The organism is Rathayibacter sp. AY1H2 (genome assembly GCF_002931985.1).
Lineage (GTDB): Bacteria > Actinomycetota > Actinomycetes > Actinomycetales > Microbacteriaceae > Rathayibacter.
This window is the reverse complement of sequence record NZ_PSUV01000005.1, coordinates 115,344-156,525: the sequence shown is the minus strand read 5'-3', so window position 1 is coordinate 156,525 and position 41,182 is coordinate 115,344. Positions and strand designations below refer to the sequence as shown.

Here is a 41,182-nt window from a genome sequence, read left to right as displayed (position 1 = left end):
CGCCACCCCCGTCCGCCCCACCCGAGAGGAGGCGACCGCATGTACGAAGGCATCGTCCAGGAGCTGATCGACGAGCTCGGCCGGCTCCCCGGCATCGGCCCGAAGTCCGCCCAGCGCATCGCGTTCCACATCCTGCAGACCGAGACGTTCGACGTCACCCGGCTCGCCGAGATCCTGCTCGAGCTGCGCGGCCGTGTGCACTTCTGCGACATCTGCGGGAACGTGGCGGAGGAGGCGACCTGCGGGATCTGCCGCGATCCGCGCCGCAGCCGCGCCGTCATCTGCGTCGTGGAGGAGGCGAAGGACGTCCCGGCGATCGAGCGCACCCGCGAGTTCCGTGGGCTCTACCACGTGCTCGGCGGCGCGATCAGCCCGATCGACGGCATCGGCCCGGATCAGCTCCGCATCCGCCAGCTGCTGCAGCGGCTCGCGGACGGCGAGGTGCAGGAGGTCATCATCGCGACCGACCCGAACCTCGAGGGCGAGGCGACGGCGACCTACCTCTCGCGCATGCTCAGCACCCTCGGCATCCGCATCACCCGCCTGGCCTCCGGGCTGCCCGTCGGCGGAGACCTCGAGTACGCCGACGAGATCACCCTCGGCCGCGCCTTCGAGGGCCGCCGGCTCGTCGAGAACTGACGCGGCCGCCGGAGTCGCATGACCGCTCCGGCATGCGGTCGACCGGTAGACTCGCCCGTCGGGTCGCGACGGCGGTCCAGCCACCGACACGGGAGCAGCACGTGAGCCTGATCGTCCAGAAGTTCGGCGGGTCCTCCGTCGCCGACGCGGAGAGCATCAAGCGGGTCGCGAAGCGGATCGTCGCCACCAAGCAGGCGGGCAACGACGTGGTCGTCGCCGTCTCGGCCATGGGCGACACCACCGACGACCTGCTCGAGCTCGCCCACCAGGTCACTCCCATCCCCGCCCCCCGCGAGCTCGACATGCTGCTCTCCTCGGGCGAGCGCATCTCGATGGCGCTGCTGGCGATGGCGATCAAGAGCATGGGCTTCGAGGCCCGCTCCTTCACCGGCAGCCAGGCCGGCATGATCACGGACGCGCAGCACGGCGCCGCCCGCATCGTCGACATCACCCCGGTCCGCCTCCGCGAGGCGCTCGACGAGAACGCCGTCGTCATCGTCGCGGGCTTCCAGGGCTTCAACCGCGACACGAAGGACATCACCACCCTCGGCCGCGGCGGCTCCGACACCACCGCCGTCGCGCTCGCCGCGGGACTCGGCGCCGACACCTGCGAGATCTACACCGACGTCGACGGCGTCTTCACCGCCGACCCGCGGGTCGTCAAGAAGGCCCGCAAGCTCGACCGCATCACCAGCGAGGAGATGCTCGAGCTGGCCGCCGCGGGAGCGAAGGTGCTGCACATCCGCGCCGTCGAGTTCGCCCGCCGCCACGGAGTCACGCTCCACGTGCGCTCCTCCTTCAGCCCCAACGAGGGCACCATCGTCTACAACGCCGAGACCGCCGGCGCCGAGCAGAACGGACAAGCCGTGGAAGAGCCCATCATCGCCGGAGTCGCCGCCGACCTGAACGAGGCGAAGATCACCGTCGTCGGAGTCCCCGACATCCCGGGCAAGGCCGCTCAGATCTTCACGATCGTGGCCAAGACCGGCTCCAACATCGACATGATCGTGCAGAACGTGTCGGCTGCGGCCACCGCCCGCACCGACATCTCGTTCACCCTGCCCAAGGCCGACGGCCAGACGGTCCTCATGGCTCTCAACGCCGAGAAGGACGAGGTCGGCTTCGAGTCCCTGCAGTACGACGACCAGATCGCCAAGCTCGCGCTCGTGGGCGCCGGGATGCGCACCAACGCCGGCGTCTCCGCGAAGCTGTTCCGCTCCCTCTACGAGGCCGGGATCAACATCGAGATGATCTCCACGAGCGAGATCCGCATCTCGGTCGTCACCCGCGCCGACACCGTGAACGAGGCTCTGCGCGTCGTGCACACCGCCTTCGGGCTCGACGCCGAGGACGAGGCCGTCGTCTACGCCGGCACCGGCCGCTGACGGCCGGACACCCTCGCGATCCGGCCGTTCCTCCCGAGCGGCCGGACCGACCGGTACTCTCTCCCTCGATCCCCCCGCCACGAGCGGCCCGCGCGCCGCACGGACGAAAGAGCACAGCATGAGCAGCACCCCCCTCCACGTGGGCGTCGTCGGCGCGACCGGCCAGGTCGGGAAGGTGATGCGCCGCCTCCTCGAGGAGCGCGACTTCCCGATCGCGTCCATCCGCTTCTTCGCCACCGCCCGCTCGGCGGGCACGACGCTGCCGTTCCGCGGCGAGGACGTCGTGGTCGAGGACGTGGAGACCGCCGATCCGACGGGGCTCGACATCGCCCTGTTCTCGGCCGGAGCCACGGGATCGCGCGCGCAGGCGCCCCGCTTCGCCGCGGCCGGCGTCACCGTGATCGACAACTCCAGCGCCTGGCGTATGGACCCCGAGGTCCCGCTGGTCGTCAGCGAGGTGAACCCCCACGCCATCGACCAGGCGGTCAAGGGCATCATCGCCAACCCCAACTGCACCACGATGGCCGCGATGCCGATCCTCAAGGTCCTCGACCGCGAGGCGGGGCTCACGCGCCTGATCGTCAGCACCTACCAGGCCGTGTCCGGCAGCGGACTGGCCGGAGCGAACGAGCTGGCCGGCCAGGTCCGCGCCGCCGTCGCCGACGAGCACCTGCTCGACCTGGTGCACGACGGCTCGGCGGTCGACTTCCCCGCGCCGGACAAGTACGTCGCCCCGATCGCCTTCGACGTCATCCCCTTCGCGGGGAGCCTGGTCGAGGACGGCTCGAACGAGACCGACGAGGAGAAGAAGCTCCGCAACGAGAGCCGCCGCATCCTCGAGCTCCCGGAGCTGCTGGTCTCGGGCACCTGCGTGCGCGTCCCCGTGTTCACCGGCCACTCGCTCTCCGTCAACGCCGAGTTCGCCTCCGCCCTCAGCCCCGAGCGTGCTCGCGAGCTGCTGGCCGACGCGCCCGGCGTCGTGCTGCGCGAGGTGCCGACTCCGCTGGAGGCCGCGGGCAAGGACCCGAGCTTCGTCGGCCGCATCCGCGCCGACGAAGGCGCTCCGGAGGGACGCGGCCTCGCGCTCTTCATCAGCAACGACAACCTCCGCAAGGGCGCGGCCCTGAACGCCGTGCAGATCGCCGAGCTCATCGCGGCGAAGCAGCCCGTCTCCTGACCTCCGTGGACGGGGCCGGCGCCGAGCGCTCCGGCCCCTTCCGGGTGGAAAAGCCGCGAATTTGATGGGGGAGCGGGGCCCCTCCCCGCCGCGGTGTGCTCGGGCGAGCGTAAACTCGACTCTCGTGAACTCCTCGGAACCGGTCGACGTCGCCCTCATCGGTGGGGGCATCATGAGCGCCACGCTCGGCGCCCTCATCACCCAGCTGCAGCCCGACTGGACGATCGCCGCCTACGAGCGCCTCGGCGACGTGGCGCAGGAGTCGTCGAACCCGTGGAACAACGCGGGCACCGGTCACGCGGCCCTCTGCGAGCTGAACTACATGCCCGAGGCGGCCGACGGCTCCGTCGACCCGGCCAAGGCGATCCAGATCAACGAGCAGTTCCAGATCTCGCGCCAGTTCTGGTCGAGCCTGGTGGAGTCCGGCGACATCCGCGAGCCCTCCAGCTTCATCAACCCGGCGCCGCACATGACCTTCGTGCACGGCGAGGCCAACGTCGAGTACCTCCGGAAGCGCTACGAGGCGCTCAAGGACCAGCCGCTGTTCGCCGGCATCGAGTTCACCGAGAGCGTCAAGACCATCCACGAGTGGGCGCCCCTGCTGATGGAGCAGCGTCCCGCCGGCGGCGGCCCCTATGCGGCGACGCGCATGCCGGCCGGCACCGACGTCGACTTCGGCTCGCTGACCCACCAGCTGTTCGACCACGTCGTCGCCCACGGCGGCACGCTCGACACCGGCCGCGAGGTCACCGACATCACCCGGCAGAAGGACGGCACCTGGCGCCTCGACCTCAAGCAGGTCGTCGGGGGCACGCCCCAGTCGGTGACCGCCCGCTTCGTCTTCGTCGGCGCCGGCGGCGGTGCGCTGCACCTCCTGCAGAAGTCGGGCATCCCCGAGATCAAGGGCTTCGGAGGCTTCCCGATCTCGGGCCAGTTCCTCCGCACCGACAACCCCGAGCTGGTCGCCCGGCACAAGGCGAAGGTCTACGGCAAGGCCGCGGTCGGCGCGCCCCCGATGTCGGTGCCGCACCTCGATGCGCGCGTCGTCGACGGCGAGTCGTCCCTCCTCTTCGGCCCCTACGCGGGCTTCACGCCCAAGTTCCTGAAGCGCGGCTCGTGGCTCGACCTGCCCCTGTCGATCCGGCCGCACAACATCGGCCCGATGCTCGCGGTCGCCCGCGACAACCTCGACCTGATGAAGTACCTGATCGGCGAGGTGCTCGCCGGCCGTGGCAAGAAGATGAAGGCCCTGCGCGAGTTCCTGCCCACCGCCCGCGACGAGGACTGGTACCTGATCACCGCCGGCCAGCGCGTCCAGGTGATGAAGAAGGACGAGAAGAAGGGCGGCGTGCTGCAGTTCGGCACCGAGGTAATCACGGGAGGGGACGGCACGATCGCCGGCCTGCTCGGCGCCTCGCCCGGAGCCTCGACCGCCGTGCCGATCATGCTCGACATCGTGCAGAAGTGCTTCCCCGACCGGATGAAGGCCTGGGAGCCGCGGATCCGCGCACTGGTGCCGAGCTACGGCTCGACGCTCAACGACGCGCCCGAGAAGGCCGAGCAGACGGTCACCGCGACCGCCGAGACGCTGGAGCTGTCCGCCTCGGTCTGATCGGCTGCGACCCGCTCGAACGTATGTTCTAATGGCCCCATGAGGTGGAGCGGGCAGTCGATCGGCACGGCCGACGAGGCCGCGCTGCCCGGGCTCGTCAAGCTCACCGACCTGGTGCGGACGGTGCGCACGCCGGAGTTCGAGGGCATCACCTTCTACGAGGTGCTCGCGAAGTCGGCGCTCAACCGCGTGCACACCTCCTCGAAGATGCCGTTCGGCTGGAGCATCAACCCGATGCGCGGCTGCACCCACGCCTGCACCTACTGCTTCGCCCGGCCCACGCACGAGTACCTCGAGTTCGACGGCGGCCGCGACTTCGACTCGCAGATCGTCGTGAAGGTGAACGTCGCCGAGGTCCTCACCCGGGAGCTCGCGAAGCCGAGCTGGGAGCGGCACCCCGTGGCACTCGGCACCAACACCGATCCGTACCAGCGCGCCGAGGGCCGCTACCGGCTGATGCCGGGCATCATCGCCGCGCTCGCCGCCTCGGGCACCCCGATCTCGATCCTCACGAAGGGCTCGCTGCTGCGGCGAGACCTGCCGCTGCTCCGCGAGGCCGCCGAGCACGTCCCGGTCGACCTCGGCGTGTCGATCGCCGTCTACGACGAGGGCCTCCAGCGCTCCGTCGAGCCGGGTGCGCCGACCGCGGCGGCCAGGCTGGCGACGGTCACCGCGGCACGGGAGGCCGGCTTCGACTGCTCGGTGTTCCTGATGCCGATCCTGCCGTTCCTCACCGACACACGGGCGCACCTCGACGAGTCGCTCCGGGCCTGCCGCGAGGCGGGCGCCAGCACGATCATGTACTCGACCCTCTACCTCAAGCCCGGGGTGAAGGAGTGGTTCCTGCAGTGGCTCGGGCAGGAGCACCCCGAGCTGGTCGACAAGTACCGAGCGCTCTACCCGGGCCGCGACGCCTACGCGCCTCTCGAGTACCGGCGCTGGCTCTCCGCGCGCATCCGCCCGCTGATGCGCGCGCACGGGCTCGAGCGCGGCGAGGAGGACCCGGCCACCGGCTCCGTCAAGTCCTCCGCCCTGAATTCGCTCGGGACGCTGCGGACCCTCGGCGGCGAGCGGCGCTCCCTCCAGCACGACGGGCTGCTGGTCGGGGAGCTCGGGCCGGAGCGCGCCGCGATCCTGCCCGGCGTCGGGCAGCCGACGCTGTTCTGAGCCGGGGGCGGGCCCGGCCGCGGCTAGGATCGTCCGCATGGTCACCCGCTCCGGTGAGCCCTCGGGCTCCTCCGCCTGGAGCGCCCGCGACGCGGCACCCCGTGCGGTCCGGCTCGGCCTGCTCGACCCGCGCGAGGACCTGCTCGCGGCGACGAGCGCGTGGATCCGCACCCACGCCCCGGACTTCGAGGTCGTCGTGGCCGCCTCCACCTGGCACGACCTGGTGACGAGCGATGTCTTCCCCACCCAGGTGGTCGTGATGGACGTCGAGCTGCGCGAGCCGATCTCGATCGAGGCGCGGATCCGGACCTGCCGGGCGGCGGGAGCCGCGGTCGTGGCGCTCTCCGCGAGCGAGGACGACGAGGTCCGCGAGCGCGCCCTGAAGGCCGGAGCCGTGCGGCACCTGGCGAAGTCGCGCCCGCTCGCCGAGGTGATGGAGCAGACCCGCGCCGCTCTCGAGATGCGCTCGGCCGACGTCTCGTCCGCGCAGTGGCGGCCCCTGCCGTCCGGGGTCGCGGCGCAGCAGCGCCCACGGCTCAGCGCCGGCGAGCTGGAGGCGCTGCGCCTCTACGCGTCCGGATCGAGCACCCCCGAGGTCGCCGCCAAGATGAACGTGCAGTTCGAGACCGCGAAGACCTACCTGCAGCGCGTGCGCCGCAAGTACGTCGCCGTCGGCAGGCCCGCGAGCCGCCGGGCCGATCTGATCCGCCGCGCCGGCGAGGACGGGTTCCTCCCGTGACCGGCCCCTGCTCACCCCGGGGGCCCCGCCTCCGGACCCGCCCCGAGGAGACCTGATGGCCAAGCTGTACTTCCGCTACGGAGCGATGAACAGCGGGAAGAGCACGTCGCTCCTGCAGGCCGCGCACAACTACGAGGAGCGCGGGCACCGGGTGCTGCTGGCCAAGCCGGCCGTCGACACGAAGGGCGAGGAGCTGATCGTGTCGCGGCTCGGCGTGACCCGTCCGGTGGACATCCTGTTCGAGCCCGACGGGGACCCGATGGCCGTCTTCACCGCGGCCCGGGCCCGCGTCCTGGCCGAGTCGAAGCGCGACGTGAGCGCTCTGCTCGTCGACGAGGTGCAGTTCCTGCCGGAGTCGCACGTCGACGATCTGCTCCGGATCTCCATCCTCGAGAACGTGCCCGTCCTGGCGTACGGCATCCGCACGGACTTCCGCACCGCCGCGTTCCCGGGCAGCAGGCGGCTCCTGGAGATCGCCCACAGCCTCGAGGAGCTGAAGACGATCTGCCGGTGCGGGCGCAAAGCGATCTTCAACGGGCGCGTCGTGGACGGCCGCTTCGTCTTCGACGGCGATCAGGTCGCGATCGACGGAACGGCGGTCACCTACGAGTCGCTGTGCGGCGCGTGCTACCTCCAGGAGAGCCGCGGCCGGCTCCGCGGCTGACCGGTCGAGCGTTCCTCACCGGTGCGACACCCCTCCGAAACGAGGAAGTGGGTAGCCTGACGACGTGACAACACCGGAAACGGAATTACGCCTTTCGAAGCAGCAGGAAAGGTCGGGGGAAACGATGACGGCGCAAGGGGCACCGCTGAGGCGTCGGCCGTCGTGGGAGCAGGACTACCGGCGACGGCTGCTCATCACGGACGTCGTCGCGATCGTCCTCTCCGTCTTCGGCACGCAGCTCTTCTGGTTCGACCTGAACCTGAACTCGGATCTGGGGTTCAAGAACCCCGCCGACATCGCGGTCAGCTACACCTGGGTGTCCGTCGCCCTGTCGGTCGGCTGGCTCCTCGCCCTCCAGGTCTTCGACACGCGCGACCGCCGGATCGTCGGCACCGGCTACGTCGAGTACCGCCGCGTCGTCGACGCCTCCATCTGGCTCTTCGGCATCGTCGCGATCATCGCCTACCTGCTCCAGATCCTGCTCGCGCGCGGCTACATCATCACGGCGTTCCCCGCCGGGATCGTGCTGATCTGCGTCGGCCGCCTGGTCTGGCGCTCCTGGCTCACCCGGCAGCGCCGGGCGGGCCGCTTCTCGAGCCAGGTCGTGCTCCTCGGCTCCCGCGCGAGCGTCCTGCACACCGCGCGCGAGCTGCGTCGCGGCACCGAGGCCGGCTACAAGCTCGTCGGCGCCGTCTCGACCTCGGTCGGCGGTGCGGACGCGCTGCGGAGCGAGCAGGAGCTCTCGGGCCTCGCGGTCCACGGGTTCACCGGGATCGACGGCGTCCGCGCCGTGATGGACGCCACCGGTGCCGACACGGTGGTCGTCACGAGCTCCGACGAGCTGGCGCCGCAGCGGATCCGCGAGCTGAGCTGGACGCTCGAGCCCGGGCGCGAGCACCTCGTCGTGGCGCCGAGCCTCACCGACATCGGCGGTCCGCGCATCCACACCCGCCCCGTCGCGGGCCTTCCGCTGATCCACGTCGAGACCCCGCGCTTCGACGGCCGCCAGCGGTTCGCCAAGCGCCTCTTCGACATCCTGGCGTCGACCATGCTGATCATCCTCAGCGCGCCGGTGCTCGTCGTCGTCGCCGTGCTGGTCAAGGTCACCAGCCCCGGGCCCGTGCTCTTCCGGCAGGAGCGCATCGGCCTGAACGGCGCGACCTTCGAGATGCTGAAGTTCCGCTCGATGGTCGTCGACGCGGAGGCGCGACTGGCGGCTCTCGCGTCGCAGCAGCGTGCGGAGGGGAACTCGATCCTCTTCAAGATGGCGAAGGACCCCCGCGTCACCCGGGTGGGTGCGATCCTCCGGCGCTTCAGCCTCGACGAGCTGCCCCAGTTCCTGAACGTCTTCCGCGGCGACATGTCCCTGATCGGCCCCCGCCCGCCGCTGGCCCGCGAGGTCGAGCAGTACGAGGAGCACGTGCACCGCCGCTTCCTGATGAAGCCGGGCATCACCGGGCTCTGGCAGGTCAGCGGACGCTCGAACCTCTCGTGGGAGGACACCGTCCGCCTCGACCTGTACTACGTCGAGAACTGGTCGATGACCGGCGACATCGTCATCCTCTTCAAGACCGCGCGCGCCGTCCTCGCCCGCGACGGGGCGTACTGATCGCCGGGGGGAGGGGCGCCGAGCCCCGCACCCTGTCCGTCTCGGTCCTCGAGACCCCGTTCCGCGTGGTCTTCGGACGCGGCGTCGGCGACGAGGACGCGGCGCGGATCGCCGACAGCTGGGCCGCCTGCGCGTCCGAGCCCGACGCGGGAGCACGCGACGTCCTCGCCGAGGTGGGGCACGATCCCTCCGTCCCGGTCGACGGCTCGCCCCGGGTCTCGAGCGCCACGCTCGCGCAGCTCGAGGAGTCCCTGACCTCGACCCTGACCCTCGAGGCGATCGGCGCCCGGCGCGCCGACCTGCTGATGCTCCACGCCTGCGGGATCTCCGACGAGTCCGGCCGCGTGCTGGCCTTCGTCGCCGCCTCCGGGACCGGCAAGACCACCATCGCCCGGACGCTCGGGTCCCGCTTCGGCTACGTCACCGACGAGACGGTCGGCGTGACCCCGGAGGGGCGCGTCCTGCCCTATCCCAAGCCGCTGTCGGTGAAGCCGCTGACCGGATCGGCGCCGAAGGCGCAGCTGGCCCCCGGGTCGCTCGCCCTCCGACCGGTCCCGGAGGCGCCCCTGCGTCTGGCGGGCGTCCTCCTGCTCGAGCGCCGCGACGGCGTCGGGACGCCCTTCCTCGAGCACGTCGACCCGGTCGACGCGATCGAGGATCTGGTGCCGCAGACCTCGTACCTCTCGGCCCGACCGCGGCCGATCGCCGATCTCGTCCGCACCCTCTCGGCGCTGGGCGGCGTCCGGCGACTGGTCTACTCCGAGGCCGCGAGCGTGGTGCACCTGGTCGAGGAGGTCTTCGCGTCCCTCGGCGCCGGGGCCCCGTCCGCCTGGTCCGAGGTGGTCTCCGTGCAGCTCGACCCTGTGGGCGAGGCCCTGCCCGGCACCGTCCTGCGCACCCCTGCGGACGACGCGGTGGAGCTCGCCGACGGCCAGCTGCTCGTGTTCTGCGGCGGCACCCTCGTTCGCCTGTCCGGCATCGGCCCGACGATCTGGCGCCACGCCGGCCGGGGCTCCGATCTGCCCGGTCTCGTCGCCGCGGTGCTCGAGGAGGCGGGCCCGCCGCCCGCCGGCGTCGATGCGGAGGCGGTCGTCGAGTCGGCGGTCGTCGAGCTCGAGGGCCTCGGAGTGATCAGGAGAGGGACTCCGCCGGAGCCCACCCCCGACGGGTGGCACGGTTGACGCGCCTGGCGCCGAGGGCGCGGAAGCGCTGTGTCAGAATTCGGAAGAACCCGTCGCCGGCGCCCGCCGCGTGATCCGTACCAGCGAAGGAAATCTGACTCTGTGGAACTTCGAGACGTCCTCCGGCTGCTGCGCGACCACTGGATCCCGATCGTCGCGGCGATCCTCCTCGGCACTCTCGTCGCCTTCGGCTGGTCGCTGACGCAGAAGCCGCGGTACGTCGCCGACTCGCAGGGCCTGGTCTCCGTCGCCACCACCGGTGCCGACGACAGCCAGGCGATCTACACGCAGCAGATCGCGCAGTCCGTCGCCAAGTCGAGCCTCGCCACGTACGTCCCGATCGCCACCTCGCGCGACGTGGCGCAGATCGCGATCGACAGCCTCGGCCTCGACGTCTCGCCCGCCACGCTGATCTCGGCGATCACGGTGCAGGCCGACACGGTCGCCCCGGTGATGAAGGTCAGCGCCACCGCCTCCACCCCCGAGGGCGCGCAGAAGCTCGCCGACGCCTGGGTCGCGGCCATCGCCACCAAGGTGCAGCAGGTCAACCAGGAGACGGGCGTCGGCGACACGGTCTCCCTCACCGTTCTGCAGGCCGCGGCGCTCCCGTCCTCGCCGGCGTTCCCGAACCTGCGCCTCGTCCTCGCGGTCGGCGCGCTCGCGGGCCTCGTCCTCGGTCTCGTCTACGCGTTCGTCCGCAACACGCTGGACCGGCGCATCCGCACCGCCGAGATGGTCGAGCGCCTGTTCGACCTCCCCGTGGTCGGCACCCTCCCCGTCGACAAGCGCCTCAGCGAGACCAACCGCATCGTCCCCGAGGCCGACACGACCGACTACATCAAGGCCGACGGCAAGCACGCACTCGCCGAGGCGCTGCGCGAGCTCCGCACGAACCTGCAGTTCATGAACATCGACAGCCCGCCGCGCATCATCGTCGTGACGAGCCCGCTGCCCTCGGACGGCAAGTCGACGGTGACCGCGAACCTCGCGGTGACGCTTGCCGCCTCCGGCCAGCGGACCGTCGTCGTCGATGGCGACCTCCGCAAGCCCACCGTCGCCAAGTCGTTCGGCCTCGTTCCCGGCGTCGGCCTGACCGACTTGCTGATCGGCAAGGCGGAACTGCAGGACGTCCTGCAGCCGTGGGGCCCGTCCGGCAACCTCTGGGTGCTCGGAGCCGGGTCGATCCCGCCGAACCCGTCCGAGCTGCTCGGCTCCAACGGCATGGACATCCTCCTGCACGAGATCGCTCGCGAGGCCATCGTGATCGTCGATGCGCCGCCGCTCCTGCCCGTCACGGACGGCGCCATCCTCACCGCCCGCACCGACGGCGCGCTCGTGGTCATCTCCGCGGGCAGGACGACGACCGACGAGCTGGGCAAGGCGATCCAGAACATCGAGCGGGTCAGCGGCCACACCCTCGGCGTGATCCTCAACCGCGTGCCCGCGCGCGGCCAGGTCGGCCGGGGCTACGGCTACTACTACACGAGCTACTACGGCTCCGAGCGATCGGGTGCCCGCCCGGACACGGCCGTCGAGCCCGAGCCCGCGTCGACCTCGGCCTGAGCGCCCCGCGATGATCTTCCCGGGAGACGACTCCGCCCGCCCCGCCCGCCGGAGCTGGCGACCGGACGAACCGGTCGCCGCCACCGCCGCCCCCGTCTTCACCGTGCTCTCGGTCTGCACCGGCAACATCTGCCGGTCGCCGATGGCGGAGCAGCTGCTGCGCGCCGCACTCGCCGACGCGACATCACCCGCGGGAGGTCCGCTCTTCGCGTTCACGAGCGCCGGAGTGAGGACGCGCGACGGACTGCCGATGGACCCGGTCTCGGCCCGCTTCTCGGCTCAGCACGGGGGAGACCCGGCCGCGCACACGAGCGCGGTGCTCGGCGACGCGATCGTCGGCGACGCCGACCTCCTGCTCACGATGACGCGCGACCACCTGGTCGACGCCTCCCGGCGCTTCCCGTCGCTCCTCCTCCGCGGCTTCACGCTGCTCGAGTTCGCCCGCGTGCTGCCGTTCGTGCTGCGGGAGGTGCCGCTGCCGACGGTCGAGGACCCCGCCGCGCGGCTCCGCGCCGTCGTGCGGCTCGCCGCCGCCCACCGCGGGCGCGCCCCGCGGGGCGAGGGCGGCGACGACATCGAGGACCCGATCGGCCGCAGCGAGGCCGTGCATGAGCGCGTGGCGGCGCAGATCGCGGCGGCTGTCGCCGACGTCTCCCGCGATCTGAGAGCATTGGCGCGGCGGTAGTCGCGCGTCCGCGGGCGCGCTGACGCCTCGCCGCATCGCATCGCTCCTCCTCACCGTCGCGACCGCGACACGAACCCGCCACGATTCGGAGAACCCCTGTGAAGCTTTCTGTCATCGGCTGCGGCTACCTCGGTGCCGTCCACGCTGCCGCCATGGCCGAGCTCGGCCACGACGTCATCGGCATCGACGTCGACCAGAAGAAGATCGACGCCCTGGCCGCCGGCACCGCGCCGTTCTTCGAGCCCGGCCTCCCGGAGCTGCTGTCCTCCGGCGTCGCCTCCGGGCGCCTGCGCTTCTCGACCGACATGGCCGACGCCGCCGGTGCGGCCGTGCACTTCGTCGCCGTCGGCACCCCGCAGAAGCCGGGCGAGAACGCCGCGGACATGACCTACGTCGACTCGGCGATCGACGGTCTCCTGCCCTACCTCGAGGCGGACTCCCTCGTCGTCGGCAAGTCGACCGTCCCCGTCGGCACCGCCGCCCGCCTGGCCGACCGCATCGCCTCCTCCGGTGCGACCCTCGCCTGGAACCCCGAGTTCCTCCGCGAGGGCTTCGCGGTCAAGGACACGATCAGCCCCGACCGGCTCGTCTACGGCGTGCCCGCGGGCGAGGCCGGAGCAGCGGCGAAGGCGACCCTCGACGAGGTCTACGCGACGGCGCTCGCGGCCGAGACCCCGCTCGTGGTCACCGACTACGCCACCGCCGAGCTGGTGAAGGTCTCGGCCAACGCCTTCCTCGCGACCAAGATCTCGTTCATCAACGCGATCGCCGAGATCGCGGAGGTCACCGGCGCGGACGTCACGCAGCTCGCCGACGCGATCGGCTACGACGTGCGGATCGGCCGCCGCTTCCTGAACGCGGGCATCGGCTTCGGAGGCGGCTGCCTCCCGAAGGACATCCGCGCCTTCTCTGCCCGCGCCGACGAGCTCGGCGTCGGCGAGTCCGTCGCCTTCCTCAAAGAGGTCGACGCGATCAACCTGCGTCGCCGTCAGCGCGTCGTCGACCTCGTCACCGAGGGCCTGGGCGGCTCCGTCGAGGGCCGCCGCATCGCGGTGCTCGGTCTGGCGTTCAAGCCGGAGTCGGACGACATCCGCGACTCGCCGTCGCTCGACGTCGCCGCTCGCCTGCACGACCTCGGTGCGACCGTGGTCGCGACCGACCCCGAGGCGATCGAGAACTCGCGCCGCCGCTACCCCGAGATCACCTACACGACCGACGTCGACGAGGCGCTGGCCGGTGCCGACGCCGTGGTCGTCGTGACGGAGTGGAAGCAGTTCCGCGCCCTCGACCCCGCGGCCACGGCGGCGAAGGTGGCCAACACCTTCCTCGTCGACGGTCGCAACTGCCTCGACCCCGCCGCCTGGCGTGCGGCCGGCTGGGAGTACCGCGGCCTCGGCCGCTGACGCGGCGGAGCCGTCGTCTCAGCGGACGCGGCTCGGCTGATCCGCCACCACGCCGGAGGTGCCGCGGAGGGGGATGTGCGCGAAGGCGTCGTCCCACTCCGCCGCCCTCCGGCGTCGTCGTGCGCGGACGACCATCCGGAGCAGGACGCCGGCGACCGCGCCGAGAAGCGCGCCGGAGGTGTTCATCACGACGTCGTCGACGGTCGCGAAGCGCGCCGAGAGGAAGAGCAGCTGGCCCGCCTCGATCAGCGAGCTCACGACGGCGCCGACGGCCACAGCGACCCACGCCCTCCGGAGCCGCAGGTTGAGGGCCAGGAGCAGCCCCAGGGGCACGAACAGGGCGATGTTGGCGGTCGACTCGATGAACGCGTAGTCGACCATCGGGAGGCCGTGCCGGGCGAACCAGGAGGTCACCCGGCCGAGATCCCCCCGCACTCCCGCATCGACGGGCGTCGGCCAGAAGGCGATCGCTGCGAGCGCGACCACGTAGGGCACGCTGATGGCGAGGGTGAGGCGGGTGAGCGACCGGGTCACGGTGCTCCTCTCGTCGGTCGTCGGGCGGGGGCGGCGACGACGGCGGAAGAACAGTCTCGCTCCCGGCTGCTGGGATCGGGCCGGGAGGCGCGGGGGAGTGGGCTGGAGGCACGCCCGTGCGCAGGACGCTCGGGACGCCGTCAGGGGTGCTCGAGCCGGAGAGCGCGGGGCGGTGATCGCGCCGGCTCCGTCGTCGACCAGGCTCCGGCCCGGGCGAGCATCCGCCTGCGGGCGAGCCCCGCCACAGCAGAATTCCGAGAACGCCCCGGGAACGAAGAAGCCCGGCCGGATCATCGATCCTGGCCGGGCTTCTCACCGGTCGGGGTAGCGGGATTCGAACCCACGACCTCCTCGTCCCGAACGAGGCGCGCTACCAAGCTGCGCCACACCCCGGTGTGCTCATCACGGAGAACCGCTCACGAGCCTCGACAATAGTAGCCGATTTCCGGACCGCCGTCGGACACCCCTCGTCAGGCCGCCGGAGTGAGCGTGACGAGGGTCACCTCGGGCCGGCAGGCGAAGCGCACCGGTGCGTAGATCGAGGTGCCGACTCCGGCGGACACGTTGAGGTACGAGCTGCGCAGTCCGTTGTCCCACGTCGTCGAGCCGGCGACCTTGTCGCGCGGGATGTCGCAGTTGGTGACGAGGGCGCCGAAGCCCGGGACGCAGACCTGCCCGCCGTGCGTGTGCCCGGCGAGGATCACCTCGGCGCCGCGGGCGACGAAGTCGTCGAGGATGCGCTGGTAGGGCGCGTGCGCCACGCCGATGCTGACCCCGGCCGGTCCGTCCTCCGCGCCGCGCAGCTCGTCCACGGCTCCGGCGACGAGGTCGATGCGGTCGAGGCCGATGTGCGGGTCGTCGACGCCGAAGAACTCGATGCGCGTCCCCTTCACCGTGATGCTCTCGGCGCGGTTGTTGAGGTCCACCCACCCGAGCCCGTCCGAGAAGAAGCCGGTCAGCCCGTCGGTGTCGAGATCGGCCTCGTGCTGCTTGGGGTTCTTGGAGGGGCCGACGAAGTAGCGGAGCGGGTTCTTGATCCGAGGGCCGAAGTAGTCGTTGGATCCGTTGACGAAGGCGCCGGGGATCCCGGCGAAGGGCTCCAGAGCCCGGCGGATGCCGAGCACGCCGTCGCGGTGGCCGAGGTTGTCGCCGGTGTCGACCACGACGTCGGGGGCCAGGGCGAGGAGCGAGCGGATCCACTCCTGCTTCTTCGTCTGCCACGGGGCCATGTGCAGGTCAGACACGTGCAGGACGCGGATCGGCTCGGAACCCGCGGGCAGCACCGGGAACGACGTGCGCCGGACGGTGAACAGCGTCCGCTCGACGCCGATGCCCCAGGCCGCGGCGACGGCTCCGGCCGCGGCGACGGTCGCGAGGGCGGTGGTCAGGGGGCGACGGGTGCGTCCGGTCATGGGTCCTTCTCTCGCACGTCGGCCGCGAGCGCGGTCGCGTTCATTCTGCCGGACGCTCCCTCGGGAGCAGCCGGGGGTGCCGGGGCTCAGCCCGCGCGGGGCGGGGCGCCCGGTCCGGCACTGATCTTCAGGGTGATCTCCGCGCCCCGGGAGACGCGCGACCCGGCGGGCGGGTTCGTCTGCGCGACCGTCCCTGTCGGGCGGTCGGAGGGGACCGGAGAGGTGTCGACGCGGACCGTGAAGCCGACGGAGCGCAGGCGTGCGGCCGCCGCAGAGGGGCTCTGGCCGGTGACCTGGGGCACGGCCTCCTGCGGAGCGTCGACGAGCGAGCGGACCGGAGCCGGGAACGCCGTCCCGCCGTACTTCGCGTCGGCGACGCGCATGATGCGCGGCCAGATCTGGTGGCGCACCTGACCGGCGTTCACCCGGTTGAGACTGAACCCGCGCATGGAGGTGAAGCCGGTCACGTTGCCGACCCAGGTGGCGGTGGCGACCTCGGTGCTCGCGCCGACCATCCACGTGTGCAGCGCGTCGTCCGTGGTGCCGGTCTTGCCGATGTGCGGCACCCCGGTGCGGGGGTTGGAGGGGGCGCCGGTGCCGCCCGTCACCACCTGCTGCAGGGCGTAGCCGGCGGTCGCGGCCACCTCCTCGGACATCCCCTGGCTGCACTCGGAGGCGGGCGGCGCGACGTCCGCGCCCGTGCGGTCGACGATCCGGTCGATCGCGATGGGCGTGCAGACGGTGCCCTTGTTCGCGAAGCCGGCGAAGGCCGTGGCCATCGTGAGCGGAGCGATCTCGTTGGTGCCGAGGATGGTCGGCGCGAGCTTCTGCAGCTCGGTCCCGTCGGCACGGTGCACGCCCATCGCCAGCGCCGTGTTGCGGATGCCGCAGAGGTCCAGCTGCTGGGCCATGGCGGCGAACGAGGTGTTGATCGAGCCGGTCGTGGCCTGCAGGGCCGTGGTCACTCCTCCGTTGCCGCCCTCGTCGTTCCCGGGGTTCCAGGACTCGCCGTAGTAGACGCCGTCGGGCTCGCAGCTGTCACGGAAGGTCGTGTAGGCGCGGCGGGTGCCGTCGACGCTCTCGCCGAGCGAGTGCCCCTCCTGCAGCCACTCCGCCAGGGTGAACACCTTGTAGGTCGAGCCGACCTGGAATCCCGAGGAGCCGCCGTACCCGAAGTCGGTGTTGTAGTTGACGCTCGTGTAGTTGGGGCCCGTCAGGTCCGGATCGTTGGAGTAGTCCTTGTTCTGGGTCATCGCGAGGATGCGGCCGGTGCCGACCTCGATCGAGACGCTCGCGCTGCCGATGTTCACGTTCGCCATCGACTTGGGCACCCAGTCGTCGGTGGCCGAGACGGCGGCCTGCTGCAGATCGGAATCGAGGGTCGTGTAGATCCGGTAGCCGCCGCGCTTGAAGGTGGCGTCGCGCTCGTCCTGGCTCGCACCGAACGCGTCGTCGTTCTTGATGACCCAGGTGACGTAGTCGCAGAAGAAGGCCGCGACTCCGGCCGTCTGGCAGCCGGTGCTCGGCTCGGTGATGTTCGGCGTCACGGGCTCGGCGACGGCCGCCTGCGCCTGCTCGGACGTCACCTTCGACTCGAGGTCCATGCGGGTGACGATGTAGTCGCGCCGGTCCCGGGTCTGCGGGTAGCCCTCCGCGGCGGGGTTCGCCGGGTCGCCGGGCCGGTCGAAGCGGAACTTCTCGGGGTTGTTCACGATCGCGACGAGCGCGGCGGACTGCGCGAGCGAGAGGTCCTTCGCGCTCACTCCGAAGTAGTAGCGGGCAGCCGCCTCGACGCCGTAGACGGTGCCGCCGAACAGGGCGATGTTGAGGTAGCCCAGCAGGATGTCGTTCTTCGGATACTCCTTCTCGAGCCCGATGGCGAGCCGCATCTCCGCGACCTTGCGCTCCGGAGTGGTCTCCGTGGCCTCGCGGTAGGCCGCGTCGCGCTCGATCGGATCGCTGAGCGCCTCCGCCTTCTGCACGAGCACGTTCTTGACGTACTGCTGCGTGATGGAGGAGCCGCCCTGGACGTCCCCGCCCATGGCCGTCGTCGCGGCCGCGCGGACGGTGCCGAGCAGATCGATGCCGCCGTGCTCGTAGAAGCGGGGGTCCTCGGAGGCGACCACGGCGTCCTTCACGAACGGCGAGATCTCGTCCCAGCCCACCTCGACGCGGTTCTGGGCGTAGAAGGAGGCGAGCAGCACGTCGCCGCCGGAGGAGTCCTTCGCGTACACGTCGCTCTTCTCGGCGAGCGTGCCGATCTCGAGGTACTCGGGGAGGTTGTCGAACATCTCCACCGTGTTGCCGGCGGCCATGCCGCTCAGCGCGATCGCCGGCGTCACCGAGGCGGCCACCAGGACTCCCGCGACGACGCTCATGGCGACGATGCCGATCAGACCGCCGACGGCGCCCCCGATGGTCTTCACGACTCTGGTCCCGCCCTGCCCCGACATAGAATCAGCGTAGTCGCCGCGCTCGGACGAGCCGCGGCGCTCATCCCGCCGACGCGCGGCGCTCAGCAGTCGTCCCGCACCGGCCGCACCCGAGGAGAGCCATGTCCGTCCCGCGCTGGGAGTACATCACCACCCCGCTGATGATCCACAACACCACGGCGATCCTGAACACCTGGGGATCCGAGGGCTGGGAGCTGGTCCAGATCGTGACCGGTCCCGAGGGCGGCCTCGTCGCGTACCTCAAGCGCCCCGTCGCCGAGGCCGGCGCGTGATCGCCGAGCGCCTCGCGGAGCTCGGCGTCGAGCTGCCCGCGGTCGCGGTCCCCGCCGGCGCCTACGTCCCCGCCGTCGTGCACGGCGGCCTCGTCTACACGGCGGGGCAGATCCCCTTCGTCGACGGCGCTCTGCCGCTGGTCGGCAAGGTCGGCGACGAGGTGTCGCCCGAGCAGGCGAAGGAGCTGGCCCGCACCTGCGCCCTCAACGCGCTCGCGGCCGTCGCCGACGCGATCGGATCGCTCGACCGGGTGACGCGGATCGTGAAGCTCACCGGCTTCGTCGCGTCCGCCTCCGGCTTCACCGGGCAGCCCGGCGTGATCAACGGCGCCTCGGAGCTGCTCGGCGACGTGTTCGGCGAGCCCGGCCGTCACGCGCGCTCGGCCGTCGGGGTGGCGGAGCTGCCCCTCGGCGCTCCCGTCGAGGTCGAGCTGATCGTCGCCTTCGACTGACGCACCGCCCCCTCCGGCCCACGCGGCGGGAGGGGGCGGCGCCCGGTCAGTCCGCGGCGATCGCGGAGGAGATCACCGCCATCACCTGCGTGTCCGCGAGCGTCGTCGTGTCGCCCACGGCGCGTCCCTCCGCCACGTCGCGCAGCAGCCGGCGCATGATCTTCCCCGAGCGGGTCTTGGGCAGCTCCTGCACCACGAAGATCCGCTTCGGGCGGGCGATCGCGCCGATGTGCTCGGCGACGTGCGCCTTCAGGGTGGCCTCGAGCTCGTCGTGCCCGTGGGCCAGCGCCTCGGCCTGACTCGCCTTCGCGATCACGAACGCGACCACGGCCTGGCCGGTGGTCTCGTCCGCGGCTCCCACGACGGCCGCCTCGGCGACGACCGGGTGCGAGACGAGGGCCGACTCGATCTCGGCGGTCGAGAGGCGGTGGCCGGAGACGTTCATCACGTCGTCCACGCGCCCCAGGAGCCAGAGGTCGCCGTCCTGGTCGCGACGCGCTCCGTCGCCCGCGAAGTAGCGGTCGCCGAACTTCGACCAGTAGGTCTCGACGTACCGCTCCGGGTCGCCCCAGATGCCGCGCAGCATCGCCGGCCAGGGCTCGGTGATCACGAGCAGTCCGCCCTCGTCGGCGCCGACCGGCGTCCCGGAGTCGTCGACCACGTCGATCGAGATCCCCGGCAGAGCGACCTGCGCGGACCCGGGCTTGAGAGTCGTCACCCCGGGCAGGGGGGACACCATCATCGCGCCGGTCTCGGTCTGCCACCACGTGTCGACGATGGGGGTGCGGCCGCCGCCGATGACGTCGCGGTACCAGACCCACGCCTCCGGGTTGATCGGCTCGCCGACCGATCCGAGCAGGCGCAGGCTCGAGAGGTCGAAGCGCTGCGGGATCTGCCGGCCGAGCTTCATGAAGGAGCGGATCGCCGTGGGCGCCGCGTAGAGGATCGTCACGCCGTGCTTCTCGACGATCTCCCACCAGCGGCCGGGATGCGGGCTGTCGGGAGTGCCCTCGTACATCACCTGGGTGGCGCCGTTGGCGAGCGGGCCGTAGACGACGTAGCTGTGTCCGGTGATCCAGCCCACGTCCGCGGTCGACCAGTAGACGTCCGACTCGGGGTGCAGGTCGAAGACCGCGCGGTGCGTGAAGGCGACCTGGGTGAGGTACCCGCCGCTGGTGTGCAGGATGCCCTTGGGCTTCCCGGTCGTGCCGCTCGTGTAGAGGATGAAGAGGGGCTGCTCGGCGGGGAACGGCTTGGCGACGTGGTCGGCGTCGACCGCCACGATCTCCTCGTGCCACCAGAGGTCGCGCCCCTCGTGCCAGGCGACCTCGTTGCCTCCGCGGCGCACGACCAGGACGTGCTGGACGCTGGACTCGCCGCCGAGGGCGAGCGCGGCGTCGACCGCCGGCTTCAGAGGCGAGACGGCGCCCTTGCGCCAGCCGCCGTCGGCGGTGATGACGAGTGTCGCCTCCGCGTCGTCGATGCGCGCGCGCAGGCTCTCGGCGCTGAAGCCGCCGAAGACGACGGAGTGGACCGCCCCCAGCCGGGCGACGGCGAGCATCGCGATGACCGCCTCCGGGATCATGGGCAGGTAGATCGCCACGCGGTCGCCGGCGCGGACGCCGAGGCTCGTGAGCAGGTTCGCGGCGCGCTTCACCTCGGCGGTGAGCTCGGCGTAGGTGATCGAGCGGGAGTCGCCGGGCTCGCCCTCCCAGTGCAGGGCGACGCGGTCGCCGTGGCCGGCCAGGACGTGGCGGTCGAGGCAGTTGTAGGCCACGTTCAGCTCGCCGTCGTCGAACCACTTCGCGAACGGGGGCTCGCTCCAGTCGAGGGTGCGCGTGAACGGCCGGTGCCAGTGCAGGAGCTCGCGGCTCCGGTCGGCCCAGAAGGCGAGGCGGTCGGCCGCGGCCTCGTCGTAGAGCGCGGCGGTCGCGACCGCTCCGGCGGCGAGATCGGCCGGCGGCGGGAACCGGCGGGTCTCGTGGAGGAGGTTGTCGATGGCGTTCCGGTCGGCGGCCGGGGCGTCGGGGGGAGTGGACATCTGCGATTCGCTCCTTCGCGAGTGAGACGTTCGCCGGCCCGCGCGGTCGGCGTCGCACCACCGTAGCGCCCGCCTCCAGCGCGGATCGCCGAGCGCCGCAAGCTGGGTGCGGGGCGGGTGTCGGATAAGAGTCCGCAGAGAACAGGATCCGGGCTTGGCGAATCGCGATCCGTCCCCTACAGTTGCATACGGCCGAATGAACTTCGGCCCAGCGGCGCAAGTGATTCCCCCCAATCCAGCGCCGCCGAGGCGGCACCTGTTCCCCCCAATGGGTGCCGCCCCCTTCTTCCCGCCGGATCCGGCGGAGGGACGCCCCCGCTCGAGCCCTGCTCGCGGGGGCGTTTCCGCGATGCCGGGACGTCTCCTCGTCGACTGGGCTTCTCTGCGCCGTGGGGACCCTCCTCGGAGGGGCTCCCTGCCGAGAGCCCCGGGCCGCCCCTGCGCGCGCGTCCGGCCCGGGTCGTTCCTCCACAGGCGCCGACGCGGGCGTCTCTCCTCCGATCGGGCAGGGAGCGCCCCGGCGCGCGGAACGGGCTCCTAGCGTGCCGGGATGACCCGCGACTTCGTCCCCCTCGTCCCCGCCGAGCACCGCCGCGACCCGCTGCCGGTGCGGCCCGCCGCCGCCGGTCTCGGGCTGCTCGCGCCGCACGCCGCGGATCCCGCGGTGACCGACCTCTTCGTGAACGGCGGCGCGGGCCTCTGGATCGACCGGGGCGGTGGTGCGGAGCGGGTTCCGGAGTGGACGCTCGACGCCGCCGGAGCACGGCGGCTGGCCGTCGCGCTGGTCGCGGCCGGTGGACGGCACGTCGACGAGGCGAGCCCGTGCGTGGACGTCAGGCTCCGCCACGGGGTCCGCGTGCACGTCGTGCTGCCGCCGGTGGCGACCGGGGGAGCGCTCGTGTCGGTGCGGGTGCCGCGGTCGGACTCCTGGACGCTCGGGGAGCTGCAGGCGGCCGGGATGCTGGACGACGACGGAGTGCGGCTTCTGCGCCGGGCGGTCCGCGAGCGGTGGAACCTGCTGATCACGGGAGCCGGTGGATCAGGCAAGACCACCCTGCTCGGCGCCCTGCTCGGGTGCGCGGCGCCGACCGAGCGGATCGTGGCCATCGAGGACGTCGGCGAGCTCCGGCCGGCGCACCCGCACGTCGTCTCGCTCGAGGCGCGGCAGCCCAACCTCGAGGGCGCCGGTGCCGTGGGCCTGGACCGGCTCGTGCGGGAGGCGCTGCGGATGCGTCCGGACCGCCTGGTCCTCGGCGAGTGCCGCGGCGTCGAGCTGCGCGAGCTGCTGTCCGCGCTGAACACCGGGCACGACGGCGGTGCGGGGACCCTCCACGCGAACTCCCTCGAGGACGTGCCCGCGCGTCTCGAGGCGCTCGGGGTCCTCGCGGGACTCGGGCCCGAGGCGATCGCCCGCCAGACGGTCAGCGCGATCGACCTGGTGCTCCACCTCGAGCGCCGCGACGGGCGGCGGCGGCTGGCGGCATCCGGGACGTTCGCGCTCGACGCGGCCGGCCGCCTGAGGGTCGAGGACGGGTCGCTCCCGAGCGCCTCGAGGTCGAGCGCGTGACGGGCCGCGACGGGCTGGACGAGGTCGCGGCCGTCGTGCACCGACTGGCCGTCCTCCTCGCGGCGGGAGTGGCTCCCGCGTCGGCCCTCGGGCATCTCGCGGGGGCGGAAGGGGCAGACAGCGGGGACGCGCGGCGGCGGCGACTGCTCCGGGCGGTGTCGGAGGAGGCCGGCCGCGGGGGCGACGTGACGGAGGCGCTGCTGCGCGGGACGCCGGTTTCGCGGCGGAGCGGCTCGGAGCGGAAGCGGCCGCGACGGCGAGCGCCGGACACCGGTGAGACGACCGCGTGGGCGGCGCTGGCCGCCGCGTGGCGGGTGGCCGCCGACTCCGGCGCGCCGGTCGCCGCCGCTCTCGGCGAGCTGGCGGAGTCCCTGCGCGAGCTGGCGCGCGCCCGCCGGGACATCGAGGTGGCTCTGGCCGGTCCCTCCGCCACCGGGAGGGTCGTGAGCGCGCTGCCGCTGGCGGCGCTGGGTCTGGGGGCACTGCTGGGCTTCGACGTGGTCGGCGTGCTCCTCGGGACGGTGCCCGGTGCGGTCTGCCTGGTGGGGGGAGCCGGGTTGATGGCGGCCGCGCACGCGTGGACGCGGCGCCTCGTCCGAAGCGCGGCCCCGGCCGATCCGGCGCCCGGGCTCGCGCTCGACCTCCTCTCGGTGGCGCTGGCCGGTGGCGGCTCGATCGAGTCGTCGCGCGCCCGGGTCGTGGCGGCGCTCGCCGAGTGCGGGCTCGACTCGGGCGAGCGCGTGCTCTCCGACGCGGACCCGGTGCTCGCCCTCTCCGCGGCGGCGGGCGTGCCGGCCGGACGCCTGCTCCGGAGCGAGGCGGCTCTGGTCCGGGCACGGGCGTCCTCCGGGGCGCGGGAGCGAGCCGCTCGGCTCGGCGTGACCCTGATGCTGCCGCTCGGAGTCTGCGTGCTGCCGGCGTTCCTGCTGCTCGGAGTGGCTCCGATGGTCGTCTCGGTGCTGCTCTCGACGTTCTCGGTGGCGGCGTGACGCGGTCGACCGCTCCTCCACAGGGGCGGGATCGGGAGGCGTCTCCACGGATCGGCCGGAGGGTCGATCGGTGGGATCGGGAGTCAGCGATCCTCGGAGGAGGGGCATGGAGCGGGGCGGAACGGAGCAGGACACATGAGCAGTGACACGGCGATCAGCGGCGGGGGAGTCTCCCGGAGTCGAGGACTCGGTAGGAGCAGGGATGCGGGAAGTCGTGTGCCCGGAACGAGCCGGGGCTCGAGGAGCGGCGGAGGTGCGGCGTCCGGCGGAGGAACGGGCATCGACGTCTCCGCGGGGCGCGTCGAGTGGCGCCGACCCGGGTGGGGAGGTCTCGGCGCTCTGGGCGACGAGGAGGGGTCGGCGACGGCGGAGTACGCGATCGCGACGATGGCCGCGATCGGTCGATTAGGGCAGACTCGGCCGCATGACCCGTGCTGCCATCTACCTCCGCCAGTCGAGCGACCGCGACCGGACCGAACTCGGCATCGACCGCCAGCGCGCGCGATGCACCGAGGAGGCCAGGCGCCGCGGCTGGACGCTGGTGGAGGAGTACGTCGACAACGACGTCTCGGCGACGAAGCCGCGAGCCGAGGGGACCGCGTGGCACTCGATGATGAAGGACGCCCGCTCGCGCACCGTCGATGCCGTGATCGCCGTCGATATGGACCGCCTTCTTCGCACGATCCGCGACCTCGCCACTCTCAGCGAGACGGGGCTGAAGGTGGTCACTCTCGACGGCGAGATCGACCTGACGACCGCCGACGGGGAGTTCCGGGCGACGATGGCCGCCGGCCTGGCCCGCTTCGAGGGGCGCCGGAAGGCGGAGCGCCAGAAGCGCGCGAACGATCAACGCCGAGAAGCGGGAACGCCTACCAGCGGGCGGGTGCCCTATGGCTACCGATGGGTGACGGCCAAGGAGCGCGTCGAGCGAGGCGAGCCGGCCGCCTACGAGCTCGACGCCGAGCGCGCCGGCGACGTTCGCTTCATCTTCGACTCCTTCCTTGCCGGCGTCCCGCTCGGGTCCATCTGCCGAGACCTGAACGCGCAGGGTAAGAGGACGCTCCCGAGCCGCTCGACGCCGGACGGAGTGCCGTTCCGGCCGACCACCGTGCGCCGGATGCTGCTCTCTCCCTACTACGCGGCCCTCCTGCCGCTCCCGAAAGGCGACGGGAAGCCCTACGACCAGGAGGCGATCATGCGGGCCGACTGCGTCCCTGGGGCGTGGCCGGCGATCGTCACGCCGGATGAGTGGGCCGAGGCGAAGACGCGGCTCGCCCATCCCGAGCGGAAGACGTCGCCCGGTCCCTCGCGGAAGTGGCTCCTCTCGGGCCTCGCGCTCTGCGGTGTGTGCTTCGAGCCGATCCGTGCGGGCGGAGGAGAGAAGGGAATCCACTCCTACCGGTGCCGGTCGATGGCTCACTTCATGCGGCGAGGTGAGCCGCTGGACAGCTTCGTGGAGAGGCTCGTCGTCGCGCGCCTCTCCCGGCCCGACGCGAGCGAGCTTCTCGTCGACCGTGGCCGCGGTGACCTCGACGAGCTGCGGGCCGAGCGCCGGCGGCTGGAGGCGTCCCTTGATGCGGTCTACGACGACTGGCAGGACGGCATCATCACGACCGAGCGGAAGAACCGCGCGCTGAAGCGTGCCAACGCCCGGATCGAGGAGATCGACGAGCTGACGAGGACGGGCGCGAACGTCGACTCTCTGCGGGCCGTGGTCGGCGCACAGGACGTCCAGGCGGCGTGGGACGGCCTCACCCTCGGCCACAAGCGCGCGGTCGTAGAGACGCTCCTGACGCTCGTCGTGAACTCCGTCGGCCAGGGCAACCGCCGGCAGATGAGCGACGAGGCGATGGCGAGGACCGTCGAGATTCGCTGGCACGAGTAGGCCCTCGGGTACGTCGCATGCACAACGGCGGGCGCTGTCGGGATCAGGGCGAACACCGACCACGCGGGGAGTGCTCGCGCTTACTCGCTACCTCCGACGTTCCGCCGGCTGGCTTCGGCAAGAATCGCGCTTCTCGATAACCCGCCAAGGCTGATTAGTCAGCTCGTCGATCGCCGCTCTTATCCCGGCCAGCTCGACCAGTAGAAACCTCGTACTTTTCACTTTCGGGCGATGTCTTAGAGCGCGCGCAGATAGAGGTAACGCGACTCGGAGTTGGAGACGAAGCGTTGCTAGCGGACGGCGACGAGGAACTCCTTCAATCGGTCCGCCGACCAGAGTTGCTAGGTCCCGCCACTGGCGAGGAAATTGGCCTCAAATCGACCCCTTGGCGCGCCACCCCCAAATAGGGGGTTGGCGGGAAAAACTCCGCGCCGTCACTGGGATCAGCGATCCATCCTCGCCACGTTCGCCACTCTTCGCCACCCTCCTCGCCCTCTTCGCCACGCTCCCCCTCTCTATAGGAGAGGGGGTGGCGGGGCGGCGGGTTGGCGCGTGACCCGTTCCTTTCCTTCGCTTCGAGCCGAATAGAGAAGGCCGGCGTAGACGTGAAGCCATGAACGCCGACGTTTTAGTCGTCAGTTTCGCATTCCATCGGATGCCCGTGCTACGTTCTCTCCAGCAAGACGACGCGAAGTCGATAACTCGCCGCCCGTGATGGGTTCCCCCGACCGACTGATCCAGTCAGGAACCCATCACATGACTTCCCCCTCTGCCGTTGCCGGCTCTACGCCGGATAGCACCATTGCCCTGCTGGTGGGCGATGCGCCTCGTCTCAGCGAAGCTCAGCGCTCCCGCCTCGCCTCGATCCTCACGCCGGCCGCGGTGTCCCGATGAGCGGCAAGTCGAAGAAGGCGAAGCCGAAGTTGGTCGCGACGCCCGAGCCCGCGACGGCTCCGACCCCCGAGCCGAAGCGCGCGCAGTCTCGCGACTACGGCTCGATGGGTCACCTCGGCGGCCTCACCCGCGTCTCCCGCCTCACTCCCGAGCAGATCAGCGCGGAGATGTCAGAGCGCTCCAAGGTTCGCTGGTCGAGGGAACGCGCCCGCCGCGCCGCCGAGGGCACCCCGATGGCCCCTCGGCCGCAGCGCAAGGGGCCGTCGGCCAAGGCGCTGAAGCCGTTCCTCGAAGCCGTGATGAAGGCTCACCCCGAGTGGGGCTACGCGGAGCAGCACCGCCAAGCCGTGGTCGACTTCAAGCTCTACATCGCCCGCATGGCGTTCGGTGGCGACGAATGAGCGTCTCACTCGTGAAGCACGCCCTCCGAGCCGCCGGCGCGGGCTTCTCCGTCTTCCCCCTCCGCGCCCTCTCGAAGCGCCCCCAGCTCGAACGCTGGCAGAAGAGGTCCACGACCGATACCACGACCATCGAGGCCTGGTGGTCGAAGTGGCCCGACGCGAACGTCGCGATCGACACCGGCAAGAGCGGCATCCTCGTCATCGACCTCGACGTCGACTCCGAGGGCTCCCTCGAACCAGCCCTCGCCGAGTGGAAGGCCGTCGCCGGCGACTTCATCCCGTCCGTGGTCGCGACGACGCCCTCCGGCGGCCGGCACTTCTACCTCCGCGACCCGGGCTCGGGGCTCAGGAACACGGTGAAGGTCGTCGGCGCTCATCTCGACGTCCGAGCCGAGGGCGGCTACGTGGTCGCTCCCGGCTCCGTACTGCCCTCCGGTGTCTACCGATGGGTGTAGGTCGCGGGCCGCGGTCGCTCTCAGATCTCGACTTCCTCTCCACGGGTCTTCAGGAGCGCCTCTCGGCCTCCAGGAAGCGCCCGGCCGCTGACGACGCCCAGGCCCTCTCTGAGCCCGCCACGGCCCCCGATCCGGCCCGCGTGAAGGCCTATGTCGAGAAGGCGATCGCCGGCGAGCTGGGCCGCCTCGACGCCATGAAGAAGGGTGCGACGGTCGACCCCGCCGACTACGAGGGCGAGCCGTGGGATGCGACGACGTTCGCGGTCCTCTGCAACCTGATCGAGATCGCGAAGGCCCCCTGGGCCAACTACACGACGGATCACGCCTACCAGGACGCCTTCTCCCGAGCGCCGCGAGACGAGGGCTTCACCGACGCCGTCTTCCGCCAGAAGTGGGAGAGCGCCCTGCAGAAGATCACCGCCGCTGAGCCTCGCCCCCTGCCCGACCTCCGCGAGTTCCACGAGGGCGGGCTCGTGATGGACTTCCCCGACTTCGAGGGCGACGACCTCGACGGCTTCCTCGACGACGACGGAGAGGAGGACGCCTTCGCCCACCTCGACGCCAGCACCCGCCGCGAGGTCGAGCGGGCGCTCGCCCGCCGGAACGCTCAGAGGGCGATCCTCGACTACGACCGCGCCGGCACCGTGCCGCTCGCCGATCGAGTCCTCACCCGAGGCGAGATCGCGTCGATGAAGCCGACGAAGGCGCTCGTTGAGGGCGTCCTCGACCTCGGCTCGATTGCCCTCCTCTACGGGCCGTCGGGCATCGGCAAGAGCTTCTTCCTCCTGTGGATCGCTGTCCACGTCGCCGCCGGCAAGCGCTGGGGGCTGAAGAAGACCCGGAAGCGCCGCGTGCTCCTCGTCCTCGCCGAGGGCGCCGCCGGCATCGGTAAGCGCATCGCCGCCCAGGAGAAGGCGTGGCACCTCGCCCTCGCCGACGACGAGCTTCGAGTGCTGCCGGTCGGCGTGGACATGAGCGACGACTCGGCGGTCGACGATCTCGCCGCGATCGTCGAGGCCCACGAGATCGACTTCGTCATCATCGAGACGCTCAACACGACCGCGGGCGACTTGGAGGAGAACTCCAGCACGGCGATGGGCCGCTACGTCGGCGCCATGCGACGGATCAAGCGCAACCGCCCTGATGCCGTGGTCCTCGTCTCCCACCATTCGGGCCTCAACGGGAAGCTGCGCGGGTCAAGCGCCCTCTTTGCGGCGATGGACACGGTCATCTCCCTCTCGGGCGAGCCGACCGGCTTCACGGCAACCGTCGAGAAGTCGAAGGACGGAGCGAGGGGGCATCTCGGCAACTTCAAGCTGGTGTCCTCGTCCGACTCGATGATCGTCGAAGGCATCACCTTCAGCCAGCGAGACGCCGCCAGCGACGCCACTGGTGACGAGCGCGCCCTCGCCTCCCTGAAGGCCCGCCACGGGGCGATCGGGACCACCCGCGCCCAGTGGATCAAGGACGCCGTCGAGGACGGCCTCTCCCTCCGAACCGCCCAACGCGCGACCGCAAAGCTCATCGAGTCCGGCCGCGTCACCCTCACCGGCTCGCGGGTCACCCCGGCCCCGAGCACTGACGAAAGGAACGCATCATGAAGTACCGAGCAGAAGACGGCACCATCGTCGACCTCCCCGTCGAGAAGATCAGTCACCTCGGCATCCGCCAGGCGGCCGAGAACTTCTTCGCCCTCGACGCCCAACGCCGCATCCTGCGCCAGAAGCGCGATGACGCTCTCGAGGCCCTCGCGCGAGCGGACGACGAGACCATCGTCGAGAACGCCGAGCGCATCCGCGCGGGCAAGAAGACGATCGACCCGCTGAAGCGCAAGCGCGAGGCGCAGGAGGCCGTCGACGCGGCCCAGTCGGAGGTCAGCTCCTACGGGATCGCCGTGGACCGCGCAGTCGGCGAGCTGCGCGGGGTGATCCGCTCCAACCGGAAGGAGTGGGGCGTTTCCCTCCTCGCCGACGCGACCGCCGCCCGAGACACCATCGCTGGCGCGACACGAGAGGTCCAGGTCGCCCTCGGCGAGTACCAGACGGCGGCCGGTCTCCTCGAAATGCTTCAGGGGGACCTCGACAACCTCGCGCCCCGGAACCCGGCGGGCGTCGTCCCGATGCAGAGCGGGATCGAGTCGCTCCGCCAGGGCGTCGCCGAGGTCGGACGGCGGGTGAGGGACCTTGGCTAAGACGAAGGAGATCGCGGTCGCCGAGCGCCGAGCCGCCTCGATCGATCGGAATCAGGCCGAGACGGCTCTACGGATGCGCCGCAACGGCCAGGGGTACGCGGAGATCGCCGACCACCTCGGCATCGACCCCTGGACCGCTCAGCAGCTCGTAGGGATCGCGTACCGCCGGATCGCCGCCGAGGAGGTCCACGAGCTGCGAGCGGCCGTCGAAGACCGCCTCGACGACGTCCTCCGACGTCTGCACCAGGACCTCTCCCTCGCGGACGACCAGAACACGAGGAACGGCATCTATCGCCTCATCCTCTCCACGGAGGCCCAGCGCTCGAAGCTCCTCGGGCTCGACATCCCCGCCGGCACGCCGGACGCACCAGCCGAGGGAGGCCAGTAGATGCCGCGTCGTACCCCCGCCTGGAAGGGGCCGACGGCGAGGCCCGTCGTCAAGCCCGAGGAGCACCCCGTCACCGTGATGGCGCGTCGGATGACCGAGGAGCGGCTCAACTACCTCTCCAAGCTGGTCCTGGTCGGCATGGCGACTGACGAGCACGTCACCGAGTTCGAGCGGATTGGCGAGAGGCGCGGTGAGGAGCGGCTGAGCGCCGGGCGTAGAGAGTTCGCCCGGTCGCGCCGCGCTCGTCAGCTCGCCGCGATGCCGCCCGCCCAGCGTGTCGCCGAGATCGCGCGCGACGAGGCAGAGGCCGCCGCTGACCTCCGCCGACTCGTGAAACAGGCTCGGAAGGACAGCAAGAAGCCCTATCCGGTCAAGCCGGATTACATGCTCGCCGAGCCCACGCTCGACGAGGTCGACGCCGAGCTTCGACGCCAGGAGGCCGAGAAGGCCGCGCTGATCGCTCAGCCGCCGATCGACACCCACCCCTCGACCGCCCCCTACCTCTGAAGGAGACAGCAATGACCGAGAAGCCCACCAACAGCACCGCCGCCCAGGTCGAGCGGATGCTTCGCCGGCGCGGAGTCGAGGCGCCGGCCCCCGACCGTCCCACCCCTGGACTGAGTCAGAGCACGATCCAGCAGATGGCCGCGATCAACGCTCGCCGCGTCGCGAACATCGCCGACGAGGACGCCTACCGCGAGGCCCGGGCCAGCCTCACGCCTCGCGAGCGGTCCCTCGCCCGTCGGATGCGCGAGGCCGACGAAGAGGACGAGTAGCGGTCCCGTCATGAACGTTCAGCGTCCTGGTTACTTTGGGCCATTCGGGGGTTTGACCAGGCCTTTTCGTCAGCGCTGAAAGAATCTGGTGTCCACCACACTTGGCTTGACTCGGTCCGCTTTCGCCCTTCGCACTGGGAAACCGCGTCGAGCCTAGTGTGGTGGAGTGCTGGGTTGTGGGCCAACTCCCAGATTGGAACCAACTTGGTAGAAAAATCGTCATCGCTGCAACCTAAGCGGCGGGGGGACCCACCGCACCAGACGATCAGTTCTTCAAACAAAAACCGCCCCGACTCGTGTCAGGGCGGTTTTTGCTGTCGTTCGTGTGTCAGTGGGCGGCTCGCGGCGGCATGCCGGACTCGGCTCGCATCCGGAGCCAACTCTGCCTGACCTCGGACACCGGCCGGCGAGCACTCGCAACGTTGCTCGCCCGCTGCTGGTTCGGTCGGCTGCGGTTCAGTTGCTCGGCCACGCGGCGGATGGTCTCTTCTTCAGAGGATTCGTGAGTCATGTGTCATCCCTCTTTCTGTGTGCTCTGCACTGTAGCTGTCGGCACTGACATTCTCGATGCAGCCAACAGGAGATTTCTAGGGCCTGTGACGTAAGCGAGGGCGATCGCGAACGCTCGCGCCATCGCGAGCAAGGTTCCTCGTTGAACGCCCTGGATCGCTCCAGCGTTCGCGCAGTTGACGCTCAGAACGCCGAAGACCGCGTTTCCAGCTTTCACCGGGATCGAGACGAAGGTCACGTACCTGGCCTTCTCCCAGTCGAGCCCGTAGACCTCCTCGGGAGCGGAGTGCACCTCTGCCTCTTCGTCTGAACGGTCGAGGAGCTGCCAGATCGTGTGCTGCGGGTCCTCTCTTTCGATGAAGGGCCGGTCCGGGCGGTCGGTCCGTCCATACTCTGTTTGGTGCTGGGCGTCCCCGAGAACTCGATTGCCACGATCCCCGTCAAGGGTGTAGTAGGTTGCGCGGCTTCCCGGTCCGATCGCCTTCGCGGCGCACATCACCAGGATGCGACGAAGCGTCTGAAGGTGTTCCTGCCTGCTGGCACCCTCGCGGAACGCCACGTTCAGAGCTTCCAAGAGGAACGTGTTCAGGTCGGAGACCGCGTTCTCGGCGGCGTCTTCGCTGCCGGCCAGCGTCAGGTCGGCCAGCCGCTTCGCTTCAGCCGCCTGTGCGGCCTCGATGACCTTGTCGTAGTTGTCAGCGATTTTGTCGAAGGCAACAGCTAGGGCAGTCACGATTCCCGCCCCTACGACGAGGGGGGTCGATCCAGAGCTGGCGGTTCCTTCGGGAGTTAAGAGGAGGCGCGGAGCGGCCACCGCGACCACCGCTCCCACGAGCGTCGCGCTGAAAAGGACCCACCAAGCCTTGAGTCGCGAGGCGACAGGGCCGAAGACCCTCGGAATCCAGTGCAACGTACTCGGCTGCTCAACTGCGCGATGCTCTGCCACTAGCGAATCGTCGCAGAGGCGACACTTGTCCAGCAAACGGGGTCGAGTAGTTCCGCTCCATTGCACCAACGGTTGCCGCGGTCGGTTTCGCCGGGCTGCTGGTGGTCATCCTCAAGGGCGACGAGGTGCGGAGCATCCTGACCGACCTGGTGACCCGCGCGCTCACCGCGGCGGGATGAGAGGCCTTCCGCTGCTGCGCGGGCGGCTCGTCCAGGAGGAGGGCTCGGCCACTGCCGAGCTCGCGCTCGTGCTCCCGGCGGTGGTCGCGGTGCTGGCGCTGTGCCTGGGGTCGGTGGCGGCCTCGGCGCAGTACGTCCGGCTCGTCGACGCGGCCGCCGACGCGGCCCGGTCCGCGGCCCGGGGCGACGACCCCCGCGCGCCGCTCGCCCGGGTGACGGGGGCGTCGCTCACGGCGGGGGAGCAGGACGGACTGGTCTGCGTCGACGTCGCGGCCCGGCTGCGCCCGCTCCCGGCGGTGTCGCTCCCGGTCTCGGTCCGGTCCTGCGCGCTGGGCGGGGGCGGATGATCCGCCGACTCCCCGGGGCTGTCCGCGACCGGGAGGAGGGCTCGGCCGCGGTCGTGGCGATCGGAGTCGTCGCGGGCACGATCCTGGTGACGGCCGCCGTGCTCGCCGGCTGCGCAGGAGTCGTCGGGCACCAGCGAGCGGTCGCCGCCGCGGACGCCTCGTCCCTGGCAGCGGCCGACGTCGCCTCCGGCCTGCTGGCCGGGGATCCGTGCGGACGTGCCGCCGCCGTGGCCCGCGCGAACGGCGCCGAGCTCGTCCTCTGCGACGTCGACGGCGGCGTCGCGAGAACGGAGGCGGCCGTCGCCGCGGGTCCGCTCTCCCTCACGGCGCGGTCGAGGGCCGGCCCGCCGCCCTGAGGGCGGGGGCAGCAGCGGGCGTCGTCCGGACCGAGGTTCGGACGACGCCGCGGGAGCGCGTCAGTCGGAGGAGAGTCGCTGGTACCGGTACGCGGCGGCGGTCGGCAGGGCGCCCGCGCCCTCGTCGTGCTCGAGGCCGCCGGCGAGGAGGTAGATGTAGCGGGAGCCCGCCCTCGCCCCGGGGATCTCGAGGCGTGCGGCGGGGGCCTGATCGTCGCCGTATCCCCGGCGGAGGGTCTTGCCCTCCAGCGGTCCGTCGAGGAGCTTGGCCGTGTAGGCGGAGGTCGTGGTGGTGTGCGTCGTTGCCATGCCTCATCATGCGCCGATCGGCGCCGCGCGTCACCCCCGTCGACGGCAGGCCGGGCAGGCGGCTCCGAGGCCGTGTCCAGCGTCCTCCCGAGGTCCCCGTGTCCTCGGGAGGGGGCAGCACGTCCGGGGTCAGTGTGTATGGTGTGCCTGTCGGGCGCCCCCGCCGATGGGGACGCGTCGCCGTTCCCCGCACCACGTCGCCGCGCACCGTCTCCCCGCAGCAGGGGACGTCGGACCACTGGTCGTCCGACCCGACAGCACCAATCGAGGAGAACTGTGTCCGGCACGAAGAAGCTGGTGATCGTCGAGTCGCCGGCGAAAGCCAAGACCATCGCCCAGTACCTGGGCGACGGCTACGAGGTGCTCGCCTCCGTCGGGCACATCCGCGATCTCATCGAGCCGAAGAACCTCCCCCCGGAGCTGAAGAAGGGCCCGCTGGGCAAGTTCTCCGTCGACGTCGACAACGGCTTCGAGCCCTACTACGTCGTGTCCGACCAGAAGAAGAAGACGGTCGCCGACCTCAAGCGCGCGCTGAAGAACGCCGACGAGCTCTACCTCGCCACTGATGAGGACCGCGAGGGCGAGGCCATCGCGTGGCACCTCCTCGAGGAGCTCAAGCCCAAGGTCCCCGTGCACCGCATGGTCTTCCACGAGATCACGAAGGACGCGATCCAGAAGGCGCGCGACAACACCCGGGACATCGACACCTCCCTGGTCGACGCCCAGGAGACCCGCCGCATCCTCGACCGCCTCTACGGCTACGAGATCTCGCCCGTGCTGTGGCGCAAGGTCGGCCCCGGGCTCTCGGCCGGTCGGGTGCAGTCGGCCGCGACCCGCCTGGTGGTCGACCGCGAGCGGGAGCGCCTGGCGTTCGTGTCGGCGAGCTACTGGGACCTCGCCACCGTGCTCGCACCCGAGTCGGACGCCGCGGCGGGCTTCGACGCCCGCCTGGCGCGGCTCGACGGCAAGCGGATCGGAAGCGGCCGCGACTTCGACGACCGCGGTCAGCTGAAGGGCGACGTCACCGTCCTCGACGAGTCCACCGCCGGTGCCCTCGCCGAGGCGCTGCGCGACCCCGCCACCACGGTCCGGGTCTCGAACCTCGAGTCCAAGCCGTACTCGCGCCGCCCCGCCGCCCCGTTCACCACGTCCACGCTCCAGCAGGAGGCGGCGCGCAAGCTCCGCTTCTCGGCGCGCCAGACGATGAGCGTCGCGCAGTCGCTCTACGAGAACGGCTTCATCACCTACATGAGGACCGACTCGCCCGGGCTCTCGCAGCAGGCGCTGAACGCCGCACGCACTCAGGCCGCGTCCCTCTACGGAGCCGAGACCGTCCCGGACAAGCCCCGGCTGTACTCCGGCAAGAACAAGAACGCGCAGGAGGCGCACGAGGCCATCCGGCCCGCGGGCGAGACCTTCCGCACCCCGGACCAGCTCTCGGGCACCCTCCGCGGCAACGACCTCCGCCTCTACGAGCTCATCTGGAAGCGCACCGTCGCCTCGCAGATGGCCGACGCCAAGGGCTCGACCGCCACCGTGACGCTGCTCGCCGAGCCGGCCGGCGACGTCGCGAAGACCGCCGAGTTCACCGCCTCCGGAACCGTCATCACCTTCCGCGGATTCCTGCTCGCCTACGAGGAGGGGCACGACGAGGAGCGTCACGGCGCCCGCGACGAGAAGGACGCCAAGCTGCCGGTGCTCGAGGTCGGCCAGAGCCTGGTCGTCGCCGAGGTCGAGGCCAAGGGCCACGAGACCTCGCCGCCCCCGCGCTACACGGAGGCGAGCCTGGTCAAGGCGCTCGAGGAGCTCGGCATCGGCCGGCCCTCGACCTACGCGTCGATCATCTCCACCATCGTCGACCGCGGCTACGTCACTCCGCGCGGGACCGCCCTCGTGCCCAACTGGATCGCCTTCTCGGTGGTCCGGCTGCTCGAGGACTTCTTCTCCGACCTGGTGGAGTACGACTTCACCGCCGAGATGGAGGGCGACCTCGACCGCATCGCCGGCGGCGAGGAGGACCGCGTCGCCTGGCTCAACCGCTTCTACTTCGGCGGAGGCACGCACCCCGGGCTCCGACACGTCGTGGACAACCTCGGCGAGATCGATGCGAAGAGCATCAACTCCGTCCGGATCACGGACGACATCACCCTGCGCATCGGCAAGTACGGCCCCTACCTCGAGGTGGCCCAGGAGGAGGGGCAGGAGACGCCGCGTCGCGTCAACCTGCCGCTCGAGCTGGCTCCCGACGAGCTCACGCCCGCCAAGGCGCAGGAGCTCGTCGACGCCCCGGTGCAGACCGACCGCGTGCTGGGAAGCAACCCCGACTCGGGCAAGACCGTCGTCGTCAAGGACGGGCGCTTCGGCCCCTACGTGACCGAGGTCGATCCGGAGCCGGAGACCGCGGCGGATCCCGCCACCGGGGAGGTCGTCGAGCCCGTGCCCGCGAAGCGCGGCGCGAAGAAGCCCGCTGTCGTGAAGCCGCGCACCTCCTCCCTCTTCAAGTCCATGGACGTCGCGTCGATCGACCTGGCGACGGCGCTGCGCCTGCTCGACCTGCCGCGCACGGTCGGTGACGACCCCGAGAGCGGCGAGCCGATCACGGCCCAGAACGGCCGGTACGGCCCGTACATCAAGAAGGGCACCGACAGCCGGTCGCTCACCAGCGAGGACCAGATCTTCGAGGTCGACCTGCCGACGGCGCTCGAGATCTTCGCTCAGCCGAAGTACGGGGCGCGACGCGCGTCGAGCGCGCTGAAGGAGTTCGAGGCGGACCCCGTCAGCGGCAAGCCGATCCGGATCCGCGACGGACGCTTCGGCGCCTACGTGACCGACGGCGAGACCAACGTCACGATCTCCAAGGGCCTGACGATCGAGGAGATCGACTTCGAGCAGGCGGTCCAGATGCTCGCCGACAAGCGCGCGAAGGGCCCGGCCAAGAAGGCTCCGGCCAAGCGCGCGCCGGCCAGGAAGCCCGCGGCGAAGACCACGGCGGCCAAGACGACGGCGGCCAAGACGACGGCGGCCAAGACGACGGCGGCCAAGACGACGGCGGCCAAGACGACCGCGGCCAAGACGACCGCGGCGAAGACGACGGCGGCCGCCAAGAAGACGACCGCAGCGAAGAAGCCCGCCGCGCCCCGCGCCACCGCCGCGAGCCGCGCGGCCGCGGCGGCCGCCGCCGAGACGTCGGACGCGACGGAGTCGTGACCGGGCTGTTCGTCACCCTCGAGGGCGGGGACGGCGCGGGCAAGACCACGCAGGCCCGGCTGCTCGAGGAGTGGCTGGGCACGCGGGGCGAGACCGTCGTCCGCACCCGCGAGCCCGGAGGCACCGAGGTGGGCCTGCAGATCCGCGAGATCGTTCTGCACCACCGCGGCGAGATCGACCCGCGGGCCGAGGCCCTGCTCTACGCGGCGGACCGCGCCCAGCACATCGGGACGCTCGTGCGACCGGCGCTCGAGCGCGGCGAGGTCGTCGTGCAGGACCGCTACATCGACTCCTCCGTCGCCTACCAGGGAGCCGGGCGGGTCCTCGACGCCGTCGAGGTCCGGCGGCTCTCGGAGTGGGCCACCCACGACCTGAGGCCCGACCTCACCGTCCTGCTCGACCTCGACCCCGCCGTCGCGCGGGGCCGGCTCGACGCGGCCCGCACCCGCTTCGACCGGCTGGAGGCCGAGAATGCGGAGTTCCACGGGCGCGTGCGCGAGGCGTTCCTTGCGATCGCCGAGACGGACGCCGAGCGCTTCCTCGTCGTGGACGCCGCTCTCCCCGTCGAGGAGATCGCGGCCGCGGTGCGGGAGCGGGTCGCCGTCCTCCTCGACGGCGCGTCGGCTGTCGGTGCTCACGGTTAGCCTGGTTGCATGACCGTCTGGAGCCAGCTCGTCGGGCAGGAGCACGCCATCGGCGCCCTGCAGGACGCCTCGACGCCCCGGGACGACCGTGGCCGGGAGTCGTCGTCGATGACGCACTCCTGGCTCATCACCGGCCCTCCCGGGTCCGGCCGCTCGAACCTCGCCTACGCGTTCGCCTCCGCACTGCTCTGCCGCCACGGCGGCTGCGGGGAGTGCCCCGACTGCCGCCAGGTCGCCGCCCGCTCCCATCCCGACCTCGCCGTGCTGACCACCGAGCGCGTGATCATCTCGATCGACGAGGTGCGGCGGCTGGTCAGCAGCTCGCAGTACTCGCCCTCGGTGTCGCGCTACCGCGTCATGGTCATCGAGGACGCCGACCGGATGAGCGAGCGCACGTCCAACGTGCTGCTGAAGGCGCTCGAAGAGCCGCCGGAGCGCACGGTCTGGATCCTGTGCGCCCCGAGCGAGGCCGATCTGCTCCCCACCATCCGCTCCCGCGTCCGCTCCGTGCGGCTCCGCGTGCCGAGCGTCGAGGACGTCGCCGGTCTCCTCGAGCGCCGCGACGGGGTCGACCCCGAGACCGCCGAGCGCGCCGCCCGCCAGGCTCAGAGCCACATCGGGATGGCGCACCGCCTGGCGACCGACGCGAACGCGCGCGAGCGGCGCGAGGAGACGCTCCGCATCGCCCTGCGCCTCCGCGGCGTCTCGGACGCGGTGCTCGGCGCGGCGCGGATGATCGAGGTCGCGACCGAGGACGCCAAGGCGATCACCCTCGAGCGCGACGAGGCCGAGCGGCAGCAGGCGCTGCGCTCGCTCGGCGTCGAGCCCGGGGGCACCGTGCCCGCGCAGCTCCGCTCGCAGCTGCGGGCGCTCGAGGAGGACCAGAAGCGACGCGCGACGCGGAGCCTCCGCGACGGCCTCGACCGGATCCTCGTCGACCTGCTCTCCCTCTACCGCGACGTGGTGCGCCTCCAGCTCGGAGCGCCCGGAGGCGTCATCAACGAGGAGGTCCGGACCGAGATGACCGCGCTCGCCGACGCGACTCCGCCCGACCGCACGCTCGCCGTCCTCGACGCGATCGCGACCGCCCGGCAGCGGATCGACGCGAACGTCTCCCCGGTCCTCGCTCTCGAGGCGCTGCTCGTCGTCGCGGCGCGCCGTCCGGTGGCCGCGTGAGGCGGGGGCGCCGTTCGGCCGTCGTCGTCGCGCTCGTCGCGGCCGCGTCCCTCCTGACCGGCTGCTTCGCGCCCGGCCCGAGCGTCGACCGGACCTCCACCCCCTATCCGCAGACCGTCGACGACTCCCTGGAGCGCTACTACTCGCAGGTGCTGGTCTGGGACGACTGCGGCGACGGCGCTCTCTGCACCGACGCGACCGTCCCGCTCGACTGGGACGACCCCTCGGGGGAGATCGCGTCGATCGCTCTGGTGCGCCGACCCGCGACGAAGGGCCCGGCGATCGGGTCCCTGCTCGTGAATCCGGGCGGACCGGGAGCGTCGGGCGTCGACTTCGTCCGCGACAGCGCCGACTACGCGGTCGACTCCGCGCTCGCCGCCCGGTACGACGTCGTCGGCTTCGATCCGCGCGGGGTGGGCGCCTCCACCGCGGTCTCCTGCCTCGACGCCGCGGGGCTCGACTCCTACCTCTACGACATCACGCCGGGGGAGCGGGGCAGCGACGAGTGGATCCAGGCGCAGCGCACGACCGCTGCCGCGTTCGCCGCCGCTTGCGAGGAGCGTAGCGGGCCGCTGCTGCCCGAGGTCGGCACCCCGAGCGCCGCCCGTGATCTCGACCTGCTGCGCGCGGCGCTCGGCGACGAGACGCTGCACTACCTCGGCTACTCCTACGGCACGTTCCTCGGAGCGACCTACGCCGGGCTGTTCCCGGACCGGGTCGGCCGCCTCGTCCTCGACGGCGCGATCGACCCGGCGGCCACCTCGTTCGACGTGGTGCGCGAGCAGGCGAAGGGGTTCGAGAGCGCACTGCGCGCCTACCTCTCCGACTGCCTCCGCTCGGACGACTGCCCGTTCACCGGCACTGTCGACGCGGGGATGGCCCAGCTGAAGCGCATGCTCGAGGACGTGGACGCCTCGCCGATCCGGGCCGCCGACGGCCGTGAGCTCGGCGCGAGCACGCTGTTCACCGCGATCGTCTACCCGCTCTACGACGCCACGGCGTGGGGAGCGCTGAGCGAGATGCTGGCCGGCGTGCGCCGGGGCGACCCCGCGGTCGCGTTCCAGTACGCGGACGCCTACAACGGGCGCGACGCGGACGGCCGGTACGCGGACAACACCACCGAGGCGTTCCTCGCGATCAACTGCGTCGACTACTCCTACGACGCCGACACCGCCTCGATGCGCGCCGACGAGGCCGCTCTCGAGCAGGCCGCGCCGACCATCGGCCGCTACATGGCCTACGGCGACATCCTCTGCAGCGAGTGGCCGGCGGCGTTCGAGGGCTCCCGCGAGCCGATCACCGCGGAGGGCTCGGCGCCCATCCTGGTCGTGGGCACCACGAACGATCCCGCGACGCCCTACGTGTGGGCGCAGGCGCTCGCGGGCGAGCTCTCCGCCGGACACCTGGTCACCTACGACGGCGAGGGCCACACGGCCTACAACAAGTCGACGTCCTGCGTGAACGACGCGGTCGACGCGTACCTGCTCGAGGGGACGGTCCCGGAGGTGGACCCGAAGTGCTGACCGAGCAGGAGCGGTCCCGCGAGCAGCAGCCCGGGCTCCGCGAGCGCAAGCGCCTGGCCACGCGGCGGGCGATCGAGATCGCCGTCCTCCGCCTCGCTAGCGAGCGCGGGCCGGAGCGCGTGACCATCGACGACGTCTCGCGCGCCGCCGACGTCTCCACGCGCACCTTCTTCAACTACTTCGCCTCGAAGGAGGACGCGCTGGTCGGCGGGCTCCCGGTCATCGCCGACGAGACGGCGGCGTCGTTCGTCGCGGGCCGGGGCGCCGTGCTCGAGGACCTGCAGCGGGTCTTCGTCGCCGCGATGGAGGAGCCGCTCGAGGAGGACCGGGAGCTGCACGTCCTCCGCCGCGCGCTCTTCCGCGAGCACCCGCATCTGGTCGGTCTGAAGATCGCGGGCATGCGCGAGTTCGAGCTCGCGGTCGAGGGGCTCGTCGCCGAGCGTCTCGGCCAGGAGGACGACGACGCGGAGCGGGTGCGCAGCCGGGCGCGGATGCTGACGCTCCTCGGGCTCGCCGCCGTCCGCCACGCCTGGGCGGCCTGGGTCGATCACGACGGCCGGGAGGCCCTGCCCGGACGCATCGCCCGCTCCTTCGAGGAGCTCCGCGTCGCGCTCGCCTGAGCCGAGCGCGGCGGTCGCCGCCGCCGTCGCGGAGCCTCTGCTCGACCGCGCCGTCCTGATTCACGCCCGGGGGCGCGAGCAGGCTATGCTGTGTAATCGTGTCCGGGGCTCAGGCCCCGCGTGCACGCCGCCTTAGCTCAGTCGGCAGAGCGTCTCACTCGTAATGAGAAGGTCGTGGGTTCGATTCCCACAGGCGGCTCCCTCTCCCGTCATCCGCGACGTCCCGGCCGGATCCGCGAGTTCCCGGCCTCATCCGCGGCGTCCAGGTCGCGTCGAACTCGCGTCGCTACCCTGTTGCGGATGACCGACACGCCTCCTCCCCGCCGTCGCCGCACTCTCGTGGTCGCCGCGGTGCTAGTGGCCGCCGTGCTCGGTGGCGGCGCCTTCGGCGTGGGGACGGCCCTCGGCAGCGCCGCGGAGCCCGGGGCGCTGCCCGTCGCCTCGACCCCGACCGCCACCGCGACTCCCGCACTGACGCCGACGGCCACGGCGCGGCCCACCGCCGAAGCGGCGGCCGAGGCGCTCCGCACCTGCTCGGTGGCGGGGCTCGCCGCCGACCCGCGCCTGGGCTCGATGCAGGCGCGTGTGGTCGACGCCGCGACGGGCGAGGTCCTGTTCGACCGCGGGGGCGGGACCGCGTCCCGCACCGCCTCCGCCCTCAAGATCCTCACGGCCGCGTCGGCGCTCGCGGTCCTCGGCCCGGACACGCGCATCGCCACCACCGTGGTCCGCGGGAGCGAGCCCGGAAGCGTCGTCCTCGTCGGCGGGGGAGACCTCACCTTGACCCGGCTCCCGACCGGCCGGGAGTCGACCTACGCCGGAGCGGCCCAC

38 protein-coding genes, 2 tRNA genes and 1 pseudogene (1 of these 41 running past the window's edge) are annotated in these 41,182 nt (G+C 71.6%); 34 read left to right on the top strand and 7 right to left on the bottom strand.

All coding sequences use genetic code 11. From position 1 onward, the window contains the following. Positions 1–39: 39 nt before the first annotated feature. The 12 genes from recR to C5C29_RS06090 all read left to right on the top strand — a co-directional run bounded on the left by recR (position 40) and on the right by C5C29_RS06090 (position 13,824). Positions 40–639, top strand: a complete 600-nt coding sequence (recR, locus tag C5C29_RS06145; RefSeq protein ID WP_104222157.1) for a recombination mediator RecR — start codon at positions 40–42, stop codon at positions 637–639. Positions 640–740: 101 nt separating this feature from the next. Then, complete coding sequence (locus C5C29_RS06140; RefSeq protein WP_104222160.1) at positions 741–2,024, top strand: aspartate kinase; 1,284 nt, start codon at positions 741–743, stop codon at positions 2,022–2,024. A gap of 118 nt (positions 2,025–2,142) precedes the next feature. Further along, entirely contained in the window at positions 2,143–3,201 is a 1,059-nt protein-coding gene (locus C5C29_RS06135) for an aspartate-semialdehyde dehydrogenase (protein WP_104222161.1), read from the top strand. Positions 3,202–3,265: 64 nt separating this feature from the next. Beyond that, on the top strand, positions 3,266–4,813 hold the full coding sequence (locus C5C29_RS06130; protein WP_104222163.1) for a malate:quinone oxidoreductase: 1,548 nt from the start codon (positions 3,266–3,268) through the stop codon (positions 4,811–4,813). A 39-nt stretch (positions 4,814–4,852) separates the two neighbouring features. Continuing rightward, complete coding sequence (locus C5C29_RS06125) at positions 4,853–5,980, top strand: Rv2578c family radical SAM protein (RefSeq protein ID WP_104222165.1); 1,128 nt, start codon at positions 4,853–4,855, stop codon at positions 5,978–5,980. A gap of 37 nt (positions 5,981–6,017) precedes the next feature. Beyond that, positions 6,018–6,719: a LuxR C-terminal-related transcriptional regulator gene (locus tag C5C29_RS06120; RefSeq protein WP_104222167.1), complete on the top strand. Its 702-nt coding sequence runs from the start codon at positions 6,018–6,020 to the stop codon at positions 6,717–6,719. Between the two features lie 55 nt (positions 6,720–6,774). Continuing rightward, positions 6,775–7,383 (top strand): thymidine kinase, encoded by a 609-nt coding sequence (locus C5C29_RS06115; protein WP_104222169.1) that lies wholly within the window; start codon positions 6,775–6,777, stop codon positions 7,381–7,383. A 124-nt stretch (positions 7,384–7,507) separates the two neighbouring features. Beyond that, the gene (locus C5C29_RS06110) at positions 7,508–8,992 is read left to right on the top strand and encodes a sugar transferase (protein ID WP_104222171.1); all 1,485 of its coding nucleotides are present in this window, start codon (positions 7,508–7,510) and stop codon (positions 8,990–8,992) included. Positions 8,993–9,057: 65 nt separating this feature from the next. Further along, positions 9,058–10,173, top strand: a complete 1,116-nt coding sequence (locus C5C29_RS06105) for a hypothetical protein (protein ID WP_104222173.1) — start codon at positions 9,058–9,060, stop codon at positions 10,171–10,173. 102 nt (positions 10,174–10,275) lie between these two features. Continuing rightward, on the top strand, positions 10,276–11,736 hold the full coding sequence (locus tag C5C29_RS06100) for a polysaccharide biosynthesis tyrosine autokinase (protein ID WP_181027156.1): 1,461 nt from the start codon (positions 10,276–10,278) through the stop codon (positions 11,734–11,736). Between the two features lie 10 nt (positions 11,737–11,746). Then, positions 11,747–12,421 carry a low molecular weight phosphatase family protein gene (locus C5C29_RS06095; RefSeq protein ID WP_104222177.1) on the top strand — a complete coding sequence of 225 codons (675 nt, stop codon included), beginning with the start codon at positions 11,747–11,749 and terminating at the stop codon, positions 12,419–12,421. Positions 12,422–12,519: 98 nt separating this feature from the next. Next, positions 12,520–13,824 carry a UDP-glucose/GDP-mannose dehydrogenase family protein gene (locus C5C29_RS06090; protein WP_104222179.1) on the top strand — a complete coding sequence of 435 codons (1,305 nt, stop codon included), beginning with the start codon at positions 12,520–12,522 and terminating at the stop codon, positions 13,822–13,824. An 18-nt stretch (positions 13,825–13,842) separates the two neighbouring features. Here the strand turns inward: C5C29_RS06090 and C5C29_RS17420 are convergent, their stop codons facing one another. From C5C29_RS17420 to C5C29_RS06070, 4 genes are all read right to left on the bottom strand, one after another. Then, a complete protein-coding gene (locus tag C5C29_RS17420; protein ID WP_258059527.1) occupies positions 13,843–14,358 on the bottom strand; it encodes a VanZ family protein in 516 nt (171 codons plus the stop codon). Between the two features lie 319 nt (positions 14,359–14,677). Further along, positions 14,678–14,751: transfer RNA gene (locus C5C29_RS06080), tRNA-Pro, on the bottom strand. A 77-nt stretch (positions 14,752–14,828) separates the two neighbouring features. Beyond that, positions 14,829–15,770: a metallophosphoesterase gene (locus C5C29_RS06075; RefSeq protein WP_104222183.1), complete on the bottom strand. Its 942-nt coding sequence runs from the start codon at positions 15,768–15,770 to the stop codon at positions 14,829–14,831. An 86-nt stretch (positions 15,771–15,856) separates the two neighbouring features. After that, positions 15,857–18,223, bottom strand: coding sequence for a transglycosylase domain-containing protein (locus C5C29_RS06070; protein WP_104308118.1), 2,367 nt, complete (start codon positions 18,221–18,223; stop codon positions 15,857–15,859). 101 nt (positions 18,224–18,324) lie between these two features. On the opposite strand from C5C29_RS06070, the gene C5C29_RS17075 reads away from it, so the two are divergent. Both C5C29_RS17075 and C5C29_RS06065 read left to right on the top strand, forming a co-directional pair. Beyond that, positions 18,325–18,495: a hypothetical protein gene (locus C5C29_RS17075; RefSeq protein ID WP_164861113.1), complete on the top strand. Its 171-nt coding sequence runs from the start codon at positions 18,325–18,327 to the stop codon at positions 18,493–18,495. Beyond that, entirely contained in the window at positions 18,492–18,947 is a 456-nt protein-coding gene (locus C5C29_RS06065; RefSeq protein ID WP_219812178.1) for a RidA family protein, read from the top strand. Before C5C29_RS17075 ends, C5C29_RS06065 begins: the two co-directional genes overlap by 4 nt. 46 nt (positions 18,948–18,993) lie before the next feature. Here the strand turns inward: C5C29_RS06065 and acs are convergent, their stop codons facing one another. Further along, positions 18,994–20,988 carry an acetate--CoA ligase gene (gene acs, locus C5C29_RS06060; RefSeq protein WP_104233737.1) on the bottom strand — a complete coding sequence of 665 codons (1,995 nt, stop codon included), beginning with the start codon at positions 20,986–20,988 and terminating at the stop codon, positions 18,994–18,996. 550 nt (positions 20,989–21,538) lie between these two features. Here acs and C5C29_RS06055 point away from each other — a divergent pair. The 10 genes from C5C29_RS06055 to C5C29_RS06015 all read left to right on the top strand — a co-directional run bounded on the left by C5C29_RS06055 (position 21,539) and on the right by C5C29_RS06015 (position 30,534). Next, a complete protein-coding gene (locus C5C29_RS06055) occupies positions 21,539–22,555 on the top strand; it encodes a TadA family conjugal transfer-associated ATPase (RefSeq protein ID WP_104233736.1) in 1,017 nt (338 codons plus the stop codon). Continuing rightward, positions 22,552–23,544: a type II secretion system F family protein gene (locus tag C5C29_RS06050; protein ID WP_104308117.1), complete on the top strand. Its 993-nt coding sequence runs from the start codon at positions 22,552–22,554 to the stop codon at positions 23,542–23,544. Before C5C29_RS06055 ends, C5C29_RS06050 begins: the two co-directional genes overlap by 4 nt. A 424-nt stretch (positions 23,545–23,968) precedes the next feature. Beyond that, entirely contained in the window at positions 23,969–25,429 is a 1,461-nt protein-coding gene (locus C5C29_RS06045) for a recombinase family protein (protein ID WP_104308116.1), read from the top strand. A gap of 890 nt (positions 25,430–26,319) precedes the next feature. Beyond that, complete coding sequence (locus tag C5C29_RS17070; RefSeq protein ID WP_181128760.1) at positions 26,320–26,724, top strand: hypothetical protein; 405 nt, start codon at positions 26,320–26,322, stop codon at positions 26,722–26,724. Then, positions 26,721–27,179, top strand: a complete 459-nt coding sequence (locus C5C29_RS17065) for a bifunctional DNA primase/polymerase (protein WP_181128758.1) — start codon at positions 26,721–26,723, stop codon at positions 27,177–27,179. The genes C5C29_RS17070 and C5C29_RS17065 overlap by 4 nt, the downstream gene beginning before the upstream one ends. Then, on the top strand, positions 27,170–28,780 hold the full coding sequence (locus C5C29_RS06035) for an AAA family ATPase (protein WP_219813771.1): 1,611 nt from the start codon (positions 27,170–27,172) through the stop codon (positions 28,778–28,780). Before C5C29_RS17065 ends, C5C29_RS06035 begins: the two co-directional genes overlap by 10 nt. After that, entirely contained in the window at positions 28,777–29,370 is a 594-nt protein-coding gene (locus tag C5C29_RS06030; protein WP_104308113.1) for a hypothetical protein, read from the top strand. Before C5C29_RS06035 ends, C5C29_RS06030 begins: the two co-directional genes overlap by 4 nt. Beyond that, complete coding sequence (locus C5C29_RS06025; protein ID WP_146083464.1) at positions 29,363–29,758, top strand: hypothetical protein; 396 nt, start codon at positions 29,363–29,365, stop codon at positions 29,756–29,758. The genes C5C29_RS06030 and C5C29_RS06025 overlap by 8 nt, the downstream gene beginning before the upstream one ends. 90 nt (positions 29,759–29,848) lie before the next feature. After that, the gene (locus tag C5C29_RS06020) at positions 29,849–30,265 is read left to right on the top strand and encodes a hypothetical protein (RefSeq protein ID WP_146083463.1); all 417 of its coding nucleotides are present in this window, start codon (positions 29,849–29,851) and stop codon (positions 30,263–30,265) included. An 11-nt stretch (positions 30,266–30,276) separates the two neighbouring features. Continuing rightward, positions 30,277–30,534 carry a hypothetical protein gene (locus C5C29_RS06015; protein ID WP_104308110.1) on the top strand — a complete coding sequence of 86 codons (258 nt, stop codon included), beginning with the start codon at positions 30,277–30,279 and terminating at the stop codon, positions 30,532–30,534. A 514-nt stretch (positions 30,535–31,048) separates the two neighbouring features. Here the strand turns inward: C5C29_RS06015 and C5C29_RS06010 are convergent. Continuing rightward, positions 31,049–31,990 (bottom strand): hypothetical protein, encoded by a 942-nt coding sequence (locus C5C29_RS06010; RefSeq protein ID WP_104308109.1) that lies wholly within the window; start codon positions 31,988–31,990, stop codon positions 31,049–31,051. 68 nt (positions 31,991–32,058) lie between these two features. Here C5C29_RS06010 and C5C29_RS06005 point away from each other — a divergent pair. The 3 genes and pseudogenes from C5C29_RS06005 to C5C29_RS05995 all read left to right on the top strand — a co-directional run. Then, a pseudogene (locus tag C5C29_RS06005) lies at positions 32,059–32,169 on the top strand (DUF4244 domain-containing protein); the annotation flags it as partial. Further along, complete coding sequence (locus C5C29_RS06000; RefSeq protein ID WP_104222193.1) at positions 32,166–32,516, top strand: TadE family type IV pilus minor pilin; 351 nt, start codon at positions 32,166–32,168, stop codon at positions 32,514–32,516. The pseudogene C5C29_RS06005 and the gene C5C29_RS06000, both read left to right, overlap by 4 nt. Further along, positions 32,513–32,872 (top strand): Rv3654c family TadE-like protein, encoded by a 360-nt coding sequence (locus tag C5C29_RS05995; protein ID WP_104222195.1) that lies wholly within the window; start codon positions 32,513–32,515, stop codon positions 32,870–32,872. The genes C5C29_RS06000 and C5C29_RS05995 overlap by 4 nt, the downstream gene beginning before the upstream one ends. Positions 32,873–32,932: 60 nt before the next feature. On the opposite strand, the gene C5C29_RS05990 is transcribed toward C5C29_RS05995, so the two are convergent. Beyond that, positions 32,933–33,181, bottom strand: coding sequence for a hypothetical protein (locus C5C29_RS05990; protein WP_104222197.1), 249 nt, complete (start codon positions 33,179–33,181; stop codon positions 32,933–32,935). A 276-nt stretch (positions 33,182–33,457) separates the two neighbouring features. On the opposite strand from C5C29_RS05990, the gene topA reads away from it, so the two are divergent. The 7 genes from topA to dacB all read left to right on the top strand — a co-directional run. Then, on the top strand, positions 33,458–36,388 hold the full coding sequence (gene topA / locus C5C29_RS05985) for a type I DNA topoisomerase (RefSeq protein ID WP_104222199.1): 2,931 nt from the start codon (positions 33,458–33,460) through the stop codon (positions 36,386–36,388). Further along, the gene (gene tmk / locus C5C29_RS05980; protein ID WP_104308108.1) at positions 36,385–37,032 is read left to right on the top strand and encodes a dTMP kinase; all 648 of its coding nucleotides are present in this window, start codon (positions 36,385–36,387) and stop codon (positions 37,030–37,032) included. Before topA ends, tmk begins: the two co-directional genes overlap by 4 nt. A 9-nt stretch (positions 37,033–37,041) precedes the next feature. Beyond that, positions 37,042–38,208: a DNA polymerase III subunit delta' gene (locus C5C29_RS05975; RefSeq protein WP_104222203.1), complete on the top strand. Its 1,167-nt coding sequence runs from the start codon at positions 37,042–37,044 to the stop codon at positions 38,206–38,208. Beyond that, the gene (locus tag C5C29_RS05970; RefSeq protein ID WP_104308107.1) at positions 38,205–39,731 is read left to right on the top strand and encodes an alpha/beta hydrolase; all 1,527 of its coding nucleotides are present in this window, start codon (positions 38,205–38,207) and stop codon (positions 39,729–39,731) included. Before C5C29_RS05975 ends, C5C29_RS05970 begins: the two co-directional genes overlap by 4 nt. Next, positions 39,725–40,351, top strand: a complete 627-nt coding sequence (locus C5C29_RS17060; protein WP_181074884.1) for a TetR/AcrR family transcriptional regulator — start codon at positions 39,725–39,727, stop codon at positions 40,349–40,351. Before C5C29_RS05970 ends, C5C29_RS17060 begins: the two co-directional genes overlap by 7 nt. A 126-nt stretch (positions 40,352–40,477) precedes the next feature. After that, positions 40,478–40,550: transfer RNA gene (locus C5C29_RS05960), tRNA-Thr, on the top strand. A gap of 101 nt (positions 40,551–40,651) precedes the next feature. After that, positions 40,652–41,182, top strand: partial view of a D-alanyl-D-alanine carboxypeptidase/D-alanyl-D-alanine-endopeptidase gene (gene dacB, locus C5C29_RS05955; protein ID WP_104222207.1) — the 5' portion only. 891 nt of this gene lie beyond the right edge of the window; only the first 531 of its 1,422 coding nucleotides appear in the window; the start codon lies at positions 40,652–40,654; its stop codon lies off the right edge, out of view.

Coding starts and splice junctions, on each gene's coding strand:
- recR (WP_104222157.1), top strand. CDS start 40: ATGTACGAAGGCATCGTCCAGGAGCTGATCGACGAGCTCGGCCGGCTC.
- C5C29_RS06135 (WP_104222161.1), top strand. CDS start 2,143: ATGAGCAGCACCCCCCTCCACGTGGGCGTCGTCGGCGCGACCGGCCAG.
- C5C29_RS06130 (WP_104222163.1), top strand. CDS start 3,266: ATGGGGGAGCGGGGCCCCTCCCCGCCGCGGTGTGCTCGGGCGAGCGTA.
- C5C29_RS06125 (WP_104222165.1), top strand. CDS start 4,853: ATGAGGTGGAGCGGGCAGTCGATCGGCACGGCCGACGAGGCCGCGCTG.
- C5C29_RS06120 (WP_104222167.1), top strand. CDS start 6,018: ATGGTCACCCGCTCCGGTGAGCCCTCGGGCTCCTCCGCCTGGAGCGCC.
- C5C29_RS06115 (WP_104222169.1), top strand. CDS start 6,775: ATGGCCAAGCTGTACTTCCGCTACGGAGCGATGAACAGCGGGAAGAGC.
- C5C29_RS06110 (WP_104222171.1), top strand. CDS start 7,508: ATGACGGCGCAAGGGGCACCGCTGAGGCGTCGGCCGTCGTGGGAGCAG.
- C5C29_RS06095 (WP_104222177.1), top strand. CDS start 11,747: ATGATCTTCCCGGGAGACGACTCCGCCCGCCCCGCCCGCCGGAGCTGG.
- C5C29_RS06075 (WP_104222183.1), bottom strand. CDS start 15,770: ATGACCGGACGCACCCGTCGCCCCCTGACCACCGCCCTCGCGACCGTC.
- C5C29_RS06070 (WP_104308118.1), bottom strand. CDS start 18,223: ATGTCGGGGCAGGGCGGGACCAGAGTCGTGAAGACCATCGGGGGCGCC.
- C5C29_RS17075 (WP_164861113.1), top strand. CDS start 18,325: ATGTCCGTCCCGCGCTGGGAGTACATCACCACCCCGCTGATGATCCAC.
- acs (WP_104233737.1), bottom strand. CDS start 20,988: ATGTCCACTCCCCCCGACGCCCCGGCCGCCGACCGGAACGCCATCGAC.
- C5C29_RS06055 (WP_104233736.1), top strand. CDS start 21,539: ATGACCCGCGACTTCGTCCCCCTCGTCCCCGCCGAGCACCGCCGCGAC.
- C5C29_RS06045 (WP_104308116.1), top strand. CDS start 23,969: ATGACCCGTGCTGCCATCTACCTCCGCCAGTCGAGCGACCGCGACCGG.
- C5C29_RS17070 (WP_181128760.1), top strand. CDS start 26,320: ATGAGCGGCAAGTCGAAGAAGGCGAAGCCGAAGTTGGTCGCGACGCCC.
- C5C29_RS17065 (WP_181128758.1), top strand. CDS start 26,721: ATGAGCGTCTCACTCGTGAAGCACGCCCTCCGAGCCGCCGGCGCGGGC.
- C5C29_RS06035 (WP_219813771.1), top strand. CDS start 27,170: ATGGGTGTAGGTCGCGGGCCGCGGTCGCTCTCAGATCTCGACTTCCTC.
- C5C29_RS06030 (WP_104308113.1), top strand. CDS start 28,777: ATGAAGTACCGAGCAGAAGACGGCACCATCGTCGACCTCCCCGTCGAG.
- C5C29_RS06020 (WP_146083463.1), top strand. CDS start 29,849: ATGACCGAGGAGCGGCTCAACTACCTCTCCAAGCTGGTCCTGGTCGGC.
- C5C29_RS06015 (WP_104308110.1), top strand. CDS start 30,277: ATGACCGAGAAGCCCACCAACAGCACCGCCGCCCAGGTCGAGCGGATG.
- C5C29_RS06000 (WP_104222193.1), top strand. CDS start 32,166: ATGAGAGGCCTTCCGCTGCTGCGCGGGCGGCTCGTCCAGGAGGAGGGC.
- C5C29_RS05995 (WP_104222195.1), top strand. CDS start 32,513: ATGATCCGCCGACTCCCCGGGGCTGTCCGCGACCGGGAGGAGGGCTCG.
- C5C29_RS05990 (WP_104222197.1), bottom strand. CDS start 33,181: ATGGCAACGACGCACACCACCACGACCTCCGCCTACACGGCCAAGCTC.
- C5C29_RS05975 (WP_104222203.1), top strand. CDS start 37,042: ATGACCGTCTGGAGCCAGCTCGTCGGGCAGGAGCACGCCATCGGCGCC.